Here is a 56,742-nt window from a genome sequence, read left to right on the forward strand (position 1 = left end):
GAAGGGAGCTGTTCGTCCCTCGGAGCGCGGCTTGAACAGGGTGGGTGAGGACTCCCTGCCCCCACGGGTTGACCGCCCATCCGCGCGCGGTCAGTTCCTCGGCGGTGCGCTGCTCGTGGGCGTCCCCCACGGCCTTCCTCTGCTGAAAGCTCGGCATGCCGTGAAGTGTTGCGCAGCTCGCCCCAGGCAAAACGAGGGGCGGATGCAGACCGGCCAGGCGCAACCCCGCAGAACCCGTCTCGCTGTGTCCGCCTGTGTCCGCCTGAGTCCAGCTGTGTTCGGCTGCGTGCGGACAACAATGGCCGGAAGTCATCCACGCCTGGTCCTACTTCGCTCCGAGGCCTTCGGGGAGCTGTCCCGCTCCCCGAAGGCTGGCGGTCAGCTGAGGCGGAGGCGGCGCAGGGCCATGACGGTGCCGTCGGGGTGGAGGGAGACGGGGCCGAGCCACTTGGCGTCCCAGGGGTCGGAGTAGTCCCAGGAGTCGCGGAGCGCATGTGCCTCGTGGCGGTACTGCTCGACCCGGCCGTCGCGGAGGTGGTCGAAGAGGCCTTCCGCCAGGCCGGAGAAGGCCTCCACCCGGACGCCGTTGAGGCGGAAGACGTGGTCGGTACCCACGCAAAGGCGCCGGTCAACATCACGGAAGCGCCGGGAGGCTCGGCTCAAGGCCGGCGCAGGGGTCGGCGTCGTCGTCCTGGCGCTGCTCCTGACGTTCTGGTCGGCCATCTGGCCATACCTGGTCGGACTGTTGCTGCTCGGGGCTGCCGGCGGTGGCGCTTGGTGGCTGTGGAGGACGGACCGTCTTATTCGGGGCAGTGACCGGCAGTGGCGTCACGAAGACGCGGTTGGGCAGGAGGTGGATGGCTGTCTCACCATCAGGCCCCAGAACTGTGCGGATCGCGTAGTCGGGAGAGATCTCTTGTGCTCTCAGCTGGAGGGCCCGGTAGCGCTCGGCGAGATCGGGAATTCCACGCAGGAGAGTGTCGCGTTCTGCGCGGGCTTCCGCGATCCGGTCGAGGATGTAGTCACCGGATTCTTGGAGGGCGTAGCGGATCAGATCCTGGTGGGCAGCGAACTTCTGGTTCAGCCAGTTCAGCCCCCGCCAGTCGCGGACGAAAGGGAACTCTTCGCGGAGGTTCTCGAACCAGGCAAGTTCGCCGGGGTTCGGACTGATAGGAACCAGCAAATCCCAGTGATCAGGCTGGTGTCGTGCCGTGGAGATCAGGGAGCGGATGACCTGTTGCCTGCGGCCCGATGTCATCCGCCCGGTGAACGACTTGGCCTGCCCCGTCGACCTCCTGCGCCCGTGGCCGCAGCCTCAAGAGCAGCATGGTCACCAGAGCCTCCGAGGCCTTCGGATTTTCCGCCAGCTTCACCCACGGGACGCCCACCACCCACGCCACAGTACGGGCATGGGAGCGGGTGCTGAAGCGATTTGGCTGAACACGGGCATCGACTGGATCAGGGGGCTGAGCGGCTCTGAGGTCGGACGGTAGGGGGGGCATGAAGGGTGTAGCCCGTGCATAAGAACGTCGGCGCCGTATTCAGCAGAAGGGCCCGGATCCTGTAGTGGATCCGGGCCCTTCCTCGGGACACAGGCGGTAGACCATGGCGCCGGTGTCCCCGGGTACGTCTATGACCACACCTGTGCGGGAGGTTGCGGTGTCGTACGCGAGGTCGCCGAGCAGCGGCCAGCGGGGATCAGGGTCGTCCGTCTGCTCTCGTACGCGGTCACGGTCAGTGCGACGCGTCGAGGTCATGTAGCGGAACGTATGCGCCCCGCTACGGAGCAATATGAATCCGTGGAATGTCCCAGGTCAGTCCAGCGAAAATCGTCCGGTCATGCCGCGCAGCCGCTGGCGCGTAGCAGCTCGCTCGGCGTAGATGATCTTCCGCAGAGTCGCGCGTGCGACAGGGTGATTGCGGACCAGTTGGGGAGCGATGCGTTCGGCGGTCTCCAGTTCGGTCAGGGCCTGGTCGCGGTTGCCGTCCCACAGCCACGCGCGGGCAAGGTCCATGTGGTGGTGTCCGAGCCGGGAGTTCGGTAGAACCGTGATGTGTGCGGGGTCCGCTTCGCGGTTGAGCCGGAGCGCCTTCGTCTGATCACTCATCTCCAAGGCGGCGCTGACGCCGTGGATGACGACGTTGCCCAGACTGAACGTGACCGAGTGCCGGTCGTGGATCTCGGGTCCGACGTACGAGTTGACCCGCTCGCCGGCCGTACGGGCGAGCGCGAGCCGCTCATCGGAGCCAGCAGCGTTCCCGCCGCGCGCGGACGAGATGGCGGCCCGCAGGTGCAGGGCGCCCCACATACGCAAGGCGAGAGGGTCGCCGGCCTCGTACTCGGCTTCGATGCTGGCGAGCCTTGTCCCCGAGGGCGAGGGCGTCGTCCCAGTCGGCGGACGCCCACGTGTCCCACATGCGCATCCACAGCGCCATTGCCGGCATCAGCGGGTCACCTGAGAGCTGCGCGGACCAGGTGGCTCGTTCGCAGGCCATGGCGACCAGCTCGGGATGTCCGAGGGCATGGGCCGCAGTGTGGGCGAACTTGCAGGCCACCGCATAGATCGCGAATGCCTCTTCGCGTTCGTGGCCGGTGGACGCCTCAGCGAGGGCTCGGGCCTCGCGCAGCATGTCCGGCAGTTCCTTCAATACGGCTGCGTCCGCCGCAGCGTCACGCAGGCGGAGCAAGCGCTTCATGTCGTGCCACAGCACCTCGGACGGCCGAGGGGTGCCGTCAAAGACAGGAGCCAGGTCGTAGCGGCGCAGCTCTCGGATGATGGAGGCCGCAGAGACCTGCCACTTGGTCTCGGCGCCGCCGCCCGAGTACGGGCGCTCGATCAAGGTGTTCGGATGGCAGTGGAGCGCGGCAGCCACGGCGTTGATCAGACCGGCCCGGTCCAGCTCGATCCGGCCCTTCTCCAGCTTGGATACCCACCCCTGGGTCCGCCCCAGCGACGCGGCGAGGTCGGCCTGAGTCATCCCGACCGAGAGCCGCTGACGCCGGACCCGCTGCCCGATCCGCTCTTGCTCCTCGATGTACCCGCTCACACCCACCACCCCGATCTGCGACCGCTTCTGACGCGACGGTACCGCTGGGGCGCTCCAGAAGGTGGGCCTTGGCCAAGGGATCTCAAGATGCAGAAGCCCGTCGCGACGAGTCGGCGGCTCGCCCTGGGGCGATGTTCGATGATGGAGAACTCCGGTCCCATCACGTTGGCCCAGGTCAGGTCCGCATGAGCCGGGGCCCATCGCTCGGTCCCCGTGTCGGTGAGGCCGGGGAAGACCTTCGCGAGGGTCTGTGTCACCTGCTCCTGCGTGATCGTCACCGTGTCCACGGGCACACGCTGGTTGGCATCGTCGCCCTGGCCGACATCGCCCGCGCGCTGCCCGACGCGAAAGTCGGCGACGTGCTTGAGGCGATCTCCCACAACTGACCGGCCCGCGCCCGTACGGATCGTGCGCCTGGGTGCGTGCACCGGGCGGGGGCCGCTTGACGGCGGGGCCCCGCGCCATGTGCACGCCTGCGTTACATGTGCGGCATGTTGTAGTAGCGGGCGAACTGCTCAAGGTAGGACGGGTCACTGCCCTCCTTGGCCTCGTCGAACTCGGGGGCGTCCTTGATCTGGTCCTTCGTCCGGTCGACGTAGACCTTCTCCTCGACGGTGTCGATCATGCTGATCGTTCCGGCGGGCAGCAGCACATGCTTGCCGAAGATCCACACGCCGGTGTCGACGACGAGGTAGGAGGCGCCGACCTCCTCGGAGTGCTTACTGATCTTGCCGATGCTGCCGTCCTTGGCCTCGACCTTGTAGCCGATGATGTCGGTGCCCTGCTGGTGCCCGGTGTCCGGGCGGTAGCCCCAGATGTCGAAATCAGTCACAGCCGATCCTTCCGCATGGATGTCACCTCGGCGTTCGTCACTGAACCTACGGCTGAGGTCGCCGGCCTGCGACTCGGGCCGGTCTTCCGGGGTATCGGTCCGGCGGCCCAGGAATCAGAAGCGGCGAACGCTGTTGTTGGGCCGAACAAGCGGTCCGGCGTCGGGTGGTCCACGTTGCTGTGGGAACGGGACGGGGCTGGTCAGGAGCAGCTTCGGGACGTGCCTGCATAGGGCGAACATCGCCGCGCCGAAGGCTTTGCCTACGTTGCACTCGTCCACCCCTTCCGGTTGGACCGAGCTGTCCAGCCTGGCGAAACCACCGGTCGACGTGAGCGGGGTCGGCCCATCGTGTCGGCTGTAGCAGGCCGGCGTACCGAGGCGGTCGCAGGAGCGGTTCGTCGTCCTCGCGAGGCGTGGCGTACACCCGCGCCTGCCGCCGCCCGGACGGCCACAACGCTGCGCTGGCCTTCTCGGTGTCGGAGCCAGCTGGACAGCGCGTGCTGGTGGCAGGCCGGGCGGCGGCGTGCAGGTGGGGGCGGGATCGGTGCGGGTCCGGGCATCAGAGCGGAGGTGGCCTGCAGCCACTTCAGGTGCCACCTGAGTGCGGACGGCCGCTGCCGCCCGCTGTTCCTGACCGTGACACCAGGGCAGCGGGCTGACTGCACCCAGTTCCAACCCGTGCGGAGAAGATCTGCCTCCCCGAACTCGGGCCGCCGGCCGGCCGCGCAAGGCGGGAGCTGCCAGATGCCGACCTCCAGAAGCCGAGCGAACCCTGGCCCTGTCCTTCAAGGCCCGCGCCGTCAGGTGCTGTCGCTCAGGACGGTGTGGGGGTCGAGGGTGCGGTGTAGGAGCTGGTCGGCGATGTCGGTGGGGCGCAGGTTGTGTCTGTCGGCGTAGGCGTGGAGGCGGTTTGCGCCTTCGGCGGGGGTGATGTCGGCGGTGGCGGCGAGCATGCCACTGGCGGTGTCGAAGATCGCTTTTCCGGCCAGGGCGGTCCGGGTGCGGGTGGTGACGTCCTCGGGTCGCAGCTGTTGGCGGTCCCAGGACAGGAGGGCGGTGGTGGCGACGTCGGCGAGGGCGCGCAGGAGCGTGCTGTCCGAGGGGGTCAGGGCGGTGGGGTGGCGGGCGAGGAGGTTGAGCGCGCCGATGGTCTGCCCGCTGTGGTGCAGGGGGAGGGCGTGGGCGCTTTCGTATCCGGCTGCCCGGGCCAGGGGAACGAAGTCGGGCCAGCGGTCTTGTTGCGACGCAAGCTCCGGGGCGTGGACCGCGCTTCCGGTGCTGAATGCCTCGATGCACGGGCCCTGCTCGACCTCGGACTGCCAGATCTCGGTGAGTTCCACGGCGTGCTCGGTCGTGATCGCGGAGCGCAGGGCGCCGCGGCCGTTGGCGAGCATGACGCCGGCCGCGTCGATGGAGCTCAGGGAGACGCAGTGGTGGACGAGGCGTCCCAGGAGGACGAGCGGATCGACGTTGGCGCCGAGGGTGTCGCTGAGCGCGACGAACGCCTCGGTGAGCTGCTGCTCTCGGGTGGTGGTCATGCCGGTGTCACCGTTTCCCCGCTCCGGCCCGCGGGTGGGGGCGGGCCTCGTCATGGACCTGATTCTCCCGGCGATCACGTCGAAAGCGGCTTCGGTCACGGTCTTGCCGTGGGAGAAGGCGTGGGCCCTCAGGCGGGCCGGCGCATCGGGGGGATCGACCCCGAGATGCACCATGATCATTCCAGTGGCCTGGTGGACCTCCTCACGCTCGGTCTCCGCGTCGTCCAGCCATGATCCGCCGAGGCCGGTCGAGTCGTCCTGGGCCTGGAGGGCGAGCAGGGCGGTAGTGATCCGGGCGTAGGCGGCGGGGAACGCAGCGGACTGGTCCTCGGGGGAGAGCGGGCCAGCTCCGTCGCGGTAGAGGTCGAGGGTGCCGATCGCGACGGCGCTGTGGTTCAGCGGCAGCGAGAACACCGCCCGCACGCCCAGTTCGACGGCCTGCTGGGAGAAGACGGGCCAGCGGGCGGCATCCGGCCCGCGGGTGAGGTCGGCGGCCAGGACAGGGGCGAGGTGGGTGAGCGCGGTGACGCAGGGTCCGTCGCCCAGGGTGTACTGGGCTTCGGCGAGGCGGCCGGCCACTTCGTCGCTCGACCACCACAGGGTGCGGATGTCGGGGTCCTCGCCGGACAGCGACACGGACGCTCCGGTGACGTCCATCAGGTCCACGCAGGCCCCGCACAGGGCTGCGGGCACGCGTGGTGGCCGGCCACGCCGTCGACCGCACCGCCGAACAGGCTGTGCAGCCTGCCCTCCTTCCCGTCCAAGAGGGAGGGGAGCGCTGCCCCCGGCAGGCACGTGGTCGGGGTGGACAGGATCCACGGCGCTTCACCTCCAGTGGCAGCCCGTCACCCCATCCTCCTCCAGCGGGCACAGCGCTTGCACCGTCGACCGGGTGAGTGCTGCCCGCCAGGCGGTCAGATGGTGTGGCGAGAGGGGTCGGCCCGGTGAGCGAGGCAGATCCCCGTTGAGCGTTGGACGAGCACCCGCGCCGCGAGCGTGCGCGGGAGCGAACGTCCTTCAGGGGTGGGCGGGAGGCTCACGAGGTGGACGGGCGCAGGATCCGAGTCGCCATCGGCCCGGATTCGGACGAGAGAAATCGAGTGTCCAGTGGCCCAGGCTTCCACGACAGGCAGGACGTCTGCGGTGTCGCCTGCAGGGAGGTGCCCAAGATCCAGCAGAAGGCACGCGATGCGCGGCGGGAGCAGAGCCAGGGCGCGCGCGAGCCGGAGACGGCAGTCCGCGGCCTGGCCCGCCTGGGGGGCGGGAAACAAGGTCAGTACGGCGTAGGTGCCCAGGAACCGGCTCCGGGCGAGACAGGAGGTCACGGGGCTTCCCCACCTAGGGGGCGGCAGCCTTGAACGGCAGACCCGCAAGGGCCGCGGTCCGGGTGCGCGGCGGGCGCCGCGCACATGTCCGGCGCGTGAAGGCCGCGAGGGGAGCCCGTCCGGCAGGCGGGGGCGCCGAAGCCTCGATACGACGGAACCAGGCTGGTCCATCCCTCCCACCATCCCACGGTTCGGACCGGGCGAACCGGCTTGCCGACCCATGGAACCAGCCGGTCGGGAGAGCGGCACCGGCACGGCGTGCCGCAGCTGTCCCCGCCGCCGCCGATCCGTACGTGCGTCGCCACGTCCTGAGAAGACCCGGCCCCGCTTCGGACGCCTTCCAGCCGGTAGCCGCCCCGTCAGCGGCGTCCGCCGCAATGGCTCAGTGCAGCGCATTGGCGGCCGCACCAAGAACTGCAGATGCCACCACAGTGGCTACCCGGTCGACGGCACCGCATTCCCGGGGCGTGCGGCAGCGCGCAGACCCTGCGCCGTCCGCACTGGCTGCGTCCGCTGCCGGGTCGGCGGATTTCGGCGATTGCCGTCCTGATGACGAGGGCAGCCACCGCCATGGCGATGCTGAGCAGGTCGCCATGGTGCCTCCGATGCTGTCAGTTGTGCTGAGCAGCGGGTTGGTCTGCCTCGCCGCGCTGGTAGATGTCCGGGATGCCGTCGGCGTCCGCGTCGACGTTTTCTTCCTCGTACAGGCGCTTGTAGAGGGCGTTGCGGCGGCGCAGCAGTACGGCTGCCAGGACTGCGGCGGTGACGGAGGCGATGAGGACGGCTGCCTTGACGTGTTCGCCGGTTGCTTGGCCGGGGAAGGCGAGTTCGCCGATGAGGAGGGCGACGGTGAAGCCGATGCCGGCGAGGACGGACAGGCCCAGGACGTCGGCCCAGGCCAGGTCGGGGTTGAGCTCCGCCTTGGTGAAGCGGGCGGCCAGGTAGGTGCCGAGGAAGATGCCGATGACCTTGCCGACGACGAGGCCGATGACGACGCCGAGCGGTTCGGGGCTGGTGAACACCTGCGCCAGGGCGGGCCCGGAGATGCTGACGCCGGCGGCGAAGAGGGCGAAGAGCGGGACCGCGATTCCGGCGGAGAAGGGGTGCAGCAAGTGCGAGACGCGAGAGGCGGGGGAGGTCTTCTCGCCCTTGTCGCGGGTGGTGCGCAGGATGAGGCCCATGGCGACGCCGGCGACGGTGGCGTGGACCCCGCCGTGGTACATGAGGGCCCAGATCGCGATGCCGAGGGGTACGTACCACCACCAGCCGCGGACCCGGTAGCGCTGGAGGAGGTAGAAGAGGGCGAGTCCGGCGAAGGCTCCGCCGAGGGCCCAGAGGTTCAGGTCGCTGGTGAAGAAGACCGCGATGATGAGGATGGCGCCGAGGTCGTCGACCACGGCGAGGGTGAGCAGGAAGGCGCGCAGCGCGGCGGGCAGGTGCGTGGAGATGACGGCGAGGACGGCCAGAGCGAAGGCGATGTCGGTGGCCATCGGCACGGCCCAGCCGTCGAGGCTGCCGCCGCCGAGGCCCGCGGTCATCGCGTACAGGGCGGCCGGTACCGCCATGCCGCACACCGCGGCGATGACCGGTAGGGCGGCGGTGGCGGGGGTGCGCAGTTCGCCGACGACCAGTTCCCGCTTCAGCTCGATGCCCGCGACGAGGAAGAAGACCGCGAGGAGGCCGTCGGCGGTCCAGTGGCCGACGGAGAGGTCCAGGCCGAGGGCGGGTATGCCGAAGTGGAAGTCGCGTATCGCCTCATAGGCGCCGCTGAAGGGAGTGTTGGCCCAGATCAGAGCGATCACGGCTGCGGCGAGGAGGACCAGCCCGCCGACGGTCTCGGTGCGTAGGGCGGAGGCGATGGCCTGGCGCTCGGGCCACGGCATGAGACCGAAGACGATGCGGGGGCGCGGGCTGCTCATGATGACGGGCCTTCCGGGGCGTCGACTGGAAATGGGCATACGGCCCCTGGACGCCGACCAGACTTCCCGGCACACCGCGCGTCCCCAGCGGCGGCTCAGCCACCCCGATTGACGCGTTCTTTACACCCTATGGGAGATGTCCGGATCCCGCTAGAGGGGCTCTCACCTGCAAGAAAGCATGCGAGCGGGCTCGTACACACCAAGGCGCGAGGTGTGCACGAGCCCGCTCAGGAGCCGGGCCGCGGGGGCGGTCAGACGGTGGTCTTCACCGGCTCCTGGTCTTCGTCCTCGTCTGCTGCGGTGTCCGTGTCGAGGCCGGCGTCGCGGCGGCGGACGAACTCGAGGAAGTTGTTCAGCTCCCGCTTGACCACGGGGGCCAGGAGGTACAGGCCGATGATGTTGATGACCGCGAGCATGAACAGCACCGCGTCAGCCATGTCGATGAGGGTCTGCAGGGTGAGCAGCGAACCGGCGACCGCGAACAGCGTGTAGAAGACCTTGAACGTCAGCTCACTGGCCCTGCTGCGGCCGAAGAGGTGCGTCCACGCCTTCATGCAGTAGTAGCCCCAGGTCAGCACGGTGGAGATGGCGAACAGCATCACCGCGATGGTGAGGATGTACGGGAACCAGGGCAGGACCGTGCCGAAGGCGTCCGAGGTGATCGTCACGCCGCCGACGCCCTCGCCCTTGCGGGCCTCGCCCCAGCTGGCCGGGTTGGCGATGACGATCGTCAGGGCGGTCATGGTGCAGATGACCACGGTGTCGATGAACGGCTCCAGCAGCGCGACCAGGCCCTCGCTGGCGGGGTGCTTGGTCTTGACCGCGGAGTGCGCGATCGGCGCGGAGCCGAGACCGGCCTCGTTGGAGAACGCGGCCCGCTTGAAGCCGACGATCAGCGCACCGAGGACACCACCGGCGACGCCCTCGGGGTTGAAGGCGCCCTCGATGATCGAGGAGATCGCGGTAGGCACCGCGGAGACGTTGACCAGGATGACCACGAGGCAGGCGGCGATGTAGATGCCCGCCATCGCCGGGACGAGCTTGCTGGTCACGGAGGCGATCGAGCGGATGCCGCCGAGGAGCACGACGCCGACGATCGCGGCGATCAGGATGCCGAAGAACAGCGCCCCGGCCGAGGAACCCATCATGCCGCTCTCGCCGCCGGTGACGGACACGAGCTGGGCGTAGGACTGGTTGACCTGGAAGAGGTTGCCGCCGAAGAGACCGAAGAAGAGGATCATCGCGGAGGCGAGGACACCCAGCACCTTGCCCAGCTTCAGGCCCTTGGCTCCGAAGCGGTCGGCCAGGCCCTTGGGCAGGTAGTGCATCGGGCCGCCGGAGACGGTGCCGTCGGCGTGCACCTCGCGGTACTTCACGCCGAGGGTGACCTCGACGAACTTCGTCGCCATGCCGAGCAGGCCGCAGAGGATCATCCAGAAGGTGGCGCCCGGGCCGCCGATGGAGACGGCCACCGCCACACCCGCGATGTTGCCGAGGCCGACGGTGCCGGAGACGGCCGCGGTCAGGGCCTGGAAGTGGTTGACCTCGCCGGCCGACCCCTTCTCGTCGTACTTGCCGCGCACCACGTTCACCGCGAGGCGGAACTTGCGTATCTGCACCAGCCCGAACCAGCCGGAGAAGACCAGGCCGGCCACGACCAGCCAGGCGACGATCAGCGGAAGCTGTGTCCCGGCCACAGGGACCGAGTAGAAGACGATGTCTCCGAGCCACTTGGCGATGGGCTCGAAGAATCCGCTGACGGCTTCGTCTACGGAGGTGGTGATGGTGTCGAGTGACATCAGACTTTTACCTCGATGGCGCAGGACCGGCGCAGTGCGGTGCGACGGTGCGAGTGCGGGCGGGCATGGAGCGAACGCCGTTGTCCGATCGGCGAACCAGGGCAGCGTGCCGGTCCGTGGACTCGAACCGTGAACTTCCCTGGCCGTGCAAAGCCGGTGCGCGCCGGCAGTCCGCTGCTCGGTGAGGGGTGGGCCGGAAGCGGAGTTGCGCATTCTTAGCACGGCCTTTACGTGATCTTTAGTGATCCACATCACTTTGGTGGTCGGTTTGCCGTATTTCAGCAGGTGCGGTGATCCGATCGTTATCCGGATCTGAGGTTCCGCTGAGCGAACGCGGACGGTTGCCGGCCCATCGCGACGCACCACCGCGCCAGCGGGCCGGGAGCTTCGCCGATAGCCTGGAGCACGTCCTGGCACCGCGAAAGTGGGCGGGGAAGGCCTCGTCGTCCGGGAGGACTCGATGAAGGTCGACGTACTGGCCGAAGCCGTGATCGCCGCCCCGTGCGGCCGCGTCGCCGCCTACGCGGCCGACCCCACGAACGCACCCGAGTGGTACGCCAACATCACGTCCGTCGACTGGCTGACCCCGCCCCCGGTAGCGGTCGGCTCCAAGGTCGCGTTCGTCGCCCGCTTCCTCGGCAGGCGGCTGGCCTACACGTACGAGATCACCGCGTACGAGCCCGGGCGCCGGATGGTGATGCGTACGGCGCAGGGCCCGTTCCCCATGGAGACGATCTACACCTGGGAGTCGTACGGGCAGGACGCGGACCGCACACGCATGACTCTCCGCAACCGGGGAGAGCCCAGCGGGTTCGCCTCGATCGGTGCCGCGGTGGTGGTGGCGGCCATGCGGCGCGCGCAGCGCAAGGACCTGGCAGCCCTCAAGGCGCTGCTGGAAGCGCGCCGCTGAACGACGACCTCACTTGGGCGGAAGCGTGGCGGCGAAGGCCGTGGCCGTCGTGATCCACTGGTCCAGGACGGCATCCTCAGCCAGAGCGGGGCCGCTCACCGTCACCCAGCCCCGCATCGGACGCCCGGTGAAGTCCATGGGACGCGCCTCGGGGCGGGCGAGTGCCCGCTCGGTTCCCTCCGGGCCCACGCGGACGATGAGCTCGTCGCCGCCCACGCCCACCGTCATATTGCCGTGCAGCAGAAAGGTGAGGCCGCCGAACATCCGCTTCTCGGTGAGGTCTGGTCGCTCACCGAGCCGCTCGCGGATCCGCTGGGCCAGTCTTTCGTCGTACGTCACGGATTCACTGTCCTGCGCCGAGCCCTCTACCGCACGCCGGCCCGTCACCGGGATGCCTCCCCGCCCCTGGACCGCCGCCTGCCACGTCGAGACTGCCGATGCCCGGCAGGCAACCGAAGGTCACTTTGCTGTCAGGGGCCCATTAAAGAGCCGTAAGGAACGCATAAAGTACCTGACGGTGTGCCGGGAAGCCTGGTCGGCGAACAGGGGACGACTTTCTTCGTAGATCGGGGCTGCACGCCATGGTGCTCGTCGTTGTTTTCGGTATCGCTCTGCTCGTCGCCGTGCTGTTGTCCGGCCTCGCCGCCCGCACCGTGCTGTCGACCTCCCTCCTCTTCCTTCTCGGCGGGGCTCTGGTCAGTGACGGATTCCTCGGGATCGTCCACATCACCTCCGACAGCGAGATCGTGGGCGTGACGGCCGACCTGGCGCTGTTCGCCGTCCTCTACACGGACGGCATGCACGTCGCCTTCCCCGCATTGCGCCGGAACTGGAAGAACCCTGCCCGGGCGCTGGGTCTGGGGATGCCCCTCGCCATGGCCGGCATGGCGCTGATCACCCACTACCTGGTCGGGCTGGACTGGACGACCTCCTTCCTGATCGGCGCGGTGCTGGCCCCCACCGACCCCGTGTTCGCCTCAGCGATCGTGGGGCGCAAGGAAGTGCCGGCGAAGCTGCGTCAGCTGCTCAATGTCGAGAGCGGGATCAACGACGGCCTCGCCCTGCCCGTCGTCCTGATCCTGATCGCCGCCGCCGGCCCCACCTCCGGGCAGGCGCGGTCGTCGGTGGGTGAGATAGCCCTCGAACTCGCGCTGGGGCTCGTCCTCGGGGTCGTGTTGCCGCTCGCGGTCGCGGGACTGGTTCGTCTGCGCCTCCTCGGCGCTGAACCGAAGCTCCAGCCGCTGCTGCCGCTGGCGGCCGGGATCATCCTCTACGCGGCCTGCCACCTGACCCATGCCAACCCCTACCTGGCCGCGTTCTCCGCCGGCGCGGTGCTCGCCTCGGTCTCGCCGGAGTCGAAGAGGGCCTTCGAACCGCTTGGTGAAGCGGTGGCGGAACTCGCGAAGTTCGCGGCGCTGCTGGTCTTCGGCGCCCTGCTGACCCCGGCCCTCTTCGGGGACCTCTCGGCGGGCGGCTACGCGGCGGTCGTGCTGGCCATCGTCCTGATCCGTCCGGCGTCGCTGCTCGTATCGCTCCTGGGTGCCCACATCGAGCAGCGCGAAAAGCTGGTCGCCGCCTGGTTCGGGCCCAAGGGCTTCGCCTCCGTCGTCTACGGCCTCCTCGTGATCCAGGCCGGCATCCCGCAGGGCGAGGAGGCGTACACCCTCATCGCCGTCTGCATCGCCTTCTCGATCATCGCCCACAGCAGCACCGACGTCCCCATCGCCCGGCTCTTCCATGTCGACGACATCGCGGGCATCCCGTCCGACGACGACCACCGGGACCAGACCCGCGTCCCCGTACCACGCGACACACCCGATCAGGAGAAGCACCATGCCAGCCCGTGATGGAGGACCCGCTGCTCGCCGCCGTGATCGACGACCGGCACGCGGACGACCTTGCCGAGGAACTGGCGGGCCTGACCTTCTCGGAGTGGCTCCCGCACCGGACCTTCAAGCCCCCCTAGGTCGGCCCGGACGCGGGAGTGCTCCAGATCGCCGCGGTCATGGCCCGCACGCACGTCCCGCTCGTCGCCGTCGTCGAGCACGGCGGCGGGGCGGATCAGGTCCGCCTCGTCGGGGTCGTGACGGCCGCGGCCCTGATGCGGCACTTCCTCGCGGCGGGCGGCCGGGCGTGAGCGACTGGCAGAGCTGGGCCGCCGTCGCCGTCTTCGCCGGCGCGTACGCCCTGATCATCAGCGAGAAGGTGCACCGCGTCGCCGCAGCCCTCGGCGGAGCGGGGCTGATGCTGGCGATCGGCGCCACCGACGACGGCGCCGCGTTCCACTCCGACGAGACGGGCATCGACTGGAACGTCATCTTTCTGCTCATGGGCATGATGATGATCGTCGGCGTGCTCAGACGGACCGGGCTCTTCGAGTACCTGGCGATCTGGTCGGTGAAGAAGGCAAGGGCCCGGCCCTTCCGGGTCATGGCGATGCTGGTCGTCATCACGGCGATGGCCTCGGCCCTGCTCGACAACGTCACCACCGTGCTGCTCGTCGCACCGGTGACACTGCTGGTCTGCGACCGGCTGCGGCTCTCCCCCGTACCCTTTCTGATCGCGGAGGTGCTCGCCTCGAACCTCGGCGGCACGGCCACGCTCGTCGGCGATCCGCCGAACATCATCATCGCCAGCCGGGCAGGGCTCACCTTCAACGACTTCCTGGTCCACCTCGCCCCGCTGTGCGTCGTGCTGGTGGCGGTCCTCGTCCTGCTCTGCCGAGTCATGTTCGCCCAGCACTTCGTCTACGACGAGAAGCGGGCCGCGGAGACCATGGAGCTGCGCGAGCGGGAGGCGATCACCGAACCCCGCCTCCTGGTACAAGGACTGGGCGTACTCGCGCTGGTCGTCGCCGGCTTCGTCCTGCACCCGGTGCTCCACCATGAGCCGAGCGTCGTCGCCCTGCTGGGCGCGGGCCTGCTCATCGCGATCTCGAAGGTGGAGACCGGAGAGGTCCTCGGTGAGGTGGAGTGGCCCACCCTCGCCTTCTTCGCAGGCCTTTTCGTCATGGTCGGCGCCCTCATCGAGACCGGTGTCATCGGAGGGCTCGCCGACTCGCTCGCGCACGCGATCGGAGGGGACGAACTCGGCGGCTCCATGCTCCTGCTGGGCGGCTCGGTCGTGCTCTCCGGGATCGTCGAAAACATTCCCTACGTGGCCACCATGGCACCCATCACCAGCGAACTCGTCACCGACATGGGCGGTGACCCCGATCACGTCATGTGGTGGGCCCTCGCCCTGGGCGCCGACCTCGGCGGCAACGCGACCGCCATCGGCGCCTCCGCCAACGTCGTCGTCCTCGGCATCGCCGAACGCAACCGCCACCCCATCAGCTTCTGGGAGTTCACCAAGTACGGCCTCGTCGTGACCGTGGTCACCGTCACCGTCGCCGTCTCCGCCCTCTACCTCTGGCTGCGCTACTTCGCCCTCGCGTAGCTCAGGCGTCATCTCCGGGCCAGCCGAGAAGGCGGGCGCCGATCACAGCGGTCTGGAGGGCGTAGCGGTTGCCCGGATCGGCCGGGTCGGCCCCGGTGAGGCCCCGGATGCGCTCCAGCCGGTACGTCAGCGCACGCACGCTCAACAACAGGCGGCGCGCCGCCTCCGTGGCCACGCATCCGCTGTCGAAGTAGGCGGTGAGCGTATCGATGAGCGGCTGGGCGCCGCCCCGAGCCGTACGCAGTGGACCGAGGGTGGTCTCCACCAGATCGGCCATCGCCTGACGGTCGCGGGTCAGGACCGGGTAGACGAGCAGGTCGACGGCGTGCAGTACAGGCTCGTCGAGCCCCATCCGACCCGCGAGGTCCAGCGCGCCGAGGGCCTCCTCGTATGAGTGGACGACGCCGCCCGCGCCCGGATGGGAGCGGCCGATGGCGACCCGACCGCCGTCGGTGGCCGCGTACGCCTGTTTGGCGAAGAAGGCCAGGACGTCGGGCTGATCCCCCGGAGCCACGCAGATCAGCCGGCCGTCCTTCGTGGCCAGAAGGATCTGCCGGCCGGGGAAGCGGGCCAGTACCGCCGTCTCGATGCCCCGGGCCACCCGGAAGCCGTCGCCGTACGGCTCGGGCCCGGCGGCGACGGCCACTGCGTGGGCCTGTGACAGGCGTAGCCCGAAGCGCTCGGCCCGCTCGGCGAGGCGGCCCAGGTCACTGCCGCCGTACAGCAGGTCGTCGACGAACTCGCGGCGTGCGGCCTCCTCCTGACGGATCGCCTGCTGCTGGGCACGTTCGTACCCCTCGACGAAGGCGTCCACGGCCTGTTCGACGACAGCCAACAGTGGACCGGACGACGTGGACGAGGGCCGTACGGTCTGGGCCGCCGCAAGGTGATCCCGTATCAGGGCGCGCAACGGGAGTCCTGCCTCCGCGGCACGCTCCCCCTCCGCGCGGCGGGACTCCAGCTCGTCGCGGTTCAGACGGCGGCCCGTCGCGCAGGCGGCGGCGACGATGTCGGTGTAGCCCGCCAGATGATCCGCTGTTGCCGTTCGATCCGTCACGCACTTCCCCCAGTCCTGACGCGCCCATGACGCTTCCTTGACGCGGGCACCAGAGTGCCATGTGACACGGACGCCGCCGTCCCCGGCATCAGGGGCACGTAAAGACTGCCGGTCACCGGCAGTGTGCGCCGGACGGGGAAACGGCATGATCAGTGCACGGGGGAACACACCACTGCCCGGATGTCGAGCCAAGGAAATGGCGGGGGCGGCATCCGGGCAGTGGAGTGGTGTGCCGTGCGGCTGCGACGGGAGATCCGGGAGCTCAGCGCTGCCGGGAGGAGAGCCAGACCGCCACTGCGGACGCCAGGGCGAGCGCGCCGAGGGCGAGCAGCTGGAGGCCGGGGCCGGGGTGAAGGTATAGGAACGCACCCGAGGCGGTCAGGATCGCGCCGAAGACGCCCAGAGGTGACACCAGCCCCGTCGAGGTGGGTCGGGGCATGGGCCGTCTCCTGGCAGGGAGCAGCGGATGGTGGCCCCAAGCTCCCATACTGTGGGGCGGGGGTACAGGACCCCGCCCCACCGCTCGCGTCCCAGGGCGCGGAGCTTCGTGGTGAACACCTGGTCTGCGACCTCGTCACCCAGGGCGGGGCTGTCAGCCTTGAGGTCGAGCGAGGTCGTCTCCGCCCCGGCCATCAAGTCGACGGGGGACGGTTTCCCCGCGTCCGAGGAGTTCGGCCAGCCCGCGCCGGGTGGCGGCGAGGACGACGCGGTCCTCCGGCTTGAGGACGTACCCGGGGTGCAGGCCCCAGACCAGGCCCGACTGCCGCGCCGGCTCCTCGGCGGGAGCCGAGGCGAGGTCGGGCCGGCGGTCCTCCGGGGAGGCGGTGTCGAGGGCGAGGACCCGCCAGGCGCCCGGGCGGAACGACTCCGTGATGGTGCGGCCCTCCAGGTGCGGATGGCCGGCCACGTCCACGGCGGCGAAGAGCAGGACCCGTCGTTCGACCGGGATCGCACCGAGGATCTGCCGGCCCATCATCGCTCCGGCGAAGGCGGGGGCGGCGAGGTGTGTCACGCTGCGGCTGCGGGTCAGGGCGGCGGGGTGCGCGGCGCGCAGCGTGCGGTAGACGGCGGTGGCGAAGTCGTCCTCGTACAGGCGCAGTACGGCCCGCAGATTCGGCTTGACGGTGCGGGCGTACAGGGCGGCCTCGAGGTTGGTGGTGTCCGAGCTGGTCAGGGCGAGCAGGGAGTGGGCCCGGTGGACACGGGCCGACTCCAGTACGCCCTCGTCGGTCACGTCGCCGATGATCACGGGCACGCGCAGTGTGCGGGCCAGCGCGAGGCCGCGTGCCTGCGGGTCGGATTCCACGCACACGACCGGGATCTGCAGTTCCCGGAGCCGGGCCAGCACCCTCGTGCCGATCTTGCCGAGCCCCAGCAGGACCACGTGGCCCGACAGCCCGCGCGGTGGCCTGCGCAGGACGGTCGCCGTGCGAAAAGCCCCGAGCGCCTCCAGGGCGGCGGCCACCAGGACCGGGAGCAGGAGCAGGCCCACGAACCCGGCCAGGATCTGGAGGACCTGGCGCTGGGTGGGGTCTCCCACTGCGGGGTCGTTGATGGCGAAGATGTCGAGCAGGGTGATGTATGCGGCGTGCAGGGGATGGTCGCCGGTCGTCACCCACGAGGCAACGGCGAGGGCTGCCACCGCGGCGACCATCCCGGCCATGGACCAGCGCAGCCGCCGGGAGAACAAGGAGGCCACCGGGAGCGCCCCGGCGCCGAGTCTTTGTCTCCTCCGAGTCGGGTCCGTGTGCGTGACCGTTTCGAGGGCCAGGATGCCTCGCCCCGTCGCGGCGGCGACGGCCCGGTCGTCCGGCAGCAGCTGCGGGCCGCGGTCCCCGCTGGATTCCGCGCCCTCGGCGCCTGCCGGGTCGCTGGTCGTCGCGGACAGGAGCGCCAGGGTGCACAGGCCGGGGTCGGCCACCTCGCCTCGCCCCGGAGGCGTACGCTCCACCGCGCGCAGCAAGAGACCGTCGGCCTGGACCACCTTGCTCGTACCCGCGACGGCGCTGGCGGCCAGCGCGGGCGCGGCCGTATCGGCGTCCGAGAGCACGGTGGTCGAGGAGTCCGGCTCCCGCAGGTCGATGCCCGGCTCCGCCACCATCGCGGCCTGGTCCAGGAGCTCCTCCAGGTGCTGGCCGAGCTTGCGGTTGTAGAGCCGGATCACCAGCCGCAGCCTCGGATTGAGCCGGCGTGCCACCAGGGCGGCCCGGAGGTTGGTGTCGTCGTCCTCGTAGACGAGTGCCAGGGCGGCGGCCCCGGCCACCCCCGCAGCGGCCAGTACCTCCTCGTCCGGCTCCGCCGCGTCCAGGATCTGCAGCTCCCGCTCGGCCGGCGGCCCGCCGCTCGCGGTACGTCCCCGTGGCAGGGGGACCCGCCCCAGCAGCCCGCGCCCCGGTACCCCGGAGGCGCGGCCGACGCTGGGCCGAGTGTCGCGGGCGGCGGGCGCTACGAGCGTCACCCGCTCCTTGTAGACCTCCCGCAACTCGGAGGCCAGCCGACGGGCCAGCCCGTCGTCACCGCATACGACCATCCGCCCATCAGGGGCTGGCTGTTGGGACTGCACTGATATCGAAGACACCGCCCAAGGATGCCTTGATCGCAAGGCCGGATCGGCCTCGGCCGCGCACTCGTTCCGGTAGTGCGCGATGCGAGGCCATCCGGGGGAACCGGTGGCCCGGAGCGCACTGCGGTCGGGCTGTGCGGCGAGACATGGGGGATGACCGCTCATGAACACCAGGCCTGGAGCAGCGGCACATACGCGCAGGCGATGCACGTCCCGCAGCACGGCCTGTCCCTGCGCGATGCGGAAGGCTGGCACTTCCCCCTGGATCTGGAGCGGTGGTGTGCCCGGGCGGACGAGGCCGACCGGACGGTGCTGCGCCGGTGCACCGGCCGGGTGCTGGACATCGGATGCGGCGCCGGCCGGCTGGTCGAGGCGTTGACGGGACGGGGCCGCCGCCAGGTCCTCGGCATCGACGTCTGTCCCTCCGCCGTGATCACGACGGTGTGCCGGGGAGGGTCCGCGATGAGCAGGTCCGTCTTCGATCCGCTCCCCGATGAGGGCCGGTGGGGGACGGCGCTGCTGATCGACGGGAACATCGGCATCGGCGGTGACCCCCGACGGCTGCTCCGCCGCGTCCGGAACCTCGTACACCGGGAAGGCCTCCTCCTGGTGGAGGTCGCCTCTACTGATGTGGACGAGCGCCGCCGGGTACGGATCCATGCCGGGCAGCGGCCCGTGAGCGCGGTGTTCCCGTGGGCCACGGTCGGCGCCGCGGCGCTGAACCGCCAGGCAGCGTTGGAGGGATGGACCGAGGTTGAGCGGTGGAGCAGTGCCGGAGGCCGTCACTTCGTCGCGCTGCGCGCCTGCCGCTGAGACCGGTTCCGTTGCCGGGTCCGTACGATCAATTGCACATGGAGCGCCTGTTCCACACGCTCCAGCACGTCTGCCACCAGCTGACGGTGCAGATCCACCTGGGCAGCAACAGGCAGGGATCCAGTCACGACGACCTCCTCAGCGAACGGACGACCGTAGCAGAGAGAGGCCCGCGTGCACGATCTATGTGTCAACAAAGAGTGAGTCAACCTCGTCCACATTGCGGCCCGTTACATGAATGGCAGGCAGGCTGGACGCTCCTTGAACACCGATGGGGGAATCGCCGTCCTGATGGCTGCAGTGCCCCACTCGCCAATAGATTGAGGCCGGGGACGACGAGGCCGGAGGGGAAGCGCATGACACAGTCGCTGGAGATCACGCCGATCGGAACTGTGGTCGGGGGGCGGGTAGACCCCACGGACGACTACTGGGGAGGGCAGGCGATCATCCGTTTGAACCCGGACTTCCCGGTTGAGGTCGTACAGGGCCTGGAGGAGTTCTCGCACCTTCTCGTCGTCTGGCATTTCCACAAGGCATCGCCCGACGATGTCGCCCTCCACGCGCGGAGCCCCCGCAACAATCCGGCCTGGCCGTCCACCGGCACGTTCGTCCACCGCAACCATCGACGGCCGAACCAGCTGGCTCAGTCGTTCCCGCGCCTGGTGAAAGTCGACGGCCTGGACCTGCACGTTGCGGACCTCGACGCGATCGACGGGACTCCGATCTATGACGTCGCGCCGTACTTCCAGGAGATGGGGCCGCGGGGCGAGGTCAGCGAACCGAGCTGGCCGGCGGCGATGCTCGCCGACTACTGGTGCTGAGGACGATTCGCGTGACGGAGCCGCAGCGCAAGCCGTTCCTGTATGTCGTCGTCTGTGCCGCCGGGATCGCCGACGACGTCGGCAAGCTGATCACGGCGGCCCGGGAACGGAGCTGGGACGTCGGGGTCATCGCCACTCCGCATGCTCTGCCTTTCCTCGACATCCCGGCGGTAGAGGCGCAGACGGGCTTCCAGATACGTTCCGGCTGGAGGGCGCCGGGTGACGACCGGCCCCTGCCGCCGGCAGACGCCATCGTGGTCGCCCCAGCCACCTTCAACACGGTCAACAAGTGGGCCGCGGGCTTCGCCGACAACCTCGCGCTGGCCATCCTCTGTGAGGCGTACGGCATGGACATCCCCACCGCTGTCCTGCCGTACGTGAACTCCGCCCTGGCCGCCCACCCTGCATACCGGCCAAGCCTCGCTGAGCTCGGGGGATGGGAGTTTTGATCGGTGGGTTGGAGCCGCACCGGCCCAAGGCGGGCGGGGGAGCGGATCGCTTCCGCTGGGAGGAAGGCTTTGACCTGCTCTCTCCCTTCGTCTCCCGCGCCGGAGATGCCGATCCGACCCAGTGCGGAGTGTCGTGATCCTGGAAGGGGCCCGGCCCATGGAGTCGGATCAGCGGGTGGTGAAAGTTCCCCGGCGGCGCGCGTAGACCACCGCACCGGCGACCGCCGCCACGGCTGCGGCCGCAGTGGCGGAGATCGGCTGCCAGGACGACTCGGGCGCCGGTTTCCCGGATGCAGCAGTGACCTGCCCCGGCTGGTCCTCCACGAGGCCGCCGTATCCGCCGGCCAGGCCCTTGCGGTCGTATTCCGAGCCGGGCATCTTGTCGCCGTAGCGGGCGGTGACCAACTTCTGGTAGGCGGCGAGGGTGATTCCGTGCTTTCCGCCGAGGCCGGTGGTCGCTTCCTCGTTGAGCGGCTCGACCATGCCTTCGGCGGTGAGCCGGTACCAGGCGTGGATCTGCGGCTCGGTGAAGGTACGGGCCTGGGGAGTGCCGCGCTCGGCAAAGCCGACCTCGGCGTCCCCGTCCCGGATGCCCGCCAGCTGCCAGCCCTCGGCCCCGACGTTTTGCGTACCGCTTGCCGGCGTAGCGGCGTTCCCCTTGGGTGCGAGCAACACGGCTGCGTGTTTGCCGTCGGAGGCGGTCACCCGCGAGGCCAGGTAGGAGAGCCGGAGTGCGGTCTGCGGGGTCGCCTGGGTCTTGCCGGTCACGAACTCGGGGCTGATCTCGAACATCGGTACCGGGTCCTTGTTCAGATCGAACCCGGGCGGCGCGGCGACCGCGGCGGGTGCGTTCCCGGGGGTGCCGAAGGTGCCGCCGTCCGCGGCGGGGGCGGTGCGGGGCTGCCGGGCCGAGACCAGGAAGCGGGAGACGGTGTTGCGGAGTTGGTCACTCCCGAGGGCTTGCTGGGCGGACTGGTAGCCCGCGATGCCGTCGCCTTCCGCAGCCTGTGCGGGAACGATTCCGCACAGGGCGGCGGCGAGCGCGGCCGTGGCGAGGACGGCGGCCCGGAGTGCAGCGTGCCTGGCGTGTCGCATGGTCTGCATGGTCGGTCTGCTCCTCAGCCCTGGATGCCGATGCGGGAGTGGGTCCACTGGAACGAGTTGTTGTTTGCGTAAGTGGAGTGGTTCCACCAGGTGTAGGTCTGGGTGGTCTGCCAAGGGTCGCCGACCGCGATCATGCCGGTGGCGCTGTCGTAGCCGTAGATGACGTTCATGTGACCGCCGCCGGTGCGCCAGCCGAACCGGACGGCGAACGGCCGGCCTGCGTCGATCTCGGCGGCGGACTCACCGAACGAGGCGTTGCGGTACAGGCTGCGGCCGCTGTTCCTCAGTCCCAGCCTGGCCAGGCCATTGGCCATGTCCTCCAGCGTCGCGGGCTGGTTGTTGCAGTTCACCCAGGTTCCCTGGGCTGCGAGTTGGCAGAACTGCTCTTGGCTGACGGAGCGGCCCCAGTGCTTGGCGATGGTCACGCCGGAGGCGTCCCAGCACCACTGGGTCCTGACCTGCTTCTGCATGTCGATGCCGAGTGTCTTCGCGGTCGTGGGCGTGGGTTTCGGGTTCGGGGTTGAACCGCAGACCGGCAGGGAGGTGGTGTTTTCCTTGATGAAGGCGTCGGCGATGTAGAACGAGCCGGTGAAGATCCACCTCGGGTTGTTCTCCACGGTGTCGCCGGTGGTCCGGCAGGACATCTGGATCTTGGCGCCCACCTTCGAGGACCCCTTCACCTGTGCCGAGAGTGACGGCTTGGCCCGGTGGTTGACGGTCGTGTAGTTGCCCTGCCCTCCGATGACCGTGCCGCTGACCGCATCGGCCTGGGCGAGGGCATTGAAGCCGAAGAGCAGACCGCCGGAGAGTGCGGCGGTGATCGCGGCTATCAGCGCTTTCTTGCGGCGGGACGCGCGACGTTTGTGCATCATGCTCCTTGATCTGAAATGCGGGAACGGGCCTGCCTGGCGGGGCTCCCATAAGTGGCGAATGGCCAGTTGGCCAGGCCGGTCAGAACCGACCAGAGCGGCGCTCGAAACGGGCGGTGGCGACTCACCGGAGCAGCGGCACAGGGGAGGCGACTCGACCAGCTGAGGCCGCGACCCCGCACCACCAACGCCCCAGGGACGGCGCCGCATTGTCGATGAGGCTGCCGTGACCGACCGGGCAGACATCAGAGGCGACGGACCGACGGTGGCGCAGTCGGCGGCGGTCGCGTTCATGCTGCCGGCGAACGCTCCCGACCAGGTTCTTGCGGTTCCGCATGCGAGGGTGAACTGTCCCCCTGCGCGCACGCCGTCGCGGCAGGGGCGGGAGTGCGCCGTTGCCGTCGCCGTACCAGCGAGAGTCGCTGGGGACGGCGACCGGGAGCCGGACAACTACAGCCGGACGATGCCAATTGACCGAGCGTCATATTCGGGCAGATCGACGACCTTGCACTGCCGGTGAAGCCGAGATTCAGGCCTTCCGCGACCACGCACAACCGCACCTCTTTCCTTGACTGGATTGGGTGCCGGGAATCCTGCCAGAGAGATCGGGGGGCCTGAACACCTTTGCTCTACGCGCGAAGATGTCGCGAATTCAATCACCGCAAAGAAGAGATCTGATAGACCGTCAATTCGGCTACTGTTTTGATGAGTTGGTGATCCCGCAGCCTTGGCCCAGGCCGTTCAACGGCCGCCTGGCGGCGTGGGACTTTACGTAAACTTGATCTACCTCGGCCCTTTATTGGACGCGCCGTCAAGTAGTTGAATCGCCCAGCGTGTGCGCCACGTGACTCTCCATCATTTGATGAAGGAAAATCGACTTCAGGTTTTGCCGCGGAAGGGGCGCCCCTGTCCGCCCGGTCGAGGCAGCCGCCTCTGGACGGGTGCCGGCGTGTCGTGACGCGGCCGCGTCCTGGATACCTCGCGCGACATCTAGCTTCCCGGGCGGGTGATCGCACTGCACTGGCTGAGGCTGCGGCTGGGTGACGCTCGAGCGCAGAGTCCGGAACCTGGCGCTGGCGTCCGGAGTCGCCCCCTCTTCCCACCTCGCGGGTCGTCGGCGATGGCCGGTCTGCTGAACCTGATGCCGCGCTACTTGCCCCGGTACGGCATGGCCCCGCACGGGGCGCGAGCGCTGCGTCCCGTGGTGATCGAGCTCGTCCACCGGCCCTGGTCACCTGCATCCCGGTTCCGAAAGGCAGTCGGACGTCACCGCATTGCCGCTGCGGCGGAACGGATGGTTTCGCAAAGACCCGTCACGCCAGGAGGTCGCGGCATCGGTCGGCCGACTCCAGCATGTCCAGGCTGACCTGCTCCAGGAACGCGCCCACCTTGGCCAGCCGCTGCCCCACGGAGCTGTCGAGCCCGTACGTCTGCGCCGCTGCCGTTGAGGCGTGCGCCGACTCGAGCGTCTGCCGCACGCTGATCACGATCGAGTGGTACCAGGCGTCGTCGTCGACCACGTAGACGTCCCGGCGCCGCCGCGGATCGCGCTCACGCCGGACGTACCCGTGCTGGACCAGGAAGTTCACGGCTACGGAGACGGACGCCGGGCTGACCTTCAGCCTGCGGGTCAGCTCGGCTGCGGTGCGTCTGCCGTCCTCGGACAGCAACAGGTCGACGTGCACGCGCGCTGTCATCCTCGGCAGCCCGGATCTGACCGCCAGCTCGATGATCTCCTCTTCCATCGTGTCGCTCGGCGCTCCGGCCGCGCGCGGGGGTACCGGTGTGCCACGCCGCGCCCGCTGGACCGACGCCCGGTGCGCCTGCTGGGGCCGGTAGCCGCCCTGGCCACTGTTGCGGGCGATCTCCCGGCTGATCGTCGAGGTCGGCCGGTCGATCCGCCTGGCGATCTCGGCATAGGAGAGTCCGTCGGCGAGTCCGGCCGCGATGCGCTGGCGTTCCTGCTGGGTCAACCGTCCTCCAGGCATGCCGCCAGTATTGCCTTCGCCGTCACCCAATGCAACGTCTCGTTGCATTCGAGCGCAGCGTCATTGCATCAATTTGCCGCCAGTCACCTGCATTTATGCCGTTCGATGGATTGCAGACACTCTGAATGCAACGTAGCTTTCGAGATGTCGTGAACGCGCACTATCGCGAGGTGAGGAATGGTCATGGATGAATCGGTCCACACGGTTACGGCGCTGCCGGCGGAGCGTCGGACCGGCTGTCCCTTCGACCCGCCGGCAGAGCTGATCGATGCCCGCAGCCACGGTCCGATCAGCCGCTACACCCACCCCGGCGGGAAGCCCGGCTGGATGATCACCGGACACGACCTGGTCCGGTCGGTCCTGGCCGACCCGCGGTTCAGCTCGCGCAAGGACCTCCTGAACGTGGTCGACTTCGAGATCCCTCCGGCGCCGCCCGGCGAGTTCCTCCTCATGGACGACCCCCAGCACATCCGCTACCGGAAGCCGCTGGTGGGCAAGTTCACCGCTCGGCGGATGCGATTGCTCACCGAGCGCATCGAGCAGATCACGACCGCCTGTCTGGACGCCATGGAGAAGACCGGACCGTCGGCGGACCTGGTGACCGCGTTCGCCAAGCCCATCCCCACCATCGTCATCTGCGAGCTGCTGGGGGTGCCGTACGAGGACCGGGACTCCTTCCAGGAGCAGATCGACAAGTTCATGAACGGGGAGACGAACGACGAGGACCTGATGGCGGCTTACACCGCGACCCAGAACTACCTCGCGGACCTGGTGGCCGCCAAGCGCGCGAACCCCACCGACGACGTGCTCAGCGAACTCACCGACGGCGACCTGACCGATGAGGAGCTGCAGGGGATCAGCCTGATCCTGCTGGCGGCCGGATTCGACACCACCGCCAACATGCTGTCCCTCGGGGTCTTCGCGCTGCTGCAGAACCCGGCGCAACTGGCGGCGCTGCGCGCCGATCCCGCGCTCATCGACCAGGCGGTGGAGGAGCTGCTTCGGTATCTGAGCGTCGCCAAGTCGTTCATGCGGACGGCGCTGGAGGACGTCGAGGTGGGCGGCCAGACCATCGAGGCCGGCACGACGGTCGTCCTGTCGTACAACACCGCCAACCGCGACCCCGAGCGCTACGCGGATCCCCACGTGCTCGACCTCCGGAGGGACACCGGCGGGCACCTGGCCTTCGGCCACGGCATCCACCTGTGCCTGGGCGCGCAGCTGGCCCGCATCGAGATGCGAGTCGCGGTCACCGCGCTGCTGGGGCGTTTCCCCTCCCTGCGCCTGGCCGTACCGGCCGAGGACGTTGCCCTGCGCCCGGAGGCCGCGGACATCCACGGGGTGAAGAGCCTCCCGGTCACCTGGGACGCGTGACCGTCAGCCAGAGGTGGGTGAGGTCGCGTACAGCCGCGGGCCCTCGCCCACCCCGCACCGCAGCACCCCGGCGATGGCGGAGGTCGCCCCGCGTGATGGGCTTCGCCGCCACAGGGCCCCTGTCGTCCGGGCTGCGTAGGGTCTCGGCGAGCACGTCATGTGCCCAGTTGTGCGCGAATGAGCGAGTCGAGACGTTCCCATGCCGGGGACGAAGCGTTGACCCTGCTCTGGATGAGGGCGGGGATCTCGGAGCCCGTATCCAGCCCGGGCCGTTCGTCGGACCCGTAGCGCTCCCGATTCGCCTCGGCGATACGGCGGGCGAGGTCGTCTAGGCGCGGGTCGTCGGCGTCGAGGTCGTGCGCGTGGTCGTAGCCGAGGAAGAGCTGCCGTAGCGCCGGGTCGGACAAGATCTCGGCCTGCTCGTGAAACAGGGCGACCGCGCGGTCTGGATGGGTGGCGAACACGAGGATCCACAGGTCGCGTTGCAGGTCCACCCACCGAGGCGTGAATCCCCAACAGGCCAGGTCCTCCAGATGGGCGACGACTTCGCCGGGCAGCGGTACCAGCCGCCCGGCGGCGAGCCGGCGCAGGCGCCCCTGCGTTTCCTGCAAGCTGCGGATGCGGGCACTGAGTTCGTCGTCGATGCCGCCCAGCGCCTGCCGGAATTCCTCGTCGCTCGCCGCTCTCAGATCCCGGATACGAGCCAGAGGGACGCCGGCCTCTGCCAGTGTCCGGATCTTGATCAGGTCGACAGCGTCGCTCGCACCGTAACGCCGGTAGCCGGACGCATCGCGGTCGGGCTCGGGGAGCAGCCCCTTGTCGTGGTAGACGCGGACGGTCTTGATCGACACTCCGATGTAGCCGGCCAGCTGCCCGATGGTGATCACGCGGCCATCGTCCCACTTGACCTTGCCCCTGGGGCAGGGCTGCAGCATGGCGTCATGGACAACACGAATGTTGATCGGGAGACCCTCCGCGAGCTGGCCGACGAGGGCAACGAGACCGCGCTGGACCGGCTGGCCGATCTCGCGGACGCGGCCGGAGACCTCGCGGAGCTGAGCGACCTGTTGGACGAAGGATCACGACACGCCGGGCTGCTGCTCACGCGACGGGCGGCCGCAGCCGGTGACCTGCGCGAGCTGCAACGGATCTCCGATGCCGGATGCGAAGAGGCAGGAACGGAGCTGGACCGTCTGCTGCAGGCACCGGGGTGATCACCCTGCTCAGGCGCCCGGCCCAGCTCGCGGAGCTGATGGAGCGGCCGGACCTGTGGCCCAAGGCCGCCGAGGAGATCCTTCGTTACCACCACAACGGGGTACTCGGCCTCCCGCGGGAGCCCCGCCGCACGGGGGACGTTGCGGCGGGGCTCTTCAGGGGTGCGCGCCAACGGGTGGGAGGTGACGCGCCCCCTCTCGGTGGGGCTGCCTCGCGGTCGCCCGCTCGACGCCGGCCGCCACCCTGCGGGCCGTATGGCCTCCACCTGCGACACCACCCGCCGGAACGCCACTCCCAACTCGTCCGGTACCGGCTTCTCGACCGGGCCCCGCTCCGGCCATGGCCAGTTCGACGAATGATCACACCGGCGAACCGGTGTCTTAGGATGTGGACGAAGTGATCATGGGGGGAATTTCGTGGATGTAGACATTAAGACGTACTACGTGCGGCAAAGCGCGGGAGGTGCGAGCTCGGCCGCCGAGAAGGCGTTGGAGAACCTCCGCAAGTCCCTCGATTCGAGCGACACGGCAGCCGGCGGCCACCACGGCTGGGCCTCGGCCGGGGCGCTCAAGCGGTGTGCGACCGCCTGGGAGGACCACATGGTCGACCTCGGGAAGCAGATGAACACCATGGCCGACAACCTCCACACCACGGCCAACGCCTACGACACCACGGACGCACAGGCGAAGGACGCCTTCGCCAGGCTTCAGCACGGCCTCGCCGACTTCGGGAGGAGCTGACCCGTGGTCGCCTATCACGACCTGTACGACTGCCGCGTGGACCAGTGGCAGAAGGCGGCGGACGACTGGGTCGACCTCGCCCGGCGTTCCTCTTCCGCCTGCGAGGACATCCGCGCGCAGGGCAAGAAGCCACTCGACGACCACTGGGCGGACGCCACCGGCAAACAGGCCGGCCGGCGCCTGGAAGACCTCGCCAACCGTCTGGAGTCCGGCGGCGACATCATGAAGGGTGTGGCCATGGTGGTCGATGCCCTGGCCCATTCCATGGGCCTCGCCCAGCGCACGCTCTTCCACGCGACCGAGCTGGCGCGCGAGCACGGGCTGAGCATCGAGGACGGCCGCGCCGTGGGCGCGTACACGGGGGCCGCACCCGTCGGCCCGAACGTCCCGCAGAACGTACGCGACGCCTACACCAAGGAACTGGGCCAGATATCCGGGGTCAACGGGCTGATAGAGGAGGCCCTGCGCGAAGCCTCCCAGGCGGATGCGAAAGCCTCCGCCGAACTGGACAAGCTCGCGAAGACCATCAACGTCTCCGACACCTCGCAGGCGCACAACGAGATCCTCGTCGAGGCGTCGCACGTCGAATTCGACATCCTCAGGGCGGACATCCCCGTCGGGAAGGATCCGCACCTCGTCCGCACCTGGTGGGACGGCCTGACGCCGCAGCAGCAGAAGGACCTCATGCGGGCCGACCCCGTGACCTCGCCGACCTCAAGGGCCTGCCGCCCGAGGTCGGGCGCGAGCTGCGCGGACCCGACGGGAAGATCGACCGGGTCGAGATGGTGCGGTACGCGCTCGACCACTGGGACAAGAAGGACGACCTCGACTACGGGGCGCTCGGCAACTGCACCAATTTCGTGTCGTCGAGCCTGGAAGCGGGCGGCATGAAGAAGAAGATCGACCCCTGGACGGGGCTGATGGGCGACGACGCCTGGGGCCGCCAGAGCGGGACCGGGTGGGACTGGCTCGACCAGCACGCGTACCACTCCGAGTCATGGGCACGGGCCGAGGGTCTGCAGAACTTCCTGCTGCACCACGGCAGCAAGGAGGTGCCGAGGGCCGAGGCACAGCCCGGTGACATCGTCTTCTACGAGCAGGTGGCTCCCGGCACGGAAACCGCCCCCGGCGAGACCCACCACGCCGCCGTCGTCACCTCGGTCACCCCGGACGGAGACGTCAAGCTGACCCAGCACACAAGCTCGTTCCAGAACGTGAGTCTGGACAGCCGGGAACACATCGCGAACAGGAACGGGGGCGAGCAGCGCATCCGCATCGTCCGCCCGGAACCGGATTGGTACTGATGGCCACCACCTCGCCCTCCCCCGCCGCGAGCGACGGCACGGCGCGCCCGCGTGCCGTCACGCCGGGCACCGTGACGGCGGCGCTGCTGGTGCCGCTGCTGACCGTGGCCGGTGTGGCCACCTCCCTGCACACGCAGGAGATCGAGCACGGGTGGGCCGACCGGCAGCGCGAAGCCTGCCGGCACCTGCCCTTCCCGATGGCGGAGTACGTCGCGGGGTGGGCCGGTGTGGGCCTCGGCCTGGCGGCGGTGGCCGTGTGCGTGCTGCTCGCACGGCGGCTGCGCGGACGGTACGGCCGCCGGCTCGGGGAGAGCTGGCCGGGCCTCGTCGCCGGTACCACCGTCTGGTTCAACGTTCTGGCGATCCCGATGGAACTGATCCAGCTGTACGTCGTCTACTCGGCCGCGGCGGCGGGGATCAACCTCGGCGACGGGTGCTGACGAGCTCGTGCACGGTGGGCGTGCCTCGTCGGACGCCGCCCGAGAGGATCGCAGCCGCCATGAGCCGTGATCCTCAAGTCGACGCTGTCCTCCGGTACGCCGCCGAGGGCCATCGGGACGACCTCGTCGAGGTCGGTCTCCCGGATGAGCGGCACGACGGCCCCGGTGTTGAGACGGGACACGTCGAGCAGGTTCCCGATGAGGGCGGCGAGGCGGTCGGCGCCGTCCTCGATGCCTTCGAGGAGCTCGGCCTTGTCTTCCTCGGACCATTCGACGTCGGCGGAGCGCAGGGAGGTGACGGAGGCCTTGATGCCGGCGAGCGGGGTCCGCAGGTCGTGGCTGACGGCGGCGAGCAGCGCGGTGCGGATGCGGTTGGCCTCGGCGAGCGCCCGTGACTTCTCGGCCTCGTTGACGAGGCGCTGGCGGTCGAGGGCCACGGCCGCCTGCGCGGCGAAGGCGCCGAGGACACGGCGGTCCTCGGCGGGCAGCACCCGGCCGGTGAGGGCGAGAGCCATGTTGTCGCCCATGGGCAGGTCCACGTCCGCGTCCTCCGGACGTCCTACCGGGCTGGTGCCGACGGAAGCCGCAGTGGTCCAGGGGTCGACTTCGCTGGTGCGCTCCAGGAGGGCGACCGACTGCATGGCGAAGGTCTCGCGCAGGCGCTCCAGGAGGGCGTCGAGGGAGTTCTCGCCGCGCAGGACGCTACCGGCGAGGAAGGAGAGGATCTCGGACTCGGCGCGCAACCGGGCGGCCTGGTGGGTGCGCCGGGCGGCCAGGTCGACCACCGAGGCGACGGACACCGCCACACCGACGAAGATCGCGATGGCGACGATGTTCTTCGGGTCGGAGATGGTGAACTCGTGCAACGGCGGGGTGAAGAAGTAGTTCAGTAGGAGCGAGCCGAACGCCGCCGAGGCCAGCGCGGGGAGCAGCCCGCCGAGCAGGGCCGCTGCCACCGTGCAGGTCAGGAAGAGCAGCATGTCGTTGGCAAGGCCCAGGTCGGGCACGACCAGGTTGAGCAGGACGGCGAGCAGCGCGGGGCCGGCCATGCCGGTGAGCCATCCCCAGATGATGCGGGACCGGCCGAGGCGCGCGCTCCGGGCCACCGGCAGGCTGCGGCGGCCCTTGGCCGCCTCGTCGTGGGTGACGATGTGGACGTCGAGGTCCGGGCCAGATTCGCGGGCAACCGTGGCGCTGACACCGGGACTGAGACGGACTGCCACGACCGTCTGCGGCTGACGCCGAGCACGATCTGGGTGGCGTTGCAGCCGCGGGCGAACTCCAGGAGCGCGTCGGGGGATGCTGTCGCCTATGACGTGGTGGAAGGTGCCGCCGAGGTCCTCGACCAGGGTCCGCTGGACGGCGAGTTCCTTGGGGGAGGCGGAGGTGAGGCCGTCGCTGGCGGCGATGTAGACGGCGAGGACCTCGCCGCCCGCGCCCTTCTCGGCCAAGCGGGCCGCGCGGCGGATGAGCGTACGGCCCTCCGGACCGCCGGTGAGGCCGACGACGATGCGCTCGCGGGCCTGCCAGGTGGAGCGGATGTTGTGCTCGCCCCGGTACTCCTGCAGGTACTCGTCCACTCGGTCGGCGACCCAGAGCAGCGCGAGCTCGCGCAGGGCGGTCAGGTTGCCGGGGCGGAAATAGTTGGAGAGGGCCGCGTCGACCTTGTCGGGCTTGTGGACATTGCCGTGGGCCATGCGGCGGCGCAACGCCTGCGGGGACATGTCGACCAGCTCGATCTGGTCGGCGCGCCGCGCGACCTCGTCGGGGACCGTCTCCCGCTGACGGACACCCGTGATCGTCTCGACCACATCACCCAGCGACTCCAGGTGCTGGATGTTGACGGTCGAGACGACGTCGATGCCCGCCTGGAGGAGCTCCTCCACGTCCTGCCACCGTTTGGCGTTGCGGGAGCCGGGAACGTTGGTGTGGGCGAGCTCGTCCACCAGCGCCACTGCGGGGCGCCGCGAGAGGATCGCGTCCACGTCCATCTCGGTGAAGGTGGAGCCCCGGTACCCGATCTCGCGCCGCTCGATGAGTTCCAGGCCGTGCAGCATCACCTCGGTGCGCGGCCTGGAGTGGTGCTCGACGAAGCCGACGACGCAGTAGGTGCCCCGCTCGATCCGGCGATGCGCCTCGGACAGCATGGCGTACGTCTTGCCGACGCCCGGCGCCGCGCCCAGGTAGATGCGGAGCTTGCCGCGTCCCATGTTCCGTCTCTTCTTCTTGCTGGGGAGTGGGGGCGATCAGGGTTCGAAGCGGTATCCCATACCGGGTTCGGTGATCAGATAACGGGGGTGGGAGGGGTCCGCTTCCAGTTTGCGCCGGAGCTGGGCCATGTAGACGCGCAGGTAGTTGGTGTTCTCCCCGTACGTCGGCCCCCACACCTCCAGCAGCAGCCTGCTCTGCGTGATCAGACGACCGGGGTGAGTGATCAGGATCTCCAGCAGGTGCCATTCGGTCGGGGTGAGCCGTACGCTGCGCTCGCCCCGCCACACCTTCTTCGCGACCAGGTCGATCGTGAATTCGTCGGTCGTGACGACGGAGACCTCGGTCGCCTGCGAGGCCGCCGGGGCCTCCTGTCTACGGGTGGCTGCCCGGAGGCGGGCCAGCAGCTCGTCCATGCTGAACGGTTTCGTCACGTAGTCGTCGGCGCCGGCGTCCAGGGCCCGGATCTTGTCCTCGGAGGTGTGGCGTGCGGAGAGGACCAGGATGGGGACCTTGCTCCAGCCGCGGACGCCCTTGATGACGTCGATGCCGTCCATGTCGGGCAGGCCGAGGTCCAGCACTATGACGTCCGGCTTGCGGGCCGCCGCGAGCCGGAGGGCCGATCCGCCGTCGCCGGCCTCCTCCACCTCGAACGTGCGCGCCTGAAGATTGATCCTCAGTGCGCGGACGAGCTGAGGGTCGTCCTCCACCACCAGCACCCGGGTCATCGGTGTGCAGCCTTTCCTTCGGTACGGGCACGGCGGGAGCCGACGGGGCGTTGCCGGCCCCCGGCCGAGGCCGGGGGAGCGGCGCGCCCCGCCGGCTCCCGGAGACGTGCGTTGTGGAACATCAGCCCTTGGAGAGCGCCTTCAGGGCGATGTTGAGTTCGAGGACGTTGACGCGCGGTTCGCCCATGAAGCCGAGGGTGCGGCCGGTGGTGTGGTCGGCCACGAGCTTCTCGACCTGCTTGACGTCGAGATTGTTCTGCTCGGCGACCCGGTGGACCTGGAGCGTGGCGTACGCGGGGGAGATGTTCGGGTCGAGGCCGGAGCCGGAGGAGGTGACGGCGTCGGCGGGGACGTCCTGCGGCTTGACCAGGTGCGCGGCCGTGGAGTTGTCCGCGATGACGGCTTCCTTGGCGGCGACGACCAGGGCGCAGAGGGTGCCCTCCTCCGCGTCCTTGGCGCAGACCCCTGGTGGGACAGGCCGGCCGTGTCCAGGGCGGCGCCTGCCTGCGCGCCAGGGCGACGGCCGCCAGGCGGGCTTCTTCGAGAGGCACGGGGCGCCCGGGAAGCGGGTCGAGGCGGAAGCGGAGCGGCGGCTACGGCTGGACCAGCGAAGGCCGCCGCTGCTACGCCAACGGCCTCGGCTCCGACGTCTCCCTCGTCGGCGTCCCAGCCCGCTCGAACCGGCAGAGTCCGACCAGGACCCGACCACCTGGACGCCCATGGCCCAGGTCCACTGCCGCTACCTCGGCGAGTGGGTCGCCACCAAGCACCGCTGGGGCCTCGCCGGAGACCAGGCCGAGCGGGATGCCCTCCTGCAGTACGCGGCGACCTGCCCCAACGCCCGCATCACCTACGACCCCGCCCCCTGACCCCGCAGCCCGCAACCAGGCCGTGGGGCGGAGGATGCCGCCTCCGCACGGCCCGGCCGGTCGGGGTGGGGTTGGATGCTGCCGAACGAGGCGGTGGCCGGCGACGTGTGACGGTAGTCGGACGTGCCCGCAACCGGGCAGCGCCACGGGGCTGAGAGCGGCCCTTCAGGCGCAGCTCCTGCGGCGGCTCGGACTCTGAGGACTCAGCCCGGGGCACGGCATCGCGCCCCGGGGCCCCGTCATGGCGCCGTGTCTCGGGGAAAGGGCTGCTCCCTCTCGAAGCGTCCCCGTCCCGGGAGCGTCGAAAAGGCGCCAATCAGGTGGCGCGGTCGCGTCTTTTGCCGACGATGCGCAACCGTTCCGCCGTCCTTCATGTCACACCATGCAGGAGCGACCAACTCCAATGACGACCAGGGGGAAACATGAAATTCACCCGTTCCGTCCTTACCACCACCGCATTCGCCGCTCTGGCCCTGGGAGCCACGACCGCGCTGGCGGCGCCCGCCACCGCCGCGCCCAACACCACGCCGCAGAAGGTCTGCGGAAGCGCCTACAAGACCGTGAATTCGGCCGCCATCGGCTCGCTGGGCACCGTCTACCTGACGTACAACGCCTCGAACGGCAAGAACTGCGTCGCGACCATCCGCAACAATCCGGGTGCGGCCGTGGACATGGCCCTCTGGATCGAAGTCCCCGAAACCTGGGAGCGGGGCGAGGACTACGGCCGGTACACGTCGTACGCGGGCCCGGCCTACGTCTACGGCAAGGGCCACTGCGTCGACTGGGGCGGGGGCATCAGCAACGTGCACGTGCAGGTGTACAACTCCAACTGTGGCGCGCGCAAGGAGCACCGGGTCACCGAGGTCCGCTGACCCGAGCTCCTCCTGACCGCGTCGTCCTGTGCCGTCGTGCGGTCGTCGGGGGCAGGACCTACGACCCGACGACCGCACCGGAACCGCCGCGGTCCGGCTCGCTCCGGCAGACTCGCCGAGTTCTGCCGGAGCGAGAGCCCGTCCTGCCTCATCCCCCGGGTGCGCGGCCGTCCCGTCGGCGCGTCGCCGCAACCGGGGCACCTGGAGCAGATGCGGTCCTGGTTCGGCCGACAGCACTCACCCGGACCGACACCCAGCTGCTCGTCGGCGAAACGGACCACCGCCTCCGCGACCACGGACAGGTCCTCGGTGGGGACACCCCGAGCATCCGCACACAGCTCACCTCAGGCCGTGGCCGGTGCAGGGCTCTCGGGGGCCTCCGGGGTCCGGGCGGGAATCTCGGCCTCGGCCTCGGGATGGGGGATGCGGTGCAGCCCCCTGCGGTCGTAGAGGTGGGTGACGGTGAAGCCGAAGATCAGCGCTGCGACCAGGGCGACGCCCATCGAGGCCCACGCCCGGGTCAGGCCCGCATCGGCCTGGGCCCCGTAGTAGAGCAGGGAGCGGAGCCCCTCGGTGATCTGGCGCAGCGGTTCGAACTCGGCGAGGGCGCGGAAGAACCCGGGCAGTGCCTGGACGGGCACGGTGGCGCCGGAGGAGGGGACGGCCATCGCGACGAAGACGATGGTGGCGAGCAGCATGCCGGGGGTGCCGAAGGCGGCGAACAGGGCCAGGCTGCCGATGCCGACGACCGCGATGGTGGCGACCGAGTAGAGCCACAGCTGGTCCAGGTGGGAGGCGTCCATGTCGAGGATGCCGACCGTGGCGACCTCGACCAGGGTGCCCATGACCAGTGACAGACCGAGCATGAGCGCCATGCCGATGGCCAGAGTGCGGACGCGGCTGGTGTGCTGGACGGGTTCGCGCTTGCGGAAGGGACCGAAGTCGGTGTGCAGGTAGCCGAGCGCGGTGTCGACCTGGGAGTTGACCACGTTGGCGCCGAGCATGCCGCAGACGACCAGGACCAGCGCGTAGTAGAAGGCGCTCAGGCCCATGGCGCTGCGGGGTCCGACGGGGTGGCCGTCGGCGACGGTCACGGTCACCGGGTCGGCCAGCTTGAGCTGGGCGGCCGTCGGGAGGGGGGTCTTCTGGGCGCCGGCCTGCTTGAGCAGTTCCTGGCCGAGCTGGGTGGAGGCGGCGTGGGCGGCCTTCTGCGCGGCCTGCGATGCCATGGAGGAACCGATGCTGCCGGCGGCCTGGTTGGTCAGCACGGTCAGGGTCGGCTGGGTCGCCTTGCCCTGGGGCGCGGGCTGAGGGGCGGCGAGCCCGGTCACTGTGGCCGAGAAGTCGTCGGGGATGACGAGGGCGCCGAAGACCTTGCCCTTGCCCAACCGCTTGTCGGCTTCCTCGCGGTTCACGAACTGCCAGTCGATGCTCTTGTCACCCTTGGCCGCCTGCTGGATCGCGGAGACGACCTGCTCGCCGATGTTGACATGGCGGCCGCCCGCGTCGGCGCCGCGGTCGGCGTTGACCACGGCCACGGGCAGGTCGCGCAGGTTGCCCCTGGGGTTGACGTTGCCGCCGACGTAGAGCAGGGCGAACAGCATCGAGACCACTGCGGCGATGAGCCCCGTTCCGATCCACAGCTGAGGTCGGCGGAGCACGGAGGGGGGCGGCGTGGGCTGAGGCATCGATTCTCCGGTGCGGCTGCATTCCTGGAACTGGATACTTGAAGTATCCAGCTACTGGATAGTGGCAGTATCTTGTTGTGGTGTCCAATCGTCGATGCCGAGTACCGGGCCGTACGACCGGGAGGGAAGCCGCATGAAGATCTCGGAGCTCAGCCGGCGGACCGGCGTGCCGGTCGCCAGCATCAAGTACTTCCTGCGGCAGGGTCTGCTGCCCGCAGGGCGGGCGACGGCCGCGACCGCGGCCGAGTACGGGGAGGAGCACGTGCAGCGGCTGCGGCTCATCAAGGCGCTGACCACGCTCGGCGGCCTGTCCATCGCCGCTACCCGTGACGTGCTCGGGGCCGTCGACCGGGCCCACAGCGCCGAGGGCGCCCTCGGCGCGGTCAGCTACGCACTCCCGGTTCCGGTCGCGTCCCTGCATGACGCAGACCCCGCCGAGGAGGCCGAGGGCGAGGCGGCCGCCGGGGCCGAGGTGGCGGAGCTGCTCGCAGCCCTGGACTGGCAGGCGCCGGGTACGTCACCGCACGTGAAGGCGCTGACGGCGGCGCTGAAGGAGTTGCGGAGGCTGGACGCGCAGTACGCCCCGGAGGAGCTCGCCGCCTACGCCCGGCTGGCAGAGCAGGTGGCCCTGCTGGACCTGGAGCGCGCGGCCGGCATCGACGACCCGGTGTCCCTGGCCGAGCGGGCGGTCGTCGTCCTCGCGATCTGCGCCCCGGTGTTCGAGCTGCTGCGGCGTCTCGCCCAGGAGGACCAGGTCAGGCGCCGAGTCGCGGGGGGCGGCGGTGGCGGCGATGAGTACGCGGCGCCACGTTAGCGCCGGCAGGCCGCTTATGATCATGAATTCCTCGCAGACGGTGCGTCCCCCGCCCGCACCGGTGGAGCCGGGCAGCGACTTCGCCCGGCTCTCGATGAAGATCCAGGCGGCAGGCCTCATGAGCCGGCGCCCCGGCTACTACACCCTCCGCATCACCGCCGTCACAGTCCTCTACGTCGCCGGCTGGACGGCTTTCGCAATGATCGGCGACAGCTGGTGGACGCTCCTGTCCGCCGGATGCCTCGCCCTGGCGTTCGGCCAGGTGGCCCTTCTGGCGCACGACGTCGCGCACCGCCAGGTCTTCCGGCTCCGCAAGCCCAGTGAACTGTCCGGGCATATCGCTGGGAACCTCGGCATCGGCATGGGGTACGGCTCCCGACATCCGCGTGTGGGCCCAGGACCAGGCCCGGTCGCCACGGGACTGCCGCGGCTGCTGGACCGTCACCGTGCATGGGAAGGCGTCCTGCTCTTCACGCACTTGGCGGCCTCTCTCGGTGCACTGTTCCTGGTGCTGTCGCCCGTCAGGGCCATCGCGGTTCTCGTTGTGTCCATCAATGCCTCTTCGGCGTCTGCCCCCGCTCGAACTTGCCCCGAACCACAAAGGCATGCCGGTGCTGCGCGGCACCGACCGCCCGGACTTCCTGCGCCGTCAGGTGCTGACTTCCCGCGACGCAAGGGACGGCCGTTTCACCGACGTGGTGTTCGGCGGCCTGAACCACCAGATCGAGCACCACCTCTTCCCGAGCATGCGGAGCCCGACCTGCGCCGGGCCAGGACATCGTCCACAGCCACTGCCGGGAGCTGGGTGTCAGCTACCTGGAGACCAGCCTGATGGGTTCCTGCCGGCAGACGCTCGCCAGCCTTCACGATGCCGGCCCCGGCACCCGGGGCGGGTGTCGGGACCGGCATCGTCATGTGGGGGAGAGGCCGGGCGGGTCGGCCTCCGAAGGGGGTGGCGGTGCCGTAGTAAGGGGCCCGGTTCCTAGCGGCAGCCGGTGTCACCGGGTCGGGGCAGACGGTGGGCCTTGGCCAAGGGATCTCGCCATGCAGAAGACCCGCCTTTCGCTCGTCGAGGGCCGCGGCCACCAGGGTGAGTGGGAAAGAGCAGCACAGGACCCTTGTGGGGAAGCCGGGCAACGCTGCCCGCCGGGTGATCGGACTGGTCAAGTCGGTTCAGCCACACCGGTGTTCGGTGATTGCCCGTGGGGTGGGACCGGGAACGGCGGGTAGCAGTGTGGTCTTGCGGGTGTCGTGCTCGCCGACGGCTTGGAGGGTGCGCAGGTTGAAGCCGGCCACCTGGACATGTCACGGTCGGGGAGATCTATTGAGGGGGCGCAGAGCGTCCGTTCGGGTGACGTCACTCCTTCGCCGACGGCAAGTGCCGCTGAGGGCAAGTCGGTCCGTGCTGTGCTGTGGAAACGGCCCGAAGGCGGTCGTACGCGGGCCCGCCCGCCGTTCGTGGCAGGCCCGACCCAACAGCGAAGGAGGACTGATGTCGCACCAACACAAGGACCGGCGAAGCCGGAGAATGATCGGCCAATTGCTTGCCTCTGTAAGCTTGTTGGGGGTGGCCCTGTTGAACGCATCCGGGGCCGACGCCGCTGCGGTCCACTCCAAACCGAACCGCGACTGGGACGCCATCGCACGGTGTGAATCCGGCGGGAACTGGCGGGCGAACACTGGCAACGGCCATTACGGTGGACTGCAGTTCACCCAGTCGAGCTGGAACGCGGCGGGAGGCCGCAAGTACGCACCCCGCGCGGACCTCGCCACGAAGGCGGAGCAGATCGCGACGGCGAAGAGACTCGCCAAGATCCAGGGCATGGGGGCTTGGACCTGCGCACGTCGCCGCTGACGGGCACCCTCAGGCAGGGGAGCGGGAGCCGTCTCGCTGGGGACTCCCGATCGGACGCGCCGACGGTCAGCATTTGTTGCCGAGCGCGTCGATCTTCTCGCCGAACCGAATGTGGTTGTTGGTGACTGACTGGGCCGTATTTTCCTGCCTTGTCGGGCGCCCAGTCGGTGAAGTTCCGGTCGCGTTGGTCCGGGACAACCTCAAGGGGCCCATGCGGACGTGCCACGTCGTATCCGTCGGCTCCGTCCCTGAAGTGCCTGAATCAGAAGGTGTTGCTCCGTCACGTGGCGTGGGACGGCTCGTCGCTCGCGTCGAGATCCTTGGGTTCGGAGAGTGTCCACGGTGCGACGACGTGGTGCTCCTCGATGCCTGCGGGGGGTCCATGTGCCGCATCCGGCCACGTTGCAGGGCCGGATGCGGCGAGTGGCCGTGGGTCGGTTCGTCGGTCGCCCGGACGCCGACAGGCCCCTCTCGATCGCGTTCGCGTGGTGCGCCCCGCCCGGGGAGTCAGTGGGGTCGGCGGGCGTCGGCCTGTCGGACCTCGGAGCCCCGTGGCCGGTAGCCGGCGACGAGCCATGCGGCGCTGCCGCCCTCGGGGCGCAAGAACACGGATTCGGGGATGACGGCGGCGTGCCCGGGGGATGCCGCGCTCGGCGCGGACCCGCAGGGAGGGGCCGGGGTCGGGGGCTGCCGAAGAGGTCGTCCGGGGGGAACGCGCTCCGGCAGGTTTGCGAGCCACGGGCGACGAGCGACAAGCGGCGTGGGTGAGCTCAGCAGGGCTTCCCGGCGTGGTGCTGTGCCGTCCGGCCATTGACGCGCGCGGCGGCGGCTCACACGCACGAGTGAGGCACGACCGTGGGCCGATCGCAGCGCGAGGCCTTGGGCGCCCTGGGTCGACGGCGAGCGGTGCACCGGGGTGGGCGGCCAAGCGGCGTAGCGCGGATTTGCGCTGCACAAAAATGCCTTACGTATCTCCATATTCTTTGCCTAGTTTTCCCCCGAGCCCGTTCGCTTCCGGCCGCCGTGCATGTGGGTCGGCTGTACCAGGAACGCGATCCGAGGCTTTCCGGTCCCGATTCCTGGAGAAGCGTATGCGCGTTGCCGTCACCGGTGGCGGTGGATTTCTTGGGTCCCATCTCTGCGAAGCCCTTCTGAGGCGCGGGGACTCCGTGGTGTGCCTGGACAACTTCTCGACAGGCGAGCCCAGGAACATTGCCCACCTGCTCTCCAATCCAGCGTTCGAATTCATCCATGCCGATGTCAGCGTCATGATGGAGGTAGCCGGCCCTGTCGACGCCGTCGCCCATCTGGCGAGCCCCGCGTCCCCGCCCGATTACCTCCGGCAGCCGCTGGAAACGCTCGCCGTGGGCAGCAGGGGGACGGAGAACGCCCTCCGTCTCGCGCTGCGTCATCGTGCCCGGTTCATCCTCGCGTCGACGAGTGAGGTCTACGGCGACCCTCTGGTCCACCCGCAGGACGAGGACTACTGGGGCAACGTCAATTCCGTCGGACCCCGCAGTGTGTACGACGAGGCGAAACGATTCGCGGAGGCGATCTCGGTCGCCTACCGCCGTACCCACGGTGTGAATGTCGGTATCGCGCGGATCTTCAACACGTACGGTCCGCGCATGCGCCCGCACGACGGGCGGGTGGTTTCGAGCTTCATCACCCAGGCCCTCACAGGCGAACCCCTGACCATTTACGGAGACGGAAAGCAGACCCGCAGCTTCTGCTACGTCGACGACCTGGTCCGCGGGCTCGTGGCCCTGATCGACTCCTCCGAGGCAGGACCCTTCAACCTGGGGAATCCTGTCGAGCGAACGGTCACCGAGCTCGCCGAGATGGTGCTGGAGCTCACCGGCTCGCTGTCGGAGATCCAGTACCACCCGCTCCCCGTCGACGACCCGACCCGCAGGCGCCCGGTCATCTCCCGGGCGCGGGCCGCGCTCGGCTGGTCGCCCGAGGTGGACATCGAGGAGGGGCTGCGCAGGACGAGTGACTGGTTCGCCTCCCGACCCGCCGATCTCTCGGCCGGGGCCGCCGCGATCCGCGGCGGCCAGGAGGAAGGGATGCCGCCCCCGAGGAGGTACGCCGGCGCTGCGTCCGACAGGCCGGAATCCGTTCCCGCACCGGCCTGAACGAGTCCGGCTCCTTCCTTCCGGCGGGGAGCGGCGTCTGCGCACCCCTCTCCCCGCCGGCCCTCACCTCCAAGGCGACCGTGAGGCCCTCGCGCCGCCACACCAAGATCATCCCGGAGTGCGTTCACATGACCCCGACCGAGCCAGGGCTCGTACACGCGGCTGCCGCGACCGACGCGCGCATCCCCAGCCCGTCCGGAGAGCAGGCCCCACTCAAGGACCAGATCCGCGAGCTCTCCCGGGGCCGCGTCGCCGAGATCCCTCCCGACGGGCCCGTGTTCGCCCATCCGAGCCGCGCTCTGGAGACCCGCCCGACGAGCTTCGTCCGCCAGTTCGGCACAGCCGACAGGCTGAAGGTGGCGGTGCTCACCCTGGGCTGGGTCGCCTGCCTCATCCTGTTCTGGGTCTGGTGGCTGCGTCCCGAGCACCGGATCGGCTGGGTGGGCCTGGCCGTCAACAGCGCGCTGCTGCTCTACCTCGCACTGCTGCCCGTGCCCTTCTGGGTCGCGATCGTCCGCCTGCGCCGGTTCGACTCCCGGATCGAAGTTCCGGCGGTGCGTACCGGATTCGTGGTCACCCGGGCTCCGTCGGAGCACTGGGACATCGCCCGCACCACCCTGGAGGCGATGCTCCGCCAGGACTACCCCCACCCCTACGACGTATGGCTGTGCGACGAGGACCCGTCCGGCGAGATCCTGGAATGGTGCGAGGCGAACGGAGTCCGGGTCTCCTGCCGCCGGGACCGTCCGGACTACCACCGGCTCACGTGGCCGCGGCGCACGCGCTGCAAGGAGGGCAACCTCGCCTTCTTCTACGACCACTGGGGCTACCGGGACTACGACGTCGTCGCGCAGCTGGACTGCGATCACGTGCCGAGCCGTACGTACCTGACCGAGATGGTGCGGCCGTTCTCCGATCCCGCGATCGGCTACGTCGCAGCTCCGAGCGTGTGCGACGCCAACGCCGAAGTCTCCTGGTCCGCCCGGGGCCGACTGCATCGTGAGGCGGTCTTCCACGGGGCGGTCCAGCTGGGCCACTCGGCGGGCCTGGCGCCCGTGTGCATCGGCTCCCACTACGCGGTGCGTACGGAGGCGGTGCGGGACATCGGCGGAATCGGGCCCGAACTCGCGGAGGACTTCTCGACCACGTTCCTGATGAACTCGGCTGGCTGGCAAGGGTCGTTCGCCATCGATGCCCACGCCAGCGGCGACGGCCCCGTCACCTTCGCCGCCATGGCCACCCAGGAGTTCCAGTGGTCCCGCAGTCTCGCGGTGATGCTCTTCGGGATGCTGCCCCGCCACCTGGGCCGCATGCGCGGCTGGCTTCGCCTGCGCTTCGCCTTCGCCCTGTCGTACTACCCGCTGCTCGCAGGGACGACGATCATGGCGCTGGCTCTGCCCCCGGTCGCGGCTGTCACCGGTCTGCCCTGGATCAACGTGAACTACTTCTCGTTCCTCGGCCACTTCTGGGCGATGTCCGCATGGCTGCTGCTCCTGACCATGCTCGTGCGCAGACGCGGCCTGCTCCGCCCCGTGAAAGCGCCGGTCCTGAGCTGGGAGAGCTGGCTCTTCGGGCTCGCCCGCTGGCCCTTCGTCGCCTGGGGGGTGGGCGCGGCCCTGGTACAGAAGCTGCGCCCGCGGCCGGTGGTCTTCAAGGTGACCCCCAAGTCGACGGACGGGCTCGAGCCCCTGCCGCTGCGGCTCATGGCGCCCTACCTGATCATCACCACCACCCTGTCCTGCGCGGCCGTGGCCGGCGAGCTGACCGGCCCCGCCGCGGGATATGTCTTCCTGTGCATCCTCGGCTCGTTCTCGTACGCGATGGTCACCCTCACCATCGCCGGGCTGCACATCGCAGAGATGGCCCGTGCCGCGGGAGTGCCCAAGTACAAGGCCGTGGTGACGGCCCGGCTGCCCCTGCTCGCCGGAACCCTCACACTGCTGCCGCTCGCCCTGGCCATCGGCCTCTTCCCCATCTACGCGGCAGGCATCTTCGGCTGGTGACACCGGCGCACCGGCTCCCCACCCCCACAGACGATCACGGAGAAAGGATCCCACCCCCATGCCCACGACGGTCCTGGTCACCGGCGGTGCCGGCTTCATCGGCAGCCATACCTGTGTCGAACTGCTGGAGAACGACTACGAGGTGGTCGTCGTCGACGATCATTCGAACAGCTCACCAGAGGCGCTGGAACGCGTCGCGAAGATCGCGGGACGCCCGGTCGCCGCCGTCCACCGAGCCGACATGAGGGACCGGCGTGCGCTGGATGCCGTATTCGACTCGCACCCGATCGACGCAGTGATCCACTTTGCCGCGAAGAAGGCGGTGGGCGAGTCCGTGGAGATCCCGATCGCCTACTACGACATCAACGTCGGCGGCACGACCGCCCTGCTGTCGGCCATGCACGCACACGGAGTGCACCGGCTGGTGTTCTCCTCGTCGTGCTCGATCTACGGGGACGCCACCAAGGTGCCTCTGGCAGAAGGGGATCCGGCGGCCCCGACCAACCCGTACGCCTCGACGAAGTGGCTCTGCGAGCAAGTGCTGGCCGACACCTGCCGTCGCCTGCCCGAGCTCAGCGTGCTGGCGCTGCGGTACTTCAACCCGGTCGGCGCGCACCCGTCCGGACTGCTGGGTGAAGACCCCCGCGGCGTGCCCAACAACATCATGCCGTACCTGGCGCAGGTCGCCGTCGGCCGCCGCGAGCGGCTCAGCGTCTTCGGTGATGACTACCCCACCCCCGACGGGACCGGCATCCGCGACTACATCCACGTCATGGACGTGGCCGAGGGCCACCGCCGCGCGCTGGAGCACCTCGGGGACGAGAACGGAATGCGCGTCTTCAACCTAGGCACCGGAGTGGGGTCCTCCGTCCTCGACCTCGTCGCCGCCTTCGAGCGCGCCTCCGGCAGGCCCATCCCCTACGAAGTGACCGGGCGCCGCCCGGGAGACGTGACCGAGCTCGTCGCCGACCCCACCGCGGTGGCGGAGGCCTGGAACTGGGCCGCGACCCGTGATCTCGCCGCGATGTGCCGCGACGCCTGGCGCTTCCAGGAACTCAATCCCGCGGGCTACGCCGGCTGACGCCTCCGAGCCCGCCTCCGGTTCATAGCACCCCACCACATCAGCTCGTCAGACAGGAGATTCGCATGCGCTTGACCGTCATCGGTACGGGGTACCTCGGAGCCGTGCACGCCGCGTGCATGGCGGACATCGGACACGAGGTCCTCGGGGTCGACGTCGACGCCGAAAAGATCAGGGCCCTCACCGAGGGCAGACCCCCCTTCTTCGAGCCAGGCCTCGACGACGTGCTGACCCGCGCCATCAGCTCCGGGCGCCTGCGCTTCTCCACCTCCCTCAGCGAGGCGGCCGCCTTCGGCGAGGTGCACTTCGTCTGTGTGGGCACCCCGCAGCAGGCCGGTTCGAACGCGGCCGACCTGCGGTACGTCGACGCCGTCATCGACGGGCTGGCTCCCCACCTGAGCAGTCCCTGCCTGATCGTGGGCAAGTCCACCGTCCCGGTGGGCACCACCCCCCGCATCGCGTCCCGACTCAGGGGCCTTGTCCCTGCGGGGGCTGACGTGGAGGTTGCCTGGAACCCGGAGTTCCTGCGCGAGGGGTTCGCGGTCGAGGACACGTTGCGGCCGGACCGGCTCGTGGTGGGCGTCACCTCACCGCGCGCGGACCGGACCCTGCGCGAGGTGTACGCCCCCATGCTCGACGCCGACATCCCGTACATCAGCACCGACCCCGCCACCGCCGAGCTGGTCAAGGTCGCGGCGAACTCCTTCCTCGCGACCAAGATCTCGTTCATCAACGCCATGGCGGAGGTCTGCGACGCGGCCGGTGCCGATGTGAGCACCCTCGCCGACGCGCTCGGACACGACACCCGCATCGGGCGCCGTTTCCTCAACGCCGGCCTCGGCTTCGGCGGCGGCTGCCTGCCCAAGGACATCCGGGCGTTCACCGCGCGGGCCCGGGAACTCGGCGTCGAGGAGGCGGTGAGCTTCCTGAACCAGGTCGACGACATCAATCTGCGCCAGCGGTCCCGGACCGTCACGATCGCCCGTGACCTGGTCGGTGGTGCGTTCGCCGGACACCGGATCACCGTCCTGGGCGCCACTTTCAAGCCGAACAGCGACGACGTACGCGATTCCCCCGCGCTCGCCGTGGCTGCGGCGATCCACCGCGAGGGGGGTGAGGTGCGGGTCCATGACCCCGAGGGGATCTACAACGCGCACCTGGCTCACCCCGAGCTGTGCTACGAGACGGACGTGCTCTCCGCGTGCCGGGGAGCGGACGTCGTGCTGCACCTCACCGAGTGGAGCCAGTACCGGGAGGTCGACCCGGTGAAGCTGGCACGCGTGGTCTGCGCGCCGCGGCTGGTCGACGCCCGCAACAACCTCGATGCGGGGCTGTGGCGCTCCGCCGGCTGGACCGTCCGGGCACTCGGCAGGCCGGCCCCCGCCACGGTGCCCGCACCTCTGCGTGGTGGCGGTCTCGCTCAGTCCTCGGCACGCGGCTGTCCGGCACCTGCGGAGGGCGCTGTCCTCAGCCGTGCCCCGAAGTAGTCGACCGGGCCGGGGTCGACGCCGACCGACCGCAGTCTGACGGCACCTTCCAGCTTGTCGGCGCATTGAGAGACGAGAGAGGTGGCCCCGGCAGGATCGGTGACCGGGGCCACCGCGCCCATGAGACACGGGTCGGCGGTGCTGCCCGTCAGGACATCGCCCATCTGCTCCTGTCCGGCCCGGGACCGCCAGGCATCCAAGTCGGTATACCGGGCATTGCCCCACTGCAGCTTCCAGTCGCCCGTGCTGAAGTAGTCGTTGCCCTGCAGATGCACGAGTGCTTGCGTGTAGTTCGTGTCCGAATCCACGACGGGAGCACCGTTGGTGACGAAGATGTTGTTGCGGACACGGACTCCGCTCATGCCGTTTCGGAGGCGCAGGGCCGGGGGCCGGTCGATGCCGTTCGACCGCAGGATCACGGTGTTGTGATAGATGTCCAGGTCCCGCATGCGAGTGCCGAAGGCCACGATGCCCCCGTACCAGGACAGCTTTCTGGCATCGTCCCAGCTGTAGTTGAACCGCACGACGTTGTCCTTGTGGGCGTTGGTCGGTTCCCCCGAGTACATGAGGAAGCCCGCGCCGTCGTTGCCGTAGGACAGGTTGTACTGGAGGACCGACGACGACACGTTGTTGTCCAGTCCGAAACCGCCGCCGTCGACGCGAGAGCCGGTGTGATTGCGGTATGCCTTGTTGTGCTGGATGACGACGCGGGTCGAGTCGTAGGTCCAGATCCCCTCGGGCCCCTCCTGGGCGCGGGCCGAGGACTTCGCCCCGTTGTCGTACGAGACCGACTGCTGAATGGTCCCGCCCCGGAGGCTGCCGAGAATGATTCCGCTACCGGTATTGCGGTCGTCCGCCGTCGGGTCTCCCGGATTGCTGTACGCCTTGACCCGCGTGATCACGAGCTTTTCGTGTGCGTAGCGCGGTTTCTCGGGCGTGAAGCGGGGTCCGTAGGTAGCCAGCCCGGCGTTCTGATTGTGGTGCACTGCCGAGTCGCTGATCCGGATGTCGCGGAAGCCGGCAGACTTCGGGCCTGTTCCCAGGTGAATCCCGTTCTGGAACCGGGACACGTCGACCCCGGAGATCCGCACGTGGTCCAAGGGTTTTCCGTCCCGGCGGTCGTTGAAGAAGGTGATGCCGTCCGCACTGCGCTGAGCCTTGGCATCGCCGACGAGGGCCAGATTCCGGATCTCCACTCCGGCGGTGTTGTACACGGTGATTCCCGCAGTGCCCCGCGTCGCGATGGTCGCCCGCCCGGTGCCGAATGAATCGATCACCACGGGCTTGGACGCGCTGCCCGCATGGCCCGGGCCGATGGTCAGCCCTCCGACGAAGCGTTCGCCGCCCTTGAGTCGCAGACGGTCTCCCGGCCGGAACGGCACCTGGTCGGCCCGGGCGAGGGTGCGCCAGGCAGTCGCCTCGGACAGCCCGTCCTGTTCGTCGTCGCCCTCCGGGTCCACGTAGAAGGTCAGGGCACCCTTCACGGGAGGTCGCGGTGGCGTGTAGGGCTTGAGCACATCACATCCGGTGAGCAGGACGATCGCGCCCACGGTCACGGCTGCGACGCATTTCGCCCCGCCAAGGGGACCCCACCCGGCGGTCCGACGGTCGCGCATCATCCCGGTGTCCCCATTCCGTTCGCCTCCGCACGTCGGGTAACAAGGTGCCAGAAATCGGGCGCATATGAGGTCCGTGACATGGCGACATACCGCCATCTTTCAACTGCTGTCGGAATGTGAGCGATTATCCGATCGTGTGCGTTCCGGGCGCTGGAGTGCGTCGAGCAGGGCGCCCGCCCCCCGACGTGGATCCGGGGGCGGGGCCGGTCCAGCACTTCAGCGGGCCCGTTCGGCCTCGGTGAGTGCCGCCGTGTCGGCGGGGACCCGGGAGGAGGAGTCAGGGCCTGGCGTAGGGCCGGGTCATGATCTCCATGTTGTGGCCGTCGGGGTCGGAGAAGTAGGCACCGCGGCCACCGAAGAGGCGGTTGATCCGGCCCGGTTCGGTGTGGTTGGGGTCGGCGTAGTAGGCGACCGCGATCGCGTCCAGGCGGGCGATCATCGCGTCGAACTGGTTATCGGGCACGAGGAACGCGTAGTGCTGCGGCTGGATCTGCTCGCCGTCGCGCTGCTCGTAGTAGTCGAGCGTCACGTTGTTGCCGAGGTCGACGGGCAGGAACGGCCCGAAGGGAGCCCCGGGCTTCAGGCCCAGGACGACGGCGATGAACTCGGCCGACAGCTGCCGGTCCGTGGCGTGGACGACGGTGTGGTTGAGCTGGACGGCTGTGACGGGCGTCTGCATCTGCATCTGTGGTGGCTCTCCATGTCATGGGTTCGAGATCGAAGACATGGAGAGGGCGGCGGGCCCCTGGCCCGCCCGGTGGTCACGCAGAGGCCGGGGGCCTCACTCGTGTATGGCCCAAGGCCGACCCGGCAGTCACAGGGCCGACCTTACGCCTCATCAGGTGCTCGGGCAACGCCGGGGGGAGCCCTGGCGGGTGGTGCCGGTCAGGAGAGCCGGAGGGCGAACCTGTCGAAAGGTGTCTTCCACTTCGATCCAGCCGACCTGAGTGCAGACCGGACTGGTGCCGACCCCTTCTTGCGCACGTTCAGCAGCTTCGTGTCGGCCCTCGGGTTGGCCTTGTGCACCGCTTCGAGGAAGGCCGGGCCCCGCTTCGGATCGGTGAGGTGGACGTTGACCGAGCGATAGTCGGAAGCCATCTCGACCTGCGTGTACACGTCCGCGTGCGGGCCCCGGCCGGCCCGCGCGGCGGCGTCGGCCACGACCCGCAGGGGTTCCAGTACCTCGCCCTGCTGTGGTGGCGTCATGGCCGCCACGACATCCGCGGACAGCGGTCCGGGTGGCTCCGCTTCGGCGGCGGTCGCGCCGAGCGGAAGGACGGCCGGCATGGTCGCGAGCGCGAGCGAACGCCAAGCAGCCTTGTTCATACATCCCCCCGCGGTGACTGTGTGTGCATGATATGTACGCTGCGCGACCGCAGGGGGTCTGAAATGCCCGGCAAGGGCGTGCGGCTGCCATGGAGGCGGAGTTGGGGGCGTGCGGACATTCGCGCGCGCCCAGAGTTCGGCTACCACCATCCCTTGGAGAAGCCATAGGCGGCGTCCGTGGTCTCCCGCCCCGAACGGAATCTTCTCCACGATCGCCCCGCGGGCCACGGTCTTGGCGATTGCGCCGTCGACCGGGCCCCGGACTCGATCCCCTGGTCCGTGGACGGGCAGGTCTTTCAGCGGCGCACAGCGGCGGATCTGGGCGGCCGACAGTGGGTGTTCGACAAGCCGTTCTTCCTGATCCTCAACCTCGCGGTCGGCGGGGACCGGCCGGCCAACCCGGACGGGTCCACCGGCGCATGCCTGGATGTGAACGGCGCTTCGACCGAGCCGGGCACGAAAGTCCAGCTGTGGGAGTGCAACGGCACCGGCGGCAGCGGTTCGCCTGCAACGCGACCACCCGCGACCTGGCCAACATCACGGCCGACACGTGTGTGGACGTGCGCAACCAGGACTCGGCCGACGCCACCCCCGTTCTGATCCGGTGGTGCACGGCAACGCCAACCAGAAGTGGACACTGACCGGCTGAGCCCGGAGGCCGGGGTGGCGGACGTATCCGCCACCCCGGCCGTACCAGCATGGATCAGCGGATCAGCGGATCAGCACGATCAGCGGGCAGCGGCGGCCCGATAGGCCGCGGTGAACTTCCCGAACGCGTCCGTCAGCGCCCCGGTGAGCACCAGGTGGTCCGCTTCGGCGAAGGGCTTCGCCGCCGCCGCGGTGGGGTGCGTCCCCATCCTCCGCTGGACGATCGAGCGGGCCTTGGTGGCCAGCGCCCGGGCCGCCTCGGACCGGGCCGCGCCGGTCTTCTCCAGCACCTTGGCCGCGGCGGCGAGCGCCCGCAGGACCGACTCGCCGCCGTCCGCAGGCGCACCCGGAGTGGTCAGGCCCCAGCCGTACGGGAACTGCGGATCGTAGGCCGCGTCTCCCACGTTGACCGGCAGCTGCTGCTGCGAGCGGGGCCAGGTGACCGGGAGCTGTCCGGTGAAGGGGCGCTTGCCGTACAGGACATCGGCGACGCCGTCGCCCTCGGTGCCGGGCAGCCAGGAGGCCACGAGGGCTCCCATGCGGTCCAGGCGGTCGCCGATGAGCTGCGGACGGCCCGAGACCACCAGCACCACGCACCTCATGGCGGCGCACACGGTGTCGATCGCCGCCTGGTCGGCCGTCGAAAGTTCCAGGTCGTGGCCGTTGCCGACATCGCCCACGCCCTCCGCGTACGGGGTCTCGCCGACGACCACCACGCCCACGTCGTGGCCCGCCGGCGGGGCGGAGGCGTCCTTGGAGTAGGTGACGGAGCCCGGGGTGGCGGCGGCCTTCCGCATCGCCTCCAGGACCGTCGTGCCCTCGGTGATGTCCCCGGAGGCGCCCTGCCAGGTCACCGTCCAGCCGCCGGCCTGGTTACCGAGGTCGTCGGCGTTGGACCCGGCGACGTACACCCTCTGCGAGGGCTTCAGCGGGAGCAGCCCGCCGTCGTTCTTCAGCAGCACCTGCGACTTCGCCGCCGCCTCGCGGGCCACGGCCCTGTGCTCCGGCGAGCCGATGCGGGCGAGCCCGGAGGTGTCGGCGTACGGCTTCTCGAACAGGCCCAGCTTGAACTTCTGCTCCAGGATCCGGGATACGGCGTTGTCGATCCGGGCCATGGGGATGCGGCCGGCCGCCGCCTCGGAGACGAGGGTCGCGTGGAACTCCCGGTACGCGGTCGGCACCATGATCATGTCGAGGCCGGCGTTCACCGAGGTCCGCACGTCGCTCGCATAGTCCCCCGGGATCTGGTCGATGGCCTGCCAGTCGCTGATGACGAAGCCCTCGAAGCCCATCCGGTCCTTCAGGACGCTGTTGATCAGCTCGGCGTGCGCGTGCATCTTCACCGGGCCCGCGTCATCGCCGATGATGTCCACCGAGGAGTACGAGGGCATGACCGAGCCGACCCCTCGCTCGACGGCCTCCCGGAACGGCGCGAGGTGTACTGCCTCCAGCTCCTGCCGGGTCACCCGGGTGATGCCCTGGTCGATCGTGTACGAGCCGGTGCTCGACGAGCCGAACTCGGTGCCGCCGTCACCCGCGTAGTGCTTGGCGGTGGCCAGTACCTTGTCCGGACGGGAGAGGTCCCTTCCGTCCGTGGCGCCCTGCATCCCGCGGATGACCGTCTCCATCGCGGTGACCAGTGCCGGGTCCTCGCCGAACGCCTCGTACGAGCGCCCCCAGCGCTCGTCGCGCGTCACGCACAGACAGGGTGCGAAGTCCCACGGGACGCCGGTCGCCCGGACCTCGGCGGCGGTCACCGCGCCGGTCCGCTCCACCAGCTTCGGGTCGCGGGTCGCGCCCAGCCCGATGTTGTGAGGCATGATCGTGGTCCCGATGACGTTGTTGTGGCCGTGCACCGCGTCCACGCCGTAGATCAGCGGGATCTGCAGGCGGGCCGCCCGGGAGCGCAGCTGGTACCCGTCGATCATCTTGGCCCAGGACTCCGGTGTGTTCGGGTTCGGGGCCGAGCCGCCGCCGGAGAGCAGCGAACCGAGCCCGTATCCGGCGATGTCCCCGGGGGCCTTGAGCGCGTTGCGTTCGGCCTGGGTCATCTGCCCGGCCTTCTCCTGCGGCGTCATCCGGGCCAGCAGATCGGCCACCCGCCGCTTCACCGGCAGCTCGGGGTCGAGGTAGGGCAGACCGTGCGCGTCGATGACGACCTGCGGGTCCTCGGCGGGCGGCCGCGCACCGGCAACGGTCAGTGCGAGCGGCACCGTTTCCGCGCTCTCGCCCTCGTCGTCCCGGTCCGTGGTGACGGTGATCGTACGGGAGGTGCCGGAGGGGGTTCCGGCGGGGAAGGTGAGGGTCCCGGTCACCGGGCGGTAGTCGATGCCCGGGGTGGCGGTTCCGCCGCGCGTGGCGTACGCGACCGTGACCGGCTCGGACAGGGGTGCGGAGCCGGTGGTCGCCACGGAGACGCGGATGCCGGCCGAAGCGCCTTCCTTCACAGGGTGAATGGGGGAGTCGGTGAGGACCGTGGCCCGCAGTGCCGGTTCGGCCGCGCCGTAGAGCTCGACCGCGTCCATCAGGAACTCGCCCGGCCGGCCCACCGGGAAGGTGACGGCATAGCCCCACATCTCGTGCAGTCCCAGCACCTGGTCGATGCCGCCGACGGGCTGGTAGTCGGTGCGGTACTCGAACCGGGAGAACGGGATCTCGACGAGGTGCCAGCCCTGCCAGTCGTCGGTGAACGAGGTCGTCCAGAGCTCGGACGCCTCGCCGTTCGCGCCGCCGTCCTTGAGCTCGAAGTGCACGCGGGGGCCCGAACCGGGCGGCAGCGGCGCCGTGTTCTGCCCGTACCACCAGAACCGGATGCCCTTGCGGGCGCTCCAGTCCTGGGCGGGCCGGTCGAAGGCGAAGTCATGGCTGAAGCCGCCCCAGCCGCTGATGTCGTACGAGCCGCGCAGCACCTTCGCCCCTTCCGGGGCGTCGGAGCGTTCCTCGAGGGCGAGCCGGGGCTGGTCGTCGGCGTCGCTGCCCCAGGTGAAGATCCCCTCGGCGGGTGGGCTCGCGAACGGAATCTCGCCCTCGAAGCGGTCGACGGCGATCGGGGGTGGCTCGACTGCCGGGCCCGCCGGGGATGCCGTGGCAGCACCGAGGGGGAGCAGGCCGGCGAGCAGGCCCGCACAGGCGAGCAGGGCGCATCTGGTCCAGGGTCGTGCCTTGTTCACGAGTTTCCTCCGAGGTCTATACCACCGGACAGGACACCGCGTGAGTCAACCGACCGCGCCGGGTGTCGTCAAGACTTGGCGACACGCGTGGCCCGAAGTCGACGCCAGCGACGGATGAATCGGTTCTGCATTCAGTACCCGAACACGCGAACTCGGGCATGCGGGACTCCGCCACCGCCCGGACGGTGCCCTCCGCGAACGATCCCGCGGCGTCCCGGGGGCCCGAGCCACCGGCCGCCGCGATCCACGGCCCGGCGCACCGGTGGCGCAGGCACGGGTCGGCTCATGCGCCGAGGGCGACCGTACGCCCCGCGGCGGACCGGCCTCGCCGGTAGAAGAGGGGGACGAGAGGTTCAGCGCTTCGGCCGGGCGAGCGCCGGCCCCACCGCGTAGCGCTCGCGCAGTTCCTCGGCGACCCTCCGGGCAGCGGGAGGACGGTCCCTTCGTGCTGACGGTCAACGACGCGGTGGCCTGTCGGGGCCGATGTTTGGACGCCACGGTGGCAGGAAGGTCGTCACCTGGTCCGAGTCGTGGTCCGGCTCGGCCCGGCGGGGTTCGGCGACGACTTGCTCCAGGAGCGACTCGGCGATCCGGTCGCCAGCCTGTGCACGGGCCCTCAGCTCGTCCAGGCGCCCGCTGCGACGGAGCAGCGCGTTGTACAGCCCCGCCGCCGCGTGGCCCCCGGCGTCCGCGCGGGCCCTGAGTTCATCCAGATCGCCCCGCTCTTCGAGCAGGTGCGCCAGAGATTGCTCGGCGGGCATGCTCCCGGCGTCGGCCAGCGCACGAAGGTCGTCGAGACGGCCCCCGGCGGCGAGCGCGGTCGACACAGGAGCCACGTTGATGAGTGCGCCCCCGGCATGGGGCTGGGCCAGCACGATGGCCACCGCCCCCTCCAGATCGCCGTCTTCGGCGAGCAGGTTGGCCAGCCGGTACCAGGCCGCGTGATATCCGCTGTCGGTCAGCCCCCGTAGGATGGCCAAGGCCTCCTCGACCCCGCCGTGTTCGGCGAGCAGCTCGGCGAGTCGGCAGGCAGCGGACTCGTCACCGGCCTCGGCGAGGCGCCGTAGGACAGTCAGCGCCTCTTCGAGCCGGTCCTGTGAGGCGAGCAGGTGAGCCAACACCTGGCCGGCCGCAGATTCACCGGTGGCGGCACGGGCGCGCAGTTCGCCGATCTCACCCCGTCGTGCGAGCTCGTTCGCCAGCTCGTGCGCGGCGGGGCGGTCGCCGGCGTCCGCGCGGGCGCGGAGTTCCTCGATCCGGCCGTATTTGACCATCAACTCGGCCGATGACCAGGCGGCGTTCACATCGCCCTCGTCGGCCCGGGTGCGCAGTTCGCCGAACCGCTCCTGTTCGTCGATGATTTTGCGGATGTAGCGCTCGGCGCTCGCGTCACCGGCATGGGCCCAAGCCTCCAAGTGGGACAGCGCCTCCTCCACCCTGCCCTGCTGGAGGAGGAGGGAGACCAGCAGCCGCGCGGCCACCGGGTCACCGATCCGGCTGCGCCCGCGCAGGCCGGCGAGGTCGCCTTCCCTGGCCAAAAGATTTACGAGTTCGGAGTTGGCGCCACGGTCGCCTCCGTCGGCGCGGGCGCGCAGTTCTTCGATCCGTCCCGCGGCGAGGAGCAGCTTGCCCAGTTGCATCCCTGAGTGGATGTCACCGCGGTCGGCGGCAATACGGTGCAGTTCTTCGGCGTACCGGCGTTCGCCCCACCGCTCGGCGCTACGAGCCAGACCCTGCGTGTCGCGCGGATGGTGGTACTCCGCCAAGGCCTGCCACACCGTCTCGGGTACGGCTACGGTGCCGCGGCTGCGACCGGCCTGCTGGAGCAGGTAGTCGGCCACCAGATAGCCAGTGGTCCTGCCCATCGTGCCGATCGGGCGCAAGGCGGAGGCCGCCCCGTGGAGCCGGGTGGTGGCGTACTCCAGTGCCTCCCGCAGCCAGTGCGGGCCGGCGGTGGCCTGCTCCGTGCGATCGAGGTAGCCGGGGACGGCGACCGCCAGCAGCTCCGGTGACATCGGGGCACGCGCGCCCAGTCGTGGGTCCTCGGAGCCGTCGAGGCGGACGGCCATCACCCACACGCCCTGGTTCTCGACAAGGAACGGCAGCAGACCGAGGGATCCGACCGGGTCGAGCTGCCGTTCCTCCTGTTCGTCCACGTCGTCGGGCCAGTCGCCGTTGTCCTCGGGCCAGTAGTAGACCTCCTCCCGGCCCAGCCGGTCGGCGTCGTACACCATGTCGTCGTTGCTGAACTTCCGCAGCGCATCGGCGCCCTGCGCCAACGCGAACCACTCGCGCACCGCCGCGGGCACTACGCGGCCGTGCAGGGACTCGAAGCGGTCCAGTGCCGCTTCGGCCTCCTTGGAGACCTCCGGGTCCAGCCCCGCGAGTTCTGCCGCTCGACTGTGGAACCGCAGCCTGTCCGCCGGCATCGTCCGTCCCCCCTGTCCTCGCCGGTGGCGAAGGGCCGCCGGCCAGGGCGACCCTATCCGTCCGTACCGACGTCTGCGGGGCCGGTCGGAGCCGCCCCGGGTCCGTCATCCGCAGGAGGCGACGGCGCGCCCCGATGCCGCAGGGAGCTGTGTTCGAGCTCGCTGAGGAGTTCCTCCGCCCTCGGCCACGGGCCGTGGCCGGAGGCGGGGTTGAGGTGGCCGACAGGGCCCAGTTCCACGAGGCGGCCGCCCCAGGTCCGGGCCAGCTCGGCCGATCGTTCGACGGTGCCCAGAGGGTCGTTCGAGCTGGCCGCGACGATGCCGGGGAACGGCAGCGGCGAGCGGGGCACCGGGATCCAGCCGTTCTCGTCGAGCACGCCGATGGTGGGGTAGCCCTCCGGCAACGGCTGCTCGAAGTCCGGCGGCGTCACCAGCAGCGCCCCCCGGACCTGCACCTGCGCCGGGTGCCGCCGGGACCAGTGGACGGTGGTGATCACACCGGCGCTGTGGGCGACCAGCACGACAGGCCCCGCGATCTGCACCAGCACCTTGTCCAGTGCGGCGACGCCGGCCTCGCAGCTCAGTCGGTCTGCCGTCAGTGGGGGAACGGTCCGTACGGTACGCCCGGCCTCGGCGAGCCGGTCCGCCAACAGGGTCTGCCAGTGCTCCTCGACGTGATCGCGCAGGCCGGGGACGATCACGACCACCGGCTCGGTGGTGGTACGGCTCATGAGGGCACCTCCGTATTCTGCCGCTCCGCCACCGGGGCGACACCGGTCAGTCGGAGTACGTCACGGTCGTAGGAGTGGCGGCCGATCAGGAACGCCGCGGTGGCTCCGATCGCCACGAGCGGCACGAGCCGGAACGCGCCCAGCAGACCGAGCCGGTCCGCGAGCATCCCCGTGACCGCGGGGCCGGGGGCGAGTCCGAGCAGGCTCTGGGCCAGCGTGAGCGTGGCGAACGCCGTCGCGGCGATGGCCGCGGGGGTCAGGTTCGCCACCATGGCTGCCCCCGGCCCGGCCGTTCCGGCGCACAGCAGGGCTCCCAGCGCCAGCACCACCAGCTGTACGGGGCCGGCCGGCAGGCGGAACGCGGTCGTCAGCAGGACGAGGGAGCCCACGCTGCAGCTGATGGCGACCGCCCACTTGCGGATCGGGTCGCGCCGGCTGATGCGGTCCGAGGCGATGCCGCCGGCGATCATGCCGATTCCGATCACCAGGGCGAAGAGCCCTGCGGTCGCACCGGCTTTCGCGGTCGGCATGTCGTAGTAGCGGTTGAAGTAGCTGGGCAGCCAGGCGATCAGGGCGCCTGCGATGAACAGCTGCAGACCGCTGCCGATGTAGGCGCTGACCACCGAGACGGAGGAGAAGAGTCGTGGCAGGAGCACGCGCAGACGGTCGCGCTCATCAGTGCCAGTGCCAGTGCCAGTGCCGGCTCCGCACTCGGCCGGATCCTGCCGCGGGGCCAGCCGCTTCTCCGTGACCACGAGCGCGTAGACGCCCGCGAGCACCAGGCCGAAGACGCCCATCACGCCGAACGCCCAGCGCCAGCCGAACGCCTGGGCCACGGCGCCGCCGATGGATATGCCCAGGACCGAGCCGAAGGCCCCGCCGGCGATGAAGGCCCCCGAGAGCGTCGCCCGCAGGGCGCGCGGGAAGACGCTGAGGACCACGGCGATGCCGACACTGCCGTAAGCGGCCTCACCGATGCCGACGAAGAGCCGGCCGACGAGCATCTGGTCATAGCTCGCCGCCACCGCACAGCCCAGGGTTGCCAGGCTCCACATCGTGGCCGCGATGACCAGGGATCTCACCCTGCCCCATCGGTCGGCCAGCAGCGAGAGCGGGAGGGTGAGCAGACCGACCGCCAGCGCCACGACCCCGCTGAGGGAGCCCAGTTGGGCGTCCGAGAGCAGCCAGTCGGCCTTCAGCATCGGAAAGACGGCGTTGAGGACCTGCCGGGACATGTAGTCCGAGAGCAGGAGTCCGAAACTCAGTGCAAAGACTGCCCAGGCGTAGCGCCGGGACACGGGCCACTCCGAGGAACCGGAAACGGTTCTGCCCGGGGCGGGTTCCGCAGTGGTGAGAAACCCCATTGTCATCACCTCGACTGCTCTTGGCGGAAAGGGAAAGGGTCAGAACGGTCTGTCGCCGGTGATCCCGGCGCGCTCCATCTTGCGGACGGCGGGCCAGTAGTCCTGGACGGCGTAGTGCTGGGTGGAGCGGTTGTCCCAGATGGCCACGCTGTTCGGCGTCCAGCGC

50 protein-coding genes and 4 pseudogenes (2 of these 54 cut by a window edge) are annotated in these 56,742 nt (G+C 69.8%); 24 read left to right on the forward strand and 30 right to left on the reverse strand.

Going from position 1 to position 56,742, the window contains the following annotated elements:
- The 5 genes and pseudogenes from IE257_RS15025 to IE257_RS15045 all read right to left on the reverse strand — a co-directional run.
- Nucleotides 1-157, reverse strand: partial view of a hypothetical protein gene (locus tag IE257_RS15025; protein WP_189969289.1) — the start only. It extends 236 nt beyond the left edge of the window; only the first 157 of its 393 coding nucleotides appear in the window; the start codon lies at nucleotides 155-157; its stop codon lies beyond the left edge, outside the window.
- Nucleotides 158-378: 221 nt separating this feature from the next.
- On the reverse strand, nucleotides 379-615 hold the full coding sequence (locus tag IE257_RS15030) for a hypothetical protein (RefSeq protein ID WP_189968755.1): 237 nt from the start codon (nucleotides 613-615) through the stop codon (nucleotides 379-381).
- A gap of 19 nt (nucleotides 616-634) precedes the next feature.
- Nucleotides 635-1,258 (reverse strand): hypothetical protein, encoded by a 624-nt coding sequence (locus IE257_RS15035; protein WP_189968757.1) that lies wholly within the window; start codon nucleotides 1,256-1,258, stop codon nucleotides 635-637.
- Nucleotides 1,259-1,541: 283 nt separating this feature from the next.
- A complete protein-coding gene (locus IE257_RS15040) occupies nucleotides 1,542-1,757 on the reverse strand; it encodes a hypothetical protein (protein ID WP_189968759.1) in 216 nt (71 codons plus the stop codon).
- A gap of 57 nt (nucleotides 1,758-1,814) precedes the next feature.
- Nucleotides 1,815-2,979: pseudogene (locus tag IE257_RS15045) on the reverse strand (helix-turn-helix domain-containing protein).
- A 254-nt stretch (nucleotides 2,980-3,233) separates the two neighbouring features.
- On the opposite strand from IE257_RS15045, the gene IE257_RS39145 reads away from it, so the two are divergent.
- Nucleotides 3,234-3,434 (forward strand): CBS domain-containing protein, encoded by a 201-nt coding sequence (locus tag IE257_RS39145; protein ID WP_209468340.1) that lies wholly within the window; start codon nucleotides 3,234-3,236, stop codon nucleotides 3,432-3,434.
- A 92-nt stretch (nucleotides 3,435-3,526) separates the two neighbouring features.
- Here the strand turns inward: IE257_RS39145 and IE257_RS15055 are convergent, their stop codons facing one another.
- The 4 genes from IE257_RS15055 to IE257_RS15070 all read right to left on the reverse strand — a co-directional run bounded on the left by IE257_RS15055 (nucleotide 3,527) and on the right by IE257_RS15070 (nucleotide 10,461).
- Complete coding sequence (locus IE257_RS15055) at nucleotides 3,527-3,880, reverse strand: PRC-barrel domain-containing protein (protein ID WP_189968761.1); 354 nt, start codon at nucleotides 3,878-3,880, stop codon at nucleotides 3,527-3,529.
- Nucleotides 3,881-4,680: 800 nt separating this feature from the next.
- Entirely contained in the window at nucleotides 4,681-6,111 is a 1,431-nt protein-coding gene (locus tag IE257_RS15060) for a GAF domain-containing protein (RefSeq protein WP_189968763.1), read from the reverse strand.
- A 1,243-nt stretch (nucleotides 6,112-7,354) separates the two neighbouring features.
- Nucleotides 7,355-8,662: a Na+/H+ antiporter NhaA gene (nhaA, locus tag IE257_RS15065; RefSeq protein WP_189968765.1), complete on the reverse strand. Its 1,308-nt coding sequence runs from the start codon at nucleotides 8,660-8,662 to the stop codon at nucleotides 7,355-7,357.
- Between the two features lie 251 nt (nucleotides 8,663-8,913).
- Nucleotides 8,914-10,461, reverse strand: coding sequence for an alanine/glycine:cation symporter family protein (locus IE257_RS15070; protein WP_189968767.1), 1,548 nt, complete (start codon nucleotides 10,459-10,461; stop codon nucleotides 8,914-8,916).
- A gap of 460 nt (nucleotides 10,462-10,921) precedes the next feature.
- Between IE257_RS15070 and IE257_RS15075 the strand changes: the two genes are divergently transcribed.
- Complete coding sequence (locus tag IE257_RS15075; RefSeq protein ID WP_189968769.1) at nucleotides 10,922-11,371, forward strand: SRPBCC family protein; 450 nt, start codon at nucleotides 10,922-10,924, stop codon at nucleotides 11,369-11,371.
- A 9-nt stretch (nucleotides 11,372-11,380) separates the two neighbouring features.
- Here the strand turns inward: IE257_RS15075 and IE257_RS15080 are convergent, their stop codons facing one another.
- Nucleotides 11,381-11,710: a TfoX/Sxy family protein gene (locus IE257_RS15080; RefSeq protein ID WP_189968771.1), complete on the reverse strand. Its 330-nt coding sequence runs from the start codon at nucleotides 11,708-11,710 to the stop codon at nucleotides 11,381-11,383.
- 242 nt (nucleotides 11,711-11,952) lie between these two features.
- Here IE257_RS15080 and IE257_RS15085 point away from each other — a divergent pair, with 242 nt between their 5' ends.
- The 4 genes from IE257_RS15085 to IE257_RS15095 are packed head-to-tail and all read left to right on the forward strand — an operon-like array spanning nucleotide 11,953 to nucleotide 14,809.
- Complete coding sequence (locus IE257_RS15085; protein WP_189968773.1) at nucleotides 11,953-13,218, forward strand: cation:proton antiporter; 1,266 nt, start codon at nucleotides 11,953-11,955, stop codon at nucleotides 13,216-13,218.
- Nucleotides 13,215-13,337, forward strand: coding sequence for a CBS domain-containing protein (locus tag IE257_RS38920; protein WP_268251406.1), 123 nt, complete (start codon nucleotides 13,215-13,217; stop codon nucleotides 13,335-13,337). The genes IE257_RS15085 and IE257_RS38920 overlap by 4 nt, the downstream gene beginning before the upstream one ends.
- Nucleotides 13,338-13,355: 18 nt before the next feature.
- Nucleotides 13,356-13,508 (forward strand): CBS domain-containing protein, encoded by a 153-nt coding sequence (locus tag IE257_RS15090; protein WP_189968775.1) that lies wholly within the window; start codon nucleotides 13,356-13,358, stop codon nucleotides 13,506-13,508.
- Nucleotides 13,505-14,809: an ArsB/NhaD family transporter gene (locus IE257_RS15095; RefSeq protein WP_189968777.1), complete on the forward strand. Its 1,305-nt coding sequence runs from the start codon at nucleotides 13,505-13,507 to the stop codon at nucleotides 14,807-14,809. The genes IE257_RS15090 and IE257_RS15095 overlap by 4 nt, the downstream gene beginning before the upstream one ends.
- A gap of 1 nt (nucleotide 14,810) precedes the next feature.
- On the opposite strand, the gene IE257_RS15100 is transcribed toward IE257_RS15095, so the two are convergent.
- From IE257_RS15100 to IE257_RS15110, 3 genes are all read right to left on the reverse strand, one after another.
- On the reverse strand, nucleotides 14,811-15,866 hold the full coding sequence (locus tag IE257_RS15100) for a PucR family transcriptional regulator (RefSeq protein ID WP_229920371.1): 1,056 nt from the start codon (nucleotides 15,864-15,866) through the stop codon (nucleotides 14,811-14,813).
- 262 nt (nucleotides 15,867-16,128) lie between these two features.
- A complete protein-coding gene (locus IE257_RS15105; RefSeq protein WP_189968781.1) occupies nucleotides 16,129-16,305 on the reverse strand; it encodes a hypothetical protein in 177 nt (58 codons plus the stop codon).
- Nucleotides 16,306-16,458: 153 nt separating this feature from the next.
- Nucleotides 16,459-18,396 (reverse strand): potassium channel family protein, encoded by a 1,938-nt coding sequence (locus IE257_RS15110; protein ID WP_189968783.1) that lies wholly within the window; start codon nucleotides 18,394-18,396, stop codon nucleotides 16,459-16,461.
- Nucleotides 18,397-18,582: 186 nt separating this feature from the next.
- Between IE257_RS15110 and IE257_RS15115 the strand changes: the two genes are divergently transcribed.
- From IE257_RS15115 to IE257_RS15125, 3 genes and pseudogenes are all read left to right on the forward strand, one after another.
- Nucleotides 18,583-19,242, forward strand: a complete 660-nt coding sequence (locus IE257_RS15115) for a methyltransferase domain-containing protein (protein ID WP_189968785.1) — start codon at nucleotides 18,583-18,585, stop codon at nucleotides 19,240-19,242.
- A gap of 356 nt (nucleotides 19,243-19,598) precedes the next feature.
- A complete protein-coding gene (locus IE257_RS15120) occupies nucleotides 19,599-20,063 on the forward strand; it encodes an SAM-dependent methyltransferase (protein ID WP_189968787.1) in 465 nt (154 codons plus the stop codon).
- Nucleotides 20,064-20,074: 11 nt separating this feature from the next.
- Nucleotides 20,075-20,649: pseudogene (locus IE257_RS15125) on the forward strand (flavoprotein).
- Nucleotides 20,650-20,680: 31 nt separating this feature from the next.
- On the opposite strand, the gene IE257_RS15130 reads toward IE257_RS15125, so the two are convergent.
- The 3 genes from IE257_RS15130 to IE257_RS15140 form a co-directional block, all read right to left on the reverse strand.
- Nucleotides 20,681-21,616, reverse strand: a complete 936-nt coding sequence (locus IE257_RS15130) for a hypothetical protein (RefSeq protein WP_189968789.1) — start codon at nucleotides 21,614-21,616, stop codon at nucleotides 20,681-20,683.
- A 14-nt stretch (nucleotides 21,617-21,630) separates the two neighbouring features.
- Nucleotides 21,631-22,488 (reverse strand): papain-like cysteine protease family protein, encoded by an 858-nt coding sequence (locus IE257_RS15135; RefSeq protein WP_189968791.1) that lies wholly within the window; start codon nucleotides 22,486-22,488, stop codon nucleotides 21,631-21,633.
- A gap of 1,310 nt (nucleotides 22,489-23,798) precedes the next feature.
- On the reverse strand, nucleotides 23,799-24,473 hold the full coding sequence (locus tag IE257_RS15140; protein WP_189968792.1) for a helix-turn-helix domain-containing protein: 675 nt from the start codon (nucleotides 24,471-24,473) through the stop codon (nucleotides 23,799-23,801).
- A gap of 183 nt (nucleotides 24,474-24,656) precedes the next feature.
- Here IE257_RS15140 and IE257_RS15145 point away from each other — a divergent pair, with 183 nt between their 5' ends.
- On the forward strand, nucleotides 24,657-25,847 hold the full coding sequence (locus tag IE257_RS15145) for a cytochrome P450 (RefSeq protein WP_189968794.1): 1,191 nt from the start codon (nucleotides 24,657-24,659) through the stop codon (nucleotides 25,845-25,847).
- A gap of 155 nt (nucleotides 25,848-26,002) precedes the next feature.
- Here the strand turns inward: IE257_RS15145 and IE257_RS15150 are convergent, their stop codons facing one another.
- The gene (locus IE257_RS15150) at nucleotides 26,003-26,734 is read right to left on the reverse strand and encodes a MerR family transcriptional regulator (RefSeq protein ID WP_189968796.1); all 732 of its coding nucleotides are present in this window, start codon (nucleotides 26,732-26,734) and stop codon (nucleotides 26,003-26,005) included.
- 54 nt (nucleotides 26,735-26,788) lie between these two features.
- Here IE257_RS15150 and IE257_RS15155 point away from each other — a divergent pair, with 54 nt between their 5' ends.
- The 5 genes from IE257_RS15155 to IE257_RS15175 all read left to right on the forward strand — a co-directional run bounded on the left by IE257_RS15155 (nucleotide 26,789) and on the right by IE257_RS15175 (nucleotide 29,546).
- Nucleotides 26,789-27,061 (forward strand): hypothetical protein, encoded by a 273-nt coding sequence (locus IE257_RS15155; RefSeq protein WP_189968798.1) that lies wholly within the window; start codon nucleotides 26,789-26,791, stop codon nucleotides 27,059-27,061.
- 417 nt (nucleotides 27,062-27,478) lie between these two features.
- A complete protein-coding gene (locus IE257_RS15160; RefSeq protein ID WP_189968800.1) occupies nucleotides 27,479-27,802 on the forward strand; it encodes a type VII secretion target in 324 nt (107 codons plus the stop codon).
- A gap of 3 nt (nucleotides 27,803-27,805) precedes the next feature.
- A complete protein-coding gene (locus tag IE257_RS15165; protein ID WP_189968801.1) occupies nucleotides 27,806-28,693 on the forward strand; it encodes a hypothetical protein in 888 nt (295 codons plus the stop codon).
- Nucleotides 28,585-29,106, forward strand: coding sequence for an amidase domain-containing protein (locus IE257_RS15170; RefSeq protein WP_189968803.1), 522 nt, complete (start codon nucleotides 28,585-28,587; stop codon nucleotides 29,104-29,106). Before IE257_RS15165 ends, IE257_RS15170 begins: the two co-directional genes overlap by 109 nt.
- Nucleotides 29,106-29,546 (forward strand): hypothetical protein, encoded by a 441-nt coding sequence (locus tag IE257_RS15175; protein WP_189968805.1) that lies wholly within the window; start codon nucleotides 29,106-29,108, stop codon nucleotides 29,544-29,546. Before IE257_RS15170 ends, IE257_RS15175 begins: the two co-directional genes overlap by 1 nt.
- A 68-nt stretch (nucleotides 29,547-29,614) precedes the next feature.
- Here IE257_RS15175 and IE257_RS15180 read toward each other — a convergent pair.
- The 3 genes and pseudogenes from IE257_RS15180 to IE257_RS38245 all read right to left on the reverse strand — a co-directional run.
- Nucleotides 29,615-31,756 (reverse strand): annotated as a pseudogene (locus IE257_RS15180) (sensor histidine kinase); the annotation flags it as partial.
- Between the two features lie 36 nt (nucleotides 31,757-31,792).
- Complete coding sequence (locus IE257_RS15185; RefSeq protein ID WP_189968807.1) at nucleotides 31,793-32,482, reverse strand: response regulator; 690 nt, start codon at nucleotides 32,480-32,482, stop codon at nucleotides 31,793-31,795.
- 121 nt (nucleotides 32,483-32,603) lie between these two features.
- Entirely contained in the window at nucleotides 32,604-33,203 is a 600-nt protein-coding gene (locus IE257_RS38245) for a potassium-transporting ATPase subunit C (RefSeq protein ID WP_229920372.1), read from the reverse strand.
- On the opposite strand from IE257_RS38245, the gene IE257_RS15195 reads away from it, so the two are divergent.
- A complete protein-coding gene (locus IE257_RS15195; RefSeq protein WP_189968809.1) occupies nucleotides 33,202-33,351 on the forward strand; it encodes a hypothetical protein in 150 nt (49 codons plus the stop codon). The two genes, IE257_RS38245 and IE257_RS15195, sit on opposite strands and share 2 nt — an antisense overlap.
- A gap of 422 nt (nucleotides 33,352-33,773) precedes the next feature.
- A complete protein-coding gene (locus tag IE257_RS15200; protein ID WP_189968811.1) occupies nucleotides 33,774-34,223 on the forward strand; it encodes a spore-associated protein in 450 nt (149 codons plus the stop codon).
- 344 nt (nucleotides 34,224-34,567) lie between these two features.
- Here the strand turns inward: IE257_RS15200 and IE257_RS15205 are convergent, their stop codons facing one another.
- Nucleotides 34,568-35,911, reverse strand: coding sequence for a YhgE/Pip domain-containing protein (locus tag IE257_RS15205; protein ID WP_189968813.1), 1,344 nt, complete (start codon nucleotides 35,909-35,911; stop codon nucleotides 34,568-34,570).
- Nucleotides 35,912-36,044: 133 nt separating this feature from the next.
- Here IE257_RS15205 and IE257_RS15210 point away from each other — a divergent pair, with 133 nt between their 5' ends.
- Complete coding sequence (locus tag IE257_RS15210) at nucleotides 36,045-36,725, forward strand: MerR family transcriptional regulator (RefSeq protein WP_189968815.1); 681 nt, start codon at nucleotides 36,045-36,047, stop codon at nucleotides 36,723-36,725.
- Nucleotides 36,726-37,276: 551 nt separating this feature from the next.
- On the opposite strand, the gene IE257_RS39405 is transcribed toward IE257_RS15210, so the two are convergent.
- The gene (locus IE257_RS39405; protein WP_372452973.1) at nucleotides 37,277-37,459 is read right to left on the reverse strand and encodes a hypothetical protein; all 183 of its coding nucleotides are present in this window, start codon (nucleotides 37,457-37,459) and stop codon (nucleotides 37,277-37,279) included.
- Between the two features lie 758 nt (nucleotides 37,460-38,217).
- Here IE257_RS39405 and IE257_RS15220 point away from each other — a divergent pair.
- The 5 genes from IE257_RS15220 (at nucleotide 38,218) to IE257_RS15240 (ending at nucleotide 45,289) form a co-directional block, all read left to right on the forward strand.
- Nucleotides 38,218-38,580, forward strand: a complete 363-nt coding sequence (locus IE257_RS15220; RefSeq protein WP_189968817.1) for a transglycosylase family protein — start codon at nucleotides 38,218-38,220, stop codon at nucleotides 38,578-38,580.
- 1,091 nt (nucleotides 38,581-39,671) lie between these two features.
- Nucleotides 39,672-40,718, forward strand: a complete 1,047-nt coding sequence (locus tag IE257_RS15225; RefSeq protein WP_189968818.1) for a UDP-glucuronic acid decarboxylase family protein — start codon at nucleotides 39,672-39,674, stop codon at nucleotides 40,716-40,718.
- A gap of 128 nt (nucleotides 40,719-40,846) precedes the next feature.
- Entirely contained in the window at nucleotides 40,847-42,721 is a 1,875-nt protein-coding gene (locus IE257_RS15230) for a glycosyltransferase (protein ID WP_189968820.1), read from the forward strand.
- A gap of 58 nt (nucleotides 42,722-42,779) precedes the next feature.
- A complete protein-coding gene (gene galE / locus IE257_RS15235; RefSeq protein ID WP_189968822.1) occupies nucleotides 42,780-43,802 on the forward strand; it encodes a UDP-glucose 4-epimerase GalE in 1,023 nt (340 codons plus the stop codon).
- A 65-nt stretch (nucleotides 43,803-43,867) separates the two neighbouring features.
- Complete coding sequence (locus IE257_RS15240) at nucleotides 43,868-45,289, forward strand: UDP-glucose dehydrogenase family protein (RefSeq protein ID WP_189968824.1); 1,422 nt, start codon at nucleotides 43,868-43,870, stop codon at nucleotides 45,287-45,289.
- Here IE257_RS15240 and IE257_RS15245 read toward each other — a convergent pair.
- From IE257_RS15245 to IE257_RS15255, 3 genes are all read right to left on the reverse strand, one after another.
- Nucleotides 45,223-47,004 (reverse strand): right-handed parallel beta-helix repeat-containing protein, encoded by a 1,782-nt coding sequence (locus IE257_RS15245; protein ID WP_229920373.1) that lies wholly within the window; start codon nucleotides 47,002-47,004, stop codon nucleotides 45,223-45,225. The genes IE257_RS15240 and IE257_RS15245 overlap by 67 nt on opposite strands.
- 181 nt (nucleotides 47,005-47,185) lie before the next feature.
- Nucleotides 47,186-47,593, reverse strand: coding sequence for a VOC family protein (locus IE257_RS15250; protein WP_189968826.1), 408 nt, complete (start codon nucleotides 47,591-47,593; stop codon nucleotides 47,186-47,188).
- 200 nt (nucleotides 47,594-47,793) lie between these two features.
- On the reverse strand, nucleotides 47,794-48,234 hold the full coding sequence (locus IE257_RS15255) for a hypothetical protein (RefSeq protein ID WP_189968828.1): 441 nt from the start codon (nucleotides 48,232-48,234) through the stop codon (nucleotides 47,794-47,796).
- Nucleotides 48,235-48,450: 216 nt separating this feature from the next.
- On the opposite strand from IE257_RS15255, the pseudogene IE257_RS38250 reads away from it, so the two are divergent.
- A pseudogene (locus IE257_RS38250) lies at nucleotides 48,451-48,883 on the forward strand (ricin-type beta-trefoil lectin domain protein); the annotation flags it as partial.
- Between the two features lie 79 nt (nucleotides 48,884-48,962).
- On the opposite strand, the gene IE257_RS15260 reads toward IE257_RS38250, so the two are convergent.
- The 5 genes from IE257_RS15260 to IE257_RS15280 all read right to left on the reverse strand — a co-directional run.
- Nucleotides 48,963-52,052 (reverse strand): glycoside hydrolase family 3 protein, encoded by a 3,090-nt coding sequence (locus tag IE257_RS15260; protein ID WP_189968830.1) that lies wholly within the window; start codon nucleotides 52,050-52,052, stop codon nucleotides 48,963-48,965.
- 455 nt (nucleotides 52,053-52,507) lie between these two features.
- Nucleotides 52,508-54,481 carry a hypothetical protein gene (locus tag IE257_RS15265; protein ID WP_189968832.1) on the reverse strand — a complete coding sequence of 658 codons (1,974 nt, stop codon included), beginning with the start codon at nucleotides 54,479-54,481 and terminating at the stop codon, nucleotides 52,508-52,510.
- A gap of 53 nt (nucleotides 54,482-54,534) precedes the next feature.
- The gene (locus IE257_RS15270) at nucleotides 54,535-55,212 is read right to left on the reverse strand and encodes an RBBP9/YdeN family alpha/beta hydrolase (protein WP_189968834.1); all 678 of its coding nucleotides are present in this window, start codon (nucleotides 55,210-55,212) and stop codon (nucleotides 54,535-54,537) included.
- Nucleotides 55,209-56,510: an MFS transporter gene (locus IE257_RS15275; protein WP_229920374.1), complete on the reverse strand. Its 1,302-nt coding sequence runs from the start codon at nucleotides 56,508-56,510 to the stop codon at nucleotides 55,209-55,211. Before IE257_RS15275 ends, IE257_RS15270 begins: the two co-directional genes overlap by 4 nt.
- 105 nt (nucleotides 56,511-56,615) lie before the next feature.
- Nucleotides 56,616-56,742: the end of a TauD/TfdA dioxygenase family protein gene (locus tag IE257_RS15280; protein ID WP_189968838.1), read on the reverse strand. Its footprint extends 788 nt past the window's final position; 127 of the gene's 915 nt are visible here — the last part of the coding sequence; the start codon falls outside the window, past its right edge; the stop codon is at nucleotides 56,616-56,618.

Origin of the sequence: Streptomyces avidinii, from assembly GCF_014650695.1 — a bacterium.
GTDB lineage: Bacteria > Actinomycetota > Actinomycetes > Streptomycetales > Streptomycetaceae > Streptomyces > Streptomyces avidinii.

Coding starts and splice junctions, on each gene's coding strand:
- IE257_RS15035 (WP_189968757.1), bottom strand. CDS start 1,258: ATGACATCGGGCCGCAGGCAACAGGTCATCCGCTCCCTGATCTCCACG.
- IE257_RS15040 (WP_189968759.1), bottom strand. CDS start 1,757: ATGACCTCGACGCGTCGCACTGACCGTGACCGCGTACGAGAGCAGACG.
- IE257_RS39145 (WP_209468340.1), top strand. CDS start 3,234: ATGAGCCGGGGCCCATCGCTCGGTCCCCGTGTCGGTGAGGCCGGGGAA.
- nhaA (WP_189968765.1), bottom strand. CDS start 8,662: ATGAGCAGCCCGCGCCCCCGCATCGTCTTCGGTCTCATGCCGTGGCCC.
- IE257_RS15070 (WP_189968767.1), bottom strand. CDS start 10,461: ATGTCACTCGACACCATCACCACCTCCGTAGACGAAGCCGTCAGCGGA.
- IE257_RS15075 (WP_189968769.1), top strand. CDS start 10,922: ATGAAGGTCGACGTACTGGCCGAAGCCGTGATCGCCGCCCCGTGCGGC.
- IE257_RS15085 (WP_189968773.1), top strand. CDS start 11,953: ATGGTGCTCGTCGTTGTTTTCGGTATCGCTCTGCTCGTCGCCGTGCTG.
- IE257_RS15105 (WP_189968781.1), bottom strand. CDS start 16,305: ATGCCCCGACCCACCTCGACGGGGCTGGTGTCACCTCTGGGCGTCTTC.
- IE257_RS15110 (WP_189968783.1), bottom strand. CDS start 18,396: ATGGTCGTATGCGGTGACGACGGGCTGGCCCGTCGGCTGGCCTCCGAG.
- IE257_RS15115 (WP_189968785.1), top strand. CDS start 18,583: ATGACCGCTCATGAACACCAGGCCTGGAGCAGCGGCACATACGCGCAG.
- IE257_RS15120 (WP_189968787.1), top strand. CDS start 19,599: ATGACACAGTCGCTGGAGATCACGCCGATCGGAACTGTGGTCGGGGGG.
- IE257_RS15130 (WP_189968789.1), bottom strand. CDS start 21,616: ATGCAGACCATGCGACACGCCAGGCACGCTGCACTCCGGGCCGCCGTC.
- IE257_RS15135 (WP_189968791.1), bottom strand. CDS start 22,488: ATGATGCACAAACGTCGCGCGTCCCGCCGCAAGAAAGCGCTGATAGCC.
- IE257_RS15140 (WP_189968792.1), bottom strand. CDS start 24,473: ATGCCTGGAGGACGGTTGACCCAGCAGGAACGCCAGCGCATCGCGGCC.
- IE257_RS15145 (WP_189968794.1), top strand. CDS start 24,657: ATGGATGAATCGGTCCACACGGTTACGGCGCTGCCGGCGGAGCGTCGG.
- IE257_RS15155 (WP_189968798.1), top strand. CDS start 26,789: ATGGACAACACGAATGTTGATCGGGAGACCCTCCGCGAGCTGGCCGAC.
- IE257_RS15170 (WP_189968803.1), top strand. CDS start 28,585: ATGGTGCGGTACGCGCTCGACCACTGGGACAAGAAGGACGACCTCGAC.
- IE257_RS15175 (WP_189968805.1), top strand. CDS start 29,106: ATGGCCACCACCTCGCCCTCCCCCGCCGCGAGCGACGGCACGGCGCGC.
- IE257_RS15185 (WP_189968807.1), bottom strand. CDS start 32,482: ATGACCCGGGTGCTGGTGGTGGAGGACGACCCTCAGCTCGTCCGCGCA.
- IE257_RS15195 (WP_189968809.1), top strand. CDS start 33,202: ATGGCCCAGGTCCACTGCCGCTACCTCGGCGAGTGGGTCGCCACCAAG.
- IE257_RS38245 (WP_229920372.1), bottom strand. CDS start 33,203: ATGGGCGTCCAGGTGGTCGGGTCCTGGTCGGACTCTGCCGGTTCGAGC.
- IE257_RS15200 (WP_189968811.1), top strand. CDS start 33,774: ATGAAATTCACCCGTTCCGTCCTTACCACCACCGCATTCGCCGCTCTG.
- IE257_RS15205 (WP_189968813.1), bottom strand. CDS start 35,911: ATGCCTCAGCCCACGCCGCCCCCCTCCGTGCTCCGCCGACCTCAGCTG.
- IE257_RS15210 (WP_189968815.1), top strand. CDS start 36,045: ATGAAGATCTCGGAGCTCAGCCGGCGGACCGGCGTGCCGGTCGCCAGC.
- IE257_RS15220 (WP_189968817.1), top strand. CDS start 38,218: ATGTCGCACCAACACAAGGACCGGCGAAGCCGGAGAATGATCGGCCAA.
- IE257_RS15225 (WP_189968818.1), top strand. CDS start 39,672: ATGCGCGTTGCCGTCACCGGTGGCGGTGGATTTCTTGGGTCCCATCTC.
- IE257_RS15230 (WP_189968820.1), top strand. CDS start 40,847: ATGACCCCGACCGAGCCAGGGCTCGTACACGCGGCTGCCGCGACCGAC.
- galE (WP_189968822.1), top strand. CDS start 42,780: ATGCCCACGACGGTCCTGGTCACCGGCGGTGCCGGCTTCATCGGCAGC.
- IE257_RS15240 (WP_189968824.1), top strand. CDS start 43,868: ATGCGCTTGACCGTCATCGGTACGGGGTACCTCGGAGCCGTGCACGCC.
- IE257_RS15245 (WP_229920373.1), bottom strand. CDS start 47,004: ATGGCGGTATGTCGCCATGTCACGGACCTCATATGCGCCCGATTTCTG.
- IE257_RS15250 (WP_189968826.1), bottom strand. CDS start 47,593: ATGCAGATGCAGACGCCCGTCACAGCCGTCCAGCTCAACCACACCGTC.
- IE257_RS15255 (WP_189968828.1), bottom strand. CDS start 48,234: ATGAACAAGGCTGCTTGGCGTTCGCTCGCGCTCGCGACCATGCCGGCC.
- IE257_RS15265 (WP_189968832.1), bottom strand. CDS start 54,481: ATGCCGGCGGACAGGCTGCGGTTCCACAGTCGAGCGGCAGAACTCGCG.
- IE257_RS15270 (WP_189968834.1), bottom strand. CDS start 55,212: ATGAGCCGTACCACCACCGAGCCGGTGGTCGTGATCGTCCCCGGCCTG.